This window comes from Streptomyces echinoruber, assembly GCF_014651135.1.
GTDB classification, from domain to species: Bacteria; Actinomycetota; Actinomycetes; order Streptomycetales; family Streptomycetaceae; genus Streptomyces; species Streptomyces echinoruber.
On record NZ_BMWH01000002.1, the window covers coordinates 339747 to 394466 of the forward strand.

The following is a 54720-nucleotide window of genomic DNA, read 5'->3' on the forward strand; positions in this document are numbered from 1 at the left end:
CTCCCCGTCCGGCCCCTTGGGCAGCCCGTCGAACTTCAGCCGGGCCAGCGCGCGGCCCGCGTCGACCTTGTCCTTCTCGCCCTCGTCGATGCGCATCGGCACCGGCAGCACCCGGATGTCGCGCTCCGGGTGCCGGACGCTGCGCGCCACGCCGGCGGCGCCGTCCAGGGACTGGTCGCTGAGCGTGAAGCAGTCGACGAGGACGTCGGGCATCTGCATGGTGCAGATGTCGGCGTTGTCGGACAGCCCGGTGCGCGAGTCGATCAGGACGTAGTCGTACGTCCGCTTCATGCCGGCGCGCAGCGCCTCCAGGAACAGGCCGCCGCCGAGCCGCTCGTAGAAGTTGTCCCACTCCAGCTTGGAGACGGTGGCCGAGTAGGCGCGGTCCTGGCGGCCGGCGGAGAGGAAGTCGAGCGAGCCGCCGTCGGGGAAGCTCAGCCCCAGCCGCTCCGGGACGAGGGAGACGGCGTGCTGCTCGACGTCGGCGAACTCCTCGTGCCAGGGGCCGGTGCGGTGCCGGCCGGTGGTCGCGGCCCACGAGTAGTCGTTGATGATGTCGATGACGCCGGTGGTGGCGGCCAGCGCGTCGGGGTCCAGGAAGGGGTGGAAGAAGCGGTGCAGGCCGGGGGCCTCCAGGTCCCAGTCGACGGCCAGGACGCGTTTGCCGTTCGCGGCGAGGATCCACGCGGTGTTGGCCAGCGCCATGGTGCGCCCGGTGCCGCCCTTGTACGAGTAGAAGGTGATGATCCGCCCGTCGCGGCCCCGCCGCCCGTCCGCCGCGCCCGCGGCCGCGGCCGCCGGGTCCGTGCCCGCGGCCGCCGGGTCCGTGCCCGTCGTCCGTCCGTCCTGCAAGGCCGTCATGCCTCTCCTCCGTCTCCGTCGTGGTCTCCCGCCGGCGGGGGCGGCGGACAGGGGGACCCCAGCAGACGGGGCCTGGGGATGTGCGGGCCCGCCGGCGGGTGGGCCTCGGCGTGCTTGAGGTACTGCCGGGTGGTGTGCGCCACCACGGCGGGCAGCAGGTCGGTGAAGGCCTTCAGGGTGGGGACGCCGGTGACGGCCGTCCGGCAGTCGGTGCGCCGGCCCCGCTCCAGCACCAGCGGCAGCGCGCGCTCCAGCTCCTCGGCCAGGCGGCGCCCCTCCTCGCCGTGGCACTGCAGGTCGGCGCGGTTGCGGGGGACGATCGCGCTGACCCAGGGGCGGGCGCCCGCGTCGAACGCCTTCAGTCTGCGCCGGCGCTCCTCGTCGGTGAGCGCCCACTGGTCGACCAGCAGGATGCCGGGGTGGCCCGCCGCGGTCCGCCCGTCCGCGTCCGTGTCCGGGTGGGCGTGCGGGTGGGCGTCCGGGTGGGCGCCGGCGGTACCGGACGCGCCGGTGTCCCCGGTGCCGTCGGCGTCCGGGGGCGGTGCGGGCCGGTCGTCGGGGGCCTCGTCGTCGAAGGAGACCACGGTGACCCGGTAGTCCAGGGAGCGGATGAGGTCCTCGGCGAGCGCGGACAGCGGGCGCGTGGACTCCGAGTGGTAGGGGTTCCAGTCGCGCGGGTCGTCGCCGTAGGGCCGGGGATCGCGGTACTCGGGCAGGGCGTCCCGGGTGGGCGCGGCCACCGTCAGACGGATGTGCCGGGGACCGGTGCCGCGCGGCTTGAACGCGCTGGGGGTGCTCTCGTAGTCGCGGGGCCGGTCGGGCGGCAGTGGGGACTCGCGGGCGACGTCCACGATCCGCTGGGCCAGGCTCAGCACGATCTCCTCGTACTCGTCGCGCAGCCGCTTCAGTTTGATCAGCCCGTAGATGCCGCCGGTGGCGTACCGGCTGCCCCAGGCCGCCTGGTCGAGGTGGACGTGCCGTACGGAGTCGGGCAGTTCGCTCAGGTCGACCCGCGTCCACAGGGCGGGCACAATGGCGGAGACGCCGCCGGCGCCGGTGGCCCGGGCGCGCAGCATCCGCTCGTTGAACGCGAACCACTCCCGGCCGCACATCTCGCTGGAGAAGTAGCGCGGCGACAGCAGCGGCACGAACACCCGGCAGGTGGCGAGGTTCTCCGCCAGCTTCTCCGGCCAGCCCTCCCCGGAGCGCATCTCCCGGTCCATGAAGCCGACCGGAAAGCCCGCGGGCAGGTCGGTGATCGCCATGATGTGGGTGCACAGGTCCCGGTACAGCACGCGCACCCAGTGGTCGGGGTCCCCGCTGTCCGGGCCCCACGGCGGGGTGTGGGCGTAACTCAGGAAGAAGTAGGGCCGTTCGTGCCGCGGCCCCCCGCGGCCCTGTCCCGGTGCGTCCACGCGTCCCCCTGCCCGCCGCCGAGCCGAGGGTCTGCCTGGTGCCGACGGCTTCGTGCGATCGAAGCAACAATGTGCCCGACCGGTGGCCCGCAAGGGCCGCCGGTTTCACGCCATTCCATGGCGGTATCCGGCCATCTGGTCCCGGGCGTGGTCGACGGCGGCCCGCATTCCGAGGAGGACGACCTGCTTCCCCGCCCACCTGCCCCGCCGGAGCAGGGCACGCGGCAGCCGCGCCCCGATGGCGGCGAAGTCGCCGTCGTCCAGGGCGAGATCCCGGTAGGTGATCCAGTTGCCCTTGCCGCCCACCACGCACCGGTAGTCGCGCAGCGGCGGCCGCGGGACGGTGCGGTACTCGGCGAGGTGGAAGGCGCTGCACACCTCGAACCCGACGCGCAGCAGCAGGATCTGCGCGTCGGCCGCGTACAGCCGCGCCAGCGGCGAGCGCTCCCCGAGATGGCAGTGCGGATCGTGCCCGTCCATCAACTCCCGTGCCCGCGGCCCGAGTCCGGCCAGCGAGGTCTGCGGGTGGGCGCTGCGCACGGCACCGGGCGTGGTGCGGACGCACTCGGCGAGCGCGCCCATCGCCGGGCACGGGGTGGCGTCCGGCTCGAACGGCGGCATCGCGGCCCGGAACGCGGCGAGTTCCCGCGCGTCCAGCCCGGCGGTGAGCTCCCGGTGCGCGCGGGAGGTGTCGGAGTTCTCCGGAGTGAAGGCGGGCACGACGAGAGTGCCGCGCGGGCCGAGCACGTCCAGCAGGGCGTCCCGCACCCGCTCCGGCGGCGCCCCGGTGCCGCCGAGCGCGGCGTGCACCATCAGGACACCGCCCGGCCGAACCCCCAACCTACGCAGCAGCGACGGCAGTTCGCCGACGGACGCGGGCTCACCCACGGCCGTCCGCCCACTGGGACCACAGGCGGGCGGCCAGCACCGCGCCGGTCGGGGTCAGCTCCCGCTCGGGCAGCAGGGTGAGCGCCGTCAGCGCCTCGGCGGCCGTGTCGTACGCGCCGTCCCCGATCCCCTGGTCGGCCTGGTCCAGCAGGGCCCCGGCCGGGCTGCCGGGCAGGTGCAGGTCGGCGGTCTCCCGCAGCGCGGCGAGCCGGGCGCGGCGCGCCAGGCGCGGCAGGTGCCGGGCGAAGTCCTCCGGTTCGACGTCGATAGCCACCCCGAGGGCGCCGAACCCGTGCGCGCCCAGCCGCAGTCCGCTGCCCGGGGCCAGCGGGGTGAGCGTGGTGACGGGGAACGCGCCCGGGTCGCCGCGCCACTCGGGCGTGTGCTTGTCCAGCAGTTCGCAGGCGCGGGCCAGGCGCTCGGCGAACACCCCGGATGCCAGCGGCGCCACGACGGGCGCCGGAAAGCAGTCGCGGTAGGGGTCGGCGTCGTCGACGAGCGGGCCGTCCTGCCACAGCCGCTGCAGCGGGCGCCAGCGCGGGTGGGCGGCGTCCTCGCCGAGCCGGATCCGTGCCGCCGCGGTGCCGCGGCGCACGGTGAACCCGCCGTCCCGCACCGTCACCTCGACCCGGCCGGGGGCGGCCAGCTCGTACGTGCCCAGGCCCGGCAGGTGCAGCCGGGTGCCGGGCTGCTCCCAGGCCAGCGCGGTCTCGGCGCCGGCACGCAGGGCGGCGGCGACGGCCAGGGACATGAAGCGGGCGGTGTCGGCGGGGCCGCGCCGGGAGCGGTGCAGGGAGGTGCGGACGTAGGGGTGGGCGAGGACCTCGTCGAGGCGGGCGGCCGTCGCCGGGTCGGCGTCCAGGGCGAGCAGCAGCCGCCAGGCCGGCGCCCAGTCCCGCTCGGCGGCCAGCTGCTCGTGCACCCGGCGCAGCAGCATCCGGTCCAACTCGAGCTGGGCGTAGCGCAGTTCGGCCGGGTTCAGGACGGCGGGGGAGAGGGAGCGGTCGGTCACCCGGTGCGCGATGCCCTCGATCAGCGCCTTCAAGTCGGCGCAGAAGACACTGGGGTTGTCGAAGCCCCGCCCGGAGCGGTACCGGTGCCCGTACAGGCCGCCGCCGCAGGAGTCGACCACGCTGCAGCGGCGGCAGGTCTCGCTGACCCCGGCGAGGCCCGCCTGCCGGGCGCGCACGCCGGGGTGCGCGGCGAACTCCTCGAAACCGTGCCGGCGGATGTCGTACCCGGTCTCCGGCGCACCCGGGTACGCGGTCTTGAGCCAGTCCGCCTGCTCGAAGGCGCCGTCGGTCTCGACCACGGCGAGGTCGCTGGGCGCCAGCCCCAGGGCCTCGGTCAGGCTGGGGCCGCCGCGCAGGGTGCTGAGGATCGAGTCGAAGGTGCGCACCGGCACCTTCCGGCCCTGCTGCTCCCAGCGGTCGAACACCGCCAGCAGCCAGTCGGCGTACGCGGTGGGGCGGCCGGATGGACGGGGCGGCGGGTTGTCCCAGGTGGAGTGCGGCAGCAGGTAGTCGATGCGGGGCGGGTCGAGCGCGGTGAGCGCGTCGTGCACCGCGACCGGGTCGTTGGCGAGGTCCACCGTGCACAGCACCGCGGCGAACAGGTGCCGGTACTCCGGTTCCCGCAGCAGGCGGATGCCGCGCAGCACCCGGTCGTAGCTGCTGCGTCCCCGCCGGTCCAGGCGGTGCCGGTCGTTGGCCTCCCGGTGGCCGTCCAGGGAGACGCCGACCCGGACCCGGAACTCCCGGCACACCTCCAAATGGCGCCGGTTGAGCGTCACCGCGTTGGTGTGCATCCGTAAGTCGAGGGTGGTGACCGGCGTCAGGGCGCGGGTCAGTTCGGCGCAGATCTCGCGCAGCCGGGCGGGACCGGCCAGCAGGGGCTCACCGCCGTGCAGGATCACCGAGACGGACCTCAGGCCGCGCCGCTCGGCGTACGCGGCGAACTTCCCGGCGACGAGCCGTACCGTCTCCGGCGCGACGACCACCGGGCGCGAGGCCCAGCTCTGGTCGGCGTGCCGGTACACGTAGCAGTGGTCGCAGAGCAGGTCGCACCGACTGTGCACCTTCAGGACCAGCTGCGTCAGGGGTGGTGGAGCGCCGGGCTGACTCGTCACGCGGCGAGTGTGGCAGAAGTCCGGGCTTCAAGCATCGCGAAGACCGGACATCACGGCACGGCCGCTCTCCCGGCGGACACGCCCGGCCGACACCTTCCGGCCAATCCCGGCCAATCCCTTCCAATCCCGGCCAATCCCGGTCGGTCCTGGCCGGTCGCGGCCGGGCCGGACGTGGCGGCCGTGGCCGGGCCGACGGCCCGGGCACCCACGTCCGGGTGACCGCCGCGCGGATTCAGGCGTTCGAGTTGAACGTGACCGACCGGGAGGCCGGGACGGGCGTCGCGCGCTCGGTGGCCCGCACGGTGCGCGGGGCGTACGGGTCGATGTCGGCCAGCGGCGTGTGCCGGCGGGATGGCTGGGCGGGGGCTGACGAACGCGGCGTCCGCGCCGTCGTCACGGGGAGGTTCATGGTCGTCTCGTCGCTTCGGTCGGGATGGCCGAACGCCATCGGTGGTCCCAGCCGGCCCGTCGTGGGCCGTGACCCGGAGCGTGACGCAGTGCCGGGTGCCGCCGCACGTCGAGGCGGTCTGGTCGTTGAGCGGACGATACATCAGAAAGTTGGCGCGAAGGCGGCGGCGCCGGGACTGTCCGGCCTCTGTCCGAGTCCCTGCTGGGTCCCTACTCTGAACCGTGGGAGCGTGCCCCTGTCACGGGGGGGACCAACGGGGCACCACGGGGGAACCACGGGGGAGCATGGGGGGACCATGGGGACCACGCTGACACCGCCACCGCGCAGCACGCTGGGCGACGGGGACCTTCCTCCGCTGTTCCGGCAAAGTGATCAACTGGCGCTGCTCTGTCAGAGTGAGTCCTTCCGGGCCGTGCGCACCCACCTGCTCCTGCTGCTCCTGGCGACGGCCGCCGCCACCGCGGCCGAACAGATACGCGGCCACGCACCGGCGGCGCTGGCGGCGGCCCTGTACGCGCTGACCGTCCTGATCGGCCTGCACACCTCCCGGCGCCGGGCCCGGGCCCGCTGGCAGGCCCACCGGGCCGTCGCCGAGCTGCTGAAGTCGCTGGCCTGGCAGTACATGGTGCACGGCGGCCCCTTCCACTCCCGGGTGCCCGACCCGGAGGCCCTGTTCGCCGAGCGCCTGGAGGAACGGCTGCGGGAGCTGCGCAAATGCGGCTGGCAGGACGCGCGCGAGGGGGCCGCGACACGCGGCACGGCGCAGATCACGCCCGCCATGCGCGCGGTGCGGGCCAAGCCCTTCGAGGTGCGCCGGGACCTGTATCTGCGCGACCGGCTCCTGGAACAGGCCGTGTGGTACAAGAACCGCGCCGCCCAGGCCCACCGCGCCTCCGCCCGCTGGTCCGCCGTCACCGCCGCGCTGACCCTGCTGGCGCTGGCCGCCGCGGTGCTGCGGGCCCTCGGCGTCATCGGCGGCTGGGACCTGGCCGGCCTGCTCAGCGCGGGAGCGGCGGCCGGCGTGGCCTGGCAGGAGGTGCGCCGGCACCGGCCGCTGACATACGCGCACTCGCTGATCGAGCAGGACCTGGAGACACTCCGGGTGGCCATGTCCACCACGGTCACGCGGGAGGGGTGGGCGGAGGCGGTGGCGGAGGCGGAGCGGCTGGTGTCGCCGGCGCACACGGAGTGGCTGGTGCGGTTCGGAAGCTGAACACCCCTCTGCAGCAAGGGATATGACGGAAGATCAGCCGCTTAGTACTCCCTCCCGCGGCAAGGGATGTGACGGTACGTCAGTCGCGTAGCACTCCAGCCCGCCACAGCACCGTCACCGGCACCCCCTGGTGGCGGGCGTACGCCACCACCTCGGCGGTGCCGCCCCGGCCGCGGGCCGGGCGGCCGTCCCAGACGGCGACCAGGCGGTCGGCGTGGTCGACGATCCAGCGGCCCGCGGCGAGGTAGGCGTCCTCGTGGGTGGGCGCCGGGGGCAGCTTCACCCGGCGGCGGCAGGACCTCAGCAGGCGGCGGTAGCCGGCCAGCGCCTCGTCGCCGCCGAGATGGGCCTCGTAGTCCATGCCCGGGATCACGGCGGTGACCGGCACCCCGCTGTCCAGGGCGACGTCCGCGAAGAGCTGGTCGGCGCCGGCCGCGAGACTGCTGAGGGCCTCCACGACGCCGCCGCCGCGCAACTGCGCGCGCATCGCGGCCCGCAGGGACGGCAGCAGGGCGGCGGGCAGGGACCGGTGACCGGTGACACCGATACGGGTCACACCGGCACCGCCGCCGGTGGCCTGGGTGGAGATCACGCGGCGCCCCCTCGTCGTCGCCGTCGGTGACCTCACCCTAGCGGCGGGGGCACGCCGTGCGTAGGGGGACGGGGGAGCGCGTGGGGGCGGCCGGCAGCTCACCGTTCTCGGCACCGTCCACAACTCGGGGCGGGGGAGTGCGCGGGGTGGGGCGGGGGAGTGCGCGGGGGCGGCCGTGGGGCGCGGTCAGCCGGCCAGCGGGTCCAGCACCAGGGGCCGGATGCGGCCCTCCAGCATGGCGCCCAGGCCCTGGACGGCGCAGGTGTCGGGACGTTCGGCGATGTACACGGGCATGCCGGTGTACTGCCGCAGCATCTGGTCCAGGCCGGGCAGCAGAGCGCTGCCGCCGACCATGGTGATGCCGCGGTCGGCGAGATCGGCGACCAGGTCGGGCGGGCAGTCCCGCAGCACCTTGCCGATGCCGTCGAGGATCGCCGTCAACGGGGTCTGGATGGCGTCGCGGACGGCCGCGGTGTCGACGCGCACGGAGCGGGCGAGCCCGGTGGCCACGTCCCGGCCGTGGATCTCGGTGGAGTCCGGGCCGTGCGGGCTCAGGCCGTTCCCGGACAGGGCGAGCTGCAGGGGCCGCACGGACTGGGCGGGCAGCACGAGCGCGTGCTCGTGCCGCAGGTGCTGCACGATCGCGTGGTCCACGGCCTCGCCGCCGACCGGGATGCGTTCGGCGGTCACGATGGAGCCCAGCGACAGCACGGCCACCTGCGTGGCGGCCGCCCCGCACACCATCACCATGGTGGCCTCCGCCCGCTCCACCGGCAGCCCGCAGCCGACCGCCGCGGCGATCAGCGTGTCCACCAGCTCCACGCGGCGCGCGCCGAGCCCGACCAGCGTCTCGATCGTGGCGCGCTGGGCGAGCGGATCGGCGTCGTGCGGGGTGCAGGCCGCGGCGCGCAGGAACGGCCTGCGGCGCAGCGAGCGGCGGACCTTGCCGCCGAGCAGCTGCCGCAGCATGCGCTGCGCCATCTCGATGTCGACGACCGTGCCGCCGGAGATCGGGCGCACCACGCGGATGTAGTTCGGCGTGCGGCCCGTCATCTTCTCCGCGAACTCACCCACCGCGATCAGCGCGTCGGTGCGGGTGTTCACGGCGGCGACCGACGGCTGGTCGACGATCAGGCCGGAACCCCGGACGTAGACGCGGGTGCGGGCCGCGCCCAGGTCGACGGCGAAGTGGCAGCGGCGCAGCCGCTCCAGCGTGGCGGTCATGCGGAGCCTCCCGAGAGCGCGGATCGTGGGGCCGCCATCGGCGGCGGCATCGCGGCGCACCGGTCGGTGGCCTTTTCGGCATCCTGCGGGGGATCGGCGCGGACCGCCTTTTGGAGGGGGCCGTGCGGGGTGCCGCCGAATGGGTGGTCTTCGGGGCCGGGGGCCGGGGCACGGGCGGGGGTCCCCGGGGCGGGGGCGTGGGGCCGTGGGTTCCGGGCGTGGGGCCGTGGGTTCCGAGGCCCGTGCCCCGGGTGCGGGGCACAGGACCCGAGGCATGGGCGTGGGGTACGGGACCCGGGGCCCACAGAGCTCTTCTCGGCTTCAGGACTCGGCGGGCCAGAACTGCACGAGGTACTTCTCCACGCCGTGGCCGGTACCCTCCTGCTCCGACAGCGCAGCAGCTTCTCTCCGGCCACTGCAGCTCACGCGCACACGCCACGACCCGCCCGAGTCCGAGAGCGTGATCACGTCGTCGGCGCGGCCCAACCCCATGGACCACACGGCAACTTCACCGCTCGCCGACTCGAAATCCGCTTCAGCCTGCTCATCCCACTTCCCGGGATTCTCTGCGGGCGGCGGGCCATCCCACACCTGCACGGTGACCGCGGCGGTGTGCGTATGTCCGGCGCTGTAGACGTCGAGACGGCCGGGGAAGGGGTTCAGGAACACACCTTCGGCGAAGTCGTCCGGGAACGGCACCGGCAGATCGGCATCGTCGGACTCCTGAAAGCCAAAGCCGTGGTACTCCACATCGGCATCGAGGTGTTGCTGCCGGACAAGCACGGCCATGAAAGCCCCTTCACCGAGACACCCTTCACCGAGACAGACGACTGGTCCTCAGTGTGATCCCAAGCCGCTCTCGGTGCATGCCGGTTGGGCTTGCGAAGAAGGGAGCTCGTCCAGAGACACGCGCCCCACGGCCCTGCCGATGCTCGGGGAGCGCGCCCATGACATCCCCACTCCGGCACCGTGGCCGACCCCATCGACCGTACGAGCGCATGACCACAGTCCCAGGGCCTGGAGCCGCCTACGAAGGGAGCCGGCTCCCTGCCCAGTTTTGTCGAGTGCCTCGCGACGCCCCGGACTGGATCATCGAACGACGTCGCGAGCCGGGCGACCGCATCGCCGATCTGCGGGTGGCCGCGCACCACACCCAGGAGTCCTTCTGCGAGGCCACCGGCATCAGCCGCAGCCACCTCCAGCGCATCGAGTCCGGCGAGGCAGATCCCCGTTACGGAGACCTCCTGCGGATCGCCGCCGCGCTCGACACCCGGGTCTCGCTCCTCGTCGACTGACGCCAAAGGCCCCGCCCGTCCGCTCTCGTGGCAGACAGGCGGGGCCGCCGGAGTCGTGATCTCGCCCGGCCTACAGGGTCACGGACCAACCGCCCCGGGACAGCGTCGTTTCACCGTCCGGGGAGATGCGCACGCGGGCTCCGTAGACCGGCAGCCCTCCCTCACGGTTCAGCCGGTTGCGGATGCGTTCCAGCGCATCCCACAAGCGTCGCGGACCACCCTGATACACGGTCGGCGCGTCAAGGAATCCGGCAGCTGTTGCCCGCGCCCACGACCCGTCGGCGTGCACCATCCACACCGTCCGCTCATCCCCGTCCTGCTGGACGCGGTGCTCGATCCCCGGCACCTCCAGTTCCAGCATCGACATGACGTCCCAGGAGTCCGGCACGTACAGCAGTGGATACCGGCTGGTGCTCACCTGGTCGGCGTCGGCGAGCTGCGCCGTTTCCCACACCTCCTCGGCCGGTGCTTCGTAGTCGTCCCCGTGCCGTGTGCGCATGAACCCCGCCGGGTCCCGTGCGATGCGGCCCACGGCTCCGCCGTCCTCCGTCTTGTCCGCGGTGAGGATCAGTCCGGTTCCAGCGATGGTGGTGACCAGTCGCCCGCCAGGTCGCAGCGCAGCCAGCCACGACGCCGGTACGGGCCGCACGGACACCGTGGACACGATGCGGTCGTACCGGCCTGGCAGGTCACCGGTGATGTCGCAGACGGCCAGCTCGGGCCGGCAGTCGGTCATCGCAAGCCTGTCTGCCGCCCGTTCCACAAGGTCCGGGTCGACGTCGATGCTCGTCACCTGCTTGTCGCCGAGGCGCCGGCAGGCGAGGGCGGTGCCGTAGCCCGTCCCCGTGGTGACCAGCACCTCGGAGTCGTCGGCGATCATCGCGTGCCGGTACATCTGCACGATCAGCCCGGGCAGGGGGCTGGAGGACGTGGGACGCCCGGTCACGACGGCGCCCGCTGGAGCAGCGTCGGCGTGCAACGGACCCACCCGAGTCACGAGCGTACGGTCGCTGTACACGGTGCGCAGCCACTCGTCTGCCGGCAGGGACCGCCCGTCCTTCGCCTTCCACCGGCCGCCCGTGTTCTCCCACCAGCGCGGGACGAAGACGTGCCGTGGCACGCCGGCCAGCGGCCCGTGCCAGCGGGACTCCGGGCGGACGACCTCGGCCGCCAGGCGCCGCGCATACGCCTCCCAGTCCATCAGCGCCTCCGTCCTAGCTGTTGTACTTGGGGTTGCAGGCCGGCGTGCGGCTCGGGTCGCAGTCGTTGGAGTCCGCCGGCGTGCACGCACCGGTCGGGGCCGCACCCGGTGACGGCATGCACGAGTCCTCGTCCGGCGTGCATCCGGACCTGACGCGCGGCGGGATGAGCTGCTTCACCTGCCCCCAGCGGTCGCTCTCGAACACGGTCTTCAGACTCCCACCCTTCACCGAACCGGTGGGCAGGAACCGGCCGAGAACACACGGCGTGACCGTGCCGTCCGGCATGATGGCGGCCCTGCCGTTGGCGCAGTTCCCGCACAGTTCAGACGTGGACGGCAGCAGCTTGGCCGCGTTGCCGACCCCTCGGACACGGTCCATGTTGATGTCCGACACCCCGAGCGCTTCGAGTTCCGCGCGCGCCTGGTCGACGCGCTGGCCCTCGAGGACGTCGACGATGCCGACCTGCACGTGGATGCCGCGCCGCAGCGCCTCGATGATGTTTGCGCGGGTGGCCGCGTGGCTGCCCTTTCGTCCGGTCACCGCGTCGTGCCCCTTGTCGGTGTCGGCGTAGTACGAGGTGGCCAGGGACACCCCACGCCGCTCGAACAACTCCCAGTGCTCCAGCCTCACCTTGTAGAGGTTGCTGTACACCTGGACACCGAGGCCGCGTTTCAGAGCGTGCTCCACCAGCTCGGTGAACTGGGGGTGCAGCGTCGGCTCGCCACCGATGAACTGGACCTTCGTCACCCCGATGCGGGCGGCCTCGTCGATGACCTGCTTCCAGTCGTCAGCGGTCATGGTGCCGTGCCCCTTGGTCGGGCCGGCTTCGGCGTAGCAGTGCGACGAGCAGGTCAGCTGACACCGGTTGGTGATCTCCAGTTCGAGGAAGGTCACGCCACCCGGGGCGGTGTTGGCGGGCGGTTTGAGCAGTGCGGTCATGTTGGTGCCTCTCCTTCGGGCTGTTGTTGCGGAGCGGAGACAAGGACCTCTCCCGCCGGCGTCTTGCGGAACACCGGCGAGAGAGGCGGGCCCGCCCGCGCCGGGTCTTCCGGAACGCCGGCGGGGCGGGGGAGGCGGGGGATCTGAGGTGCGGCCCTGACCCGAAGCGGCCGCCATGGGGGTGCGTCAGTGCGGAGTCCTCGCGAGCACCAGGGCGAGGACCGGGCCGGTCACGGCCACCACGTACACGGCCAGGCCGAGGACCGCTCTCACGGCCGCCCGCCGCCCAAGGTCTTGTAGTGGTCGCACAGGGCGTTGACGCAGCGGGCGAGCTTCTGCGCCACGGCCACGCGGACCTCCGGCGTGCGGCCGTTCCCGAGCCGCAGCTTGCCGCGCGCGTCACCGACGCAGGCCAGGGCGCAGTGCCGCTGGGCGTTGTCCGTCGGTGTCCGCTCGGCGGCCTGCTGGACCTCGGGGATGAGCAGCTGCATGTGCCCGCGCAGCGCCAGCACGAGCGTGTCCAGATCGTCAGCGGAGAGCCCGGTGGCGAAGACGCGGCGCGCGGTGGCGCGCATCGTGTCGATGTCCAACGGGCGCGTATCCGGCTCTGCCGCGGTGGGCGGTTGGACTGTACTGTTCATGGTGTCGACGCTCCTCCGTAGCGTTGGCCACGCCCCGGGGCCGTTCGCGCGGTCGCCGGGGTCGACTTGGGCCAATGTCCGGTCCGCTGACGTCTTCAGCGCGTATGAGTAGCGTGTCCTGTGCAGACCGTCAGCGACAGCGTTCTCCTGTCCGCTTCAGTCCGCATGGCTGCGGACACTGCGGACAGCGCGGACAAGGGGTGCCTGATGCAGAACGAGACCTTTGGCCAGGCCCTGCGGCGTCTGCGTGGCAGCCGATCCGTCCGGGACGTCGCTGATCTGGCCAACTGCGGGAAGAGCTACGTCTCGGACCTGGAGAACGGCAAACGCCAGCCCACCGAGGGCATCGCCATCGCCCTCGACCGGGCGCTGGGAGCCGGCGGGGAGCTGATCGCCTTGGCGCAGCACCGTCCGGGCGCCGGCGTGCTGGAGCAGGTCGACGCTCTCCAACAGGGCCTGGCTGAGTCCCTGGCCGCAGGCCCCATGACGGACGCGACATTTGAGGAGTGGGAGTACACGGTGGCCCGCCATGGCAGGGCCACCCGCTACCGGCCCGAAGAGGAGCTACTCCCGGAACTCCTGTCGGACTTCCAGGACTTACGTCTCGTGCTCACACACCGCCACCAGCCGTCGGCGCACAAGAAGCTGCTGATCGCCTCAGCGCAGCTCGCCGGGGTGATGGCACTGACGCTGCTGAGGCTGGGAGACGACCGGTCGCGGGCCTGGTGGCGCACCGGGCGTGCCGCGGCAGCCGCCGCAGAGGACCGAGCCGTCCTGTCCTGGCTCTACGCCCAGGAGGCCTACCAGCTCTACTACGGCGGCGACCTGTACGGAGCTGTCGAACTTGCCCGCCGAGCCCAGCAACTGGCCGGCGGCCTGCCGTGCGTCGGAGCAGCCCTCGCCGCGCCCCTGGAGGCGCGTGCTCATGCCCAGCTCGGTGCAGCCGAACCAGCCGTCCGCGCTCTCGAGGCGGCAGAGACGGCTCTCTCCCGCCTTCCTGAAGAAGACCGTATCGGCTCCGCCTTCGGCTACAGCGAGAGCCAGCTGCGCTTCCACGCCGGAAACGCCTGGACACACCTCGGCCAGACGTCACGAGCCCGGGAGGAACACGGCCGCGCCTTGGAGCTGTACCCGCCGACCGACTACATGGACCTCGCCCTGATCAGCCTCGACCGGGCCATGTGCGAAGCTCTCGACGGTGACCCCGCCGCAGCCGCGGCACACGCGACGCAGACCATCGTCGCCCTGCCCCAGCAGCACCGCTCCGCCTTGATCATCTACCGGGCCCGCGAGGTAGCGGCTAAGGTGCCCCAGGCACAAGGAGCACCGGAAGTGCAGCTACTGCGCGGGGTGTTGGCGCTCCCCGCGAGTGAGAGGGACGACAGTGAGGATCGACGAGGCGACTGAGGCGGACATCGACGTTCTGTCCACGCTGCTCGGCGAGGTCGAGGCGTACTACGGTGGCCGGGCCACCCCGGGCGACCCGGAGCAGATCCGCGCCGCGCTCTTCGGCCCCCGCCCGGTCGCGACCGTGCTGATCGCCCGCACTGACGACGTGCTCGGCTTCGCCTCCTACAGCTTCCTCTGGCCCGCGGCCGGCGCCGACACGTCCATCTACCTCAAGGAGCTGTTCGTCCGAGAGCAGCACCGCCGCCGCGGCGTCGCCCGCGCACTGATGGACGCCGTACGCGACGCAGGCCGAGCCGCCGGCTGCTCACGTCTGGAGTGGACGGCGGACACCGACAACCCGCCTGCGCTCGACTTCTACAAGAGCCTGGGCGCCGAGACGCACCAGGGCAAGGTCTTCTATCGCTCGGCCTTGTAGAGCCCATCGCCCCCGGGAGGAGCCAGGCCCGTCGTGGACACGCCGGGTGATCCGGTCTCGCCGTCTTTGCCGTTCCGCCCGTCCTTGCCGTTCTGCCCCTCCTTGCCGTGCTTGCCGTTCTGCCCTGGCGAGCCTGCCGGTCCCGGCGGTCCGGGTGATCCGCTGGGGCCGACGACGTTCTTGCCGGGCTCGCCCCGGCTGTCGGGCGGCCCGGCGACCGGTGACGCGCCGAGCCGCTCGACCTGCGCGGCCAGAGCGTCGCGCGCCTTGTTCGCGGTCTCCAGGTCCTGGTGCAGGCTGACGAACTGAAGCGCGAGGAAGGCCATCCCGCCGACGAGGACGACGACCATGCCGGCGATGACAACCCCGACCCGCGGAAGCGGCAACTGCCGTGGCGGCCTCGGCGACTTCACGGCGTGCTTCGCATCCTCCCGATGACCGACGGTCTTCACCGAAGTCATCCGCCTGCCGCCGGCCCGAGCATCGGGAGCCCCGCTCCCACCAGACCCATGACCTGCAACTTCACGATGCACACCGCTCACTGGGGTACGGGCGCGAACGGCGGCGTGGGTGCGGGCGCGGGCGGCGTCGTGGCCCTGGCGGCCCAGGGGGCCGCCAGGCGCGGGAAGTCACCATCCGGGCAGGGGAGTTGTGCGAAGCCGTCGGTGGCCAGGGAGAGGGTCCGCCGGGCGGAGAGCCGCCCGGCGGAGGGGTGCGGGGTCATGCGGTCAGCGCCCGCTTCATGATCTTGCCCAGGTCGTTGCGCGGGAGGGAGTCGCGGTAGCGGACCGCGCGGGGCCGCTTGTGCGGGGCGAGCCGCCGGGCCACGTGGTCCGCCAGCTCCTCGGCGGCCGGCGGCGCCTGCGGGTCGGCCGGGACCACCCAGGCGACGATCCGCTCGCCCAGGTCGGCGTCCGGCTCCCCGGTCACCGCCGCCTCGCGCACCCCGGGGTGTTCCAGCAGGGCGTTCTCGATCTCCCCGGCGCCGATCTTGTAGCCGCCGCTCTTGATGAGGTCGGTGGCCTTGCGGCCGACGATGCGGACCGAGCCGTCGGGGTCCCGGACGGCCATGTCGCCGGTGCGGAACCAGCCGTCGGCGGTGAACGCGGCGGCCGTGGCGTCGGGCCGGTTCAGGTACCCGGTGAACAGGTTCGGGCCGCGCACCTGGATCTCGCCCACGGTCTGGCCGTCCCATACGGTGATCGCCGAGCCGTCCTCCTCGACCAGCCGCAGCTCCACGCCCGGCAGCGGCACGCCCACGGTGCCCGGCCGGGCCTCGCCGTCGGCGCGGACGCTGGTGTTCATCAGCGTTTCCGTCATGCCGTACCGCTCGATCACCCGCCGGCCGGTCGCGGCGGCGATCCGCTCGTGGTCGTGCAGCGGCAGCGCGGCCGACCCGGACACCAGCAGCCGCGCGGACGCCAGCGCCCGGACCAGCTCCGGGTCGGTGGGCAGGGCCTCCGCGAGGCGGTGGTACATGGTCGGCACGCCGAACAGCATCGTCGCGCCGCCGTTCAGCTCCCGCGCCACGCCCTCGGCCGAGAACCGCCCCAGGTGCCGCACCGACCCGCCGCGCCGCAGCGGGCCCAGCACCCCCAGCACCAGCCCGTGCACGTGGAACAGCGGCAGGGCGTGCACCAGCACGTCGTCCCCCGTCCACCGCCACGCCTGCGCGAGCGCGTCCAGCGTGGCGGCCAGGGCCCGGCGGGGCAGCACGGCGCCCTTGGGCGGGCCGGTGGTGCCGGAGGTGTAGACGACGAGCGCCGGATCGTCCTCGCCGGCCCCGCCGCCCGGGAGCGGTCCGCGGGCGCGCACGTCGACGTCGATCCGCTCGACGTCCCGCAGGGCATCCGGGAGTTCCGCCTCCGGCGGCGCCAGCACCAGCGCCGGCGCACTGTCCGCCAGGATGTGCCGCAGCTCCTTCTCCCCGGCCTTCGGGTTCAGCGGTACGGCGGCGACCCCGGCCTCCAGAGCCGCGACCACGGCGACGGCCGTCTCCGGCTCCGGCGCCGCCCACACCGCGACCCGCTCCGTCCCGCCGAGCCGTCCGGCCAGCGCGCCGGCCGCCGCGGCCAGCTCTCCGTAGGTCAGCGACCGGTCGCCGAAGCGCAGGGCGGCCCGGTCGGGCGGGCCGTCGGTCAGGGCGGGGAACAGGGAGGACACGCGCACTCCTTACGACGACGGGACACGGCTTACGACGACGGGACACGGCGGCGGCACGGAAAGCCGGGGCGGGGCTGCCCCACCCCTTCCTACCCCGGGACGGCCCCACCCCTTCCTACCCCGGGACGGACGCGATCCGCCGCCGCCGGAGGTTGACGCCGATCACCTTGACACGGGCCTCACCACCGCCGGGCCCCGCCACCGCCGGGCCCCGGCACCGCCGGGCCGCGGCGTCCCGGCCGTGGCGCGGCCGCCGGCCGTTGTTAGCCTGCGGGTCGCTCACCGCCCGCCGCGCCCGGAGGAGGCCGCCGTGTCCCGCATAGCCCTCGTCACCTGCCGCCCCGGACCGGAGGTCAACACCGACCGCGATCTGCCGGGGCTGGTGGCGGCGCTGCGGCAGGCCGGGGCGCGGGCCGAGGCGGTGGTGTGGGACGACCCGGACGCCGACTGGGCCTCCTTCGACCTGGCCGTGCTCCGCTCGACGTGGGACTACAGTTGGCGGGCGGCCGAGTTCGTCGCGTGGGCGCACCGGTGCGGCACGCTGACCAGGCTGGCGAACCCGCCGGAGGTGGTGCGCTGGAACACCGACAAGCGCTACCTCGGGGACCTGGCCGCCGCCGGGGTGCCCGTCGTCCCCACCCGCTACCTCGCCCCCCGGGGACGCGCCGGACCTCCCCGGCGAGGGCGAGTACGTCGTCAAGCCCACCTCCGGCGCCGGCGCCCGTTTCGCCGCCCGCTACACGCCCGCCGAGCACGCCACCGCCGTACGGCACCTTCGGCGGCTGCACGCCGAGGGCTTCACGGCGATGGTGCAGCCGTACATGAAGGGCATCGACGCGGCCGGCGAGCGGGCGCTGCAGTTCTTCGGCGGGCGCCTGCTGCACGCCAGCCGCAAGCGGGCCGTGCTCACGCCGGGCACGCCGTACGACGAGAAGAAAGTCGCCCACCCCGGGCTGGAGCCCTGGAGCCCGACCCCGGCCGAACTCGCCGTCGCCGAACGCGCCCTGGCCGCCGTGCCCGGCACGCCGGAGCTGCTGTACGCGCGCGTGGACCTGGTGGACGGCGAGGACGGCGAGCCGCGGGTGATGGAGCTGGAACTGGTGGAGCCGAACCTGTTCTTGGACCTGCACCCGGGGTCGGTGGCGGGGGTGGTGGAGGCGGTGCTGGCGGCGGCGCAACGCTGACCGGCGCCGATGGGCGCCGGCCGGTGCCGTCCGCCGCCGGCCGCCGGCGCCGTCAGCCGCCCCCGACCCGCGTCCGTTGCAGCAGCCCCCACGTGAACTCCGCGACCACCTCGCGGCGCACCCCCTGCCCGTCCGGGGCCGTGAAGGACAGGCCGAAACGGCTGGGGGCGGTGCCCTCCAGGGGGCGGGCCGGGGGGAAGGCGCGGGCGGCCTCCTCGACGGTGCAGGACCAGGGGGTCAGGTCGTCCAGGGTGCGCAGCACCGGGGCGGGGGCGCCCGGGGCGCGGACCAGCCACTCGTTCCAGACGGCGCCGCCGGGGGCGACGAGGACCTCGAAGCGCAGGTCCGGCCACAGCTCCACGGGCCAGCGCCAGACCTCGCAGTCGAGGTCGCCGACCCGGCGGGAGGTGGCGGGCTCCGGGGTGCCTAGAACTGAGCGGTAGCGCGCGGCGGCGCCGCGCGAGCGAGGGGAGCACACCATCGCCTGCCAGCGTTTGTTGGCCTCCCGCAGGTCGGCCGCGGAGGCACCCAGGCGACGGCGGGCGTCCTCCACCAGCCCCGGGTTGTGGTCGGCCATGCGGCGCAGCAGCACGAGCTGGAAGTGGCGGGGGGTGAAGGGGCCGGGGGCGGCGGGCGGCTTGGCGGAGGGCATGGCTCCCATCCTCGCCCGTCCGGCCGCCCCGCACGGCCATTGCCGCCGCTCTCCGCCCTGACTAGCCTGTGTTCGTCATGCCGATCGCCTGTTGGTATATCGAACGCAGGCGCCTGAGACGCAAGGGAGGGAGCCGGCCGTGGGACGTCTCGTACCTGCCGTGACCCGGGCTCTCGACATTCTCGAGCTCTTCCTGGACGGGGACGGGACCCTCTCCGCCCCCGACATCGTGCGCAAGCTGCAGCTGCCGCGCACCACCGTGCACGAGCTGGTGACCACGCTCGCCGCGCGCAAGTACATCGTCCCCGTGCCGGGGCAGCCCGGCCGCTACCGGCTCGGCGTGCGCCCGTACCAGCTCGGCGCCCGCTACGCCGAGCAGCTCGACCTCGCCGCCGAGGGCCGGCAGGTCGCCCGCTCGGTCGCCGAGACCTGCGACGAGACCGTGCACGTGGCGATTCTGGAGGACACCGACGTCATCTACATCGCCAAGGTCGACTCCACCCACGCCGTGCGCATGGTGTCGGCGGCCGGCCGCCGCCTGCCCGCGCACTGCACGTCGGTGGGCAAGATGCTGCTCGCCTCCCTCCCCGAGCAGGAGCTCGCCGCCCGCATCCCGGACGACGCCCGGCTCGTCGCGATGACCCCCCACAGCATCACCGACCCGGCCGCGCTGCGCGAGGCCCTGGCCGAGATCCGCCGCCGGGGCATCGCGGTGGAGTCCCGCGAGTCCAACCCCGACGTCTCCTGCGTGGCCGCGCCGGTGCGCGACCGCACCGGCCAAGTGGTGGCCGCGCTGTCGATCTCCGTGCCGATGATCCGGTGGAGCGAGGAGCGGCGCGCGGAACTGGAGCAGCTCGCCGCCAAGGGCGCGGCGGAGCTGTCGGAGCGGCTCGGGCACCGGAGCGCGGCATGACGGCGGCGTACGAGGCGGCGTACGAGGTGGCGGTCCGCGCCGAGGCGCGGCTCGGCGAGGGCCCGACGTGGGATGCGCGGGCGGGGCACCTGCTGTGGGTGGACATCCTCGGCTCCCGCGTGCACACCTACGACCCCGCGACCGGCCGGCGCACGGTCCGCACCACGGAGCAGCACGTGGGCGCGGCCAAGCCGCGTGCGGGCGGCGGCCTGGTGCTGAACCTGCGGGACGGCGTCGGCCTGGTCGACCCCGACGGCTCCTTCCGCTGGCTGCGCCACGACCCCGTCCCCGGCCGCCGCGGCAACGACGCCGCCGTCGCGCCCGACGGTTCGCTGTGGGCGGGCACCATGCGCTACGACGAGACCCCGGGCGGCGGCACCCTGACCCGCCTCACCGGCGACGGCACCGCCGTGACCGTCCTGGACGACGTGACCGTCAGCAACGGCACGGGCTGGAGCCCCGACGGGCGGCTGATGTACTACATCGACACCCCGACCCGCCGCATCGACGTCCTCGACCACGACCCCGCGACCGGCCGGGTCACCGGCCGCCGGCCCCTGGCCGCCGTCGAGGACGGCGCCGGCTTCCCCGACGGCCTCACCGTCGACGCCGACGGCTGCGTGTGGGTCGCCCTCTGGCAGGGCGGCGCGGTACGGCGCTACACGCCGTCCGGCGACCTGGACCGGGTGATCGAACTCCCGGTCCCGCTCGTGACGGCCTGCGCCTTCGGCGGCCCCGACCTGACCGACCTGTACGTCACGACGGCCCGGGCGGGGCTCGAGTCCCCGCCGCCCCTGGCCGGGTCGGTGTTCGTGGTGCCGGGCGCGGGCAAGGGGGTGGCGCAGCCGGCGTTCGCGGGGTGACCCGCCCCGCCGCTGCCTCGGACGGCCGGCAACCGTCCCACCGCCGGCCTCCGGCCCCGTGGATCACCCGTGCTGTGCGCGTGACGGGTGGGGCACTGTTGATCACAGGGCGGGCGCGCCGTCGCGGAGGTACAGCGGCCGTCCCGCGTCCAGCGCCTTCAGGGCGTGCTCGAACCGGCGCCGGACGCGGTCCCGGAGGCGACCGGCGGCCTCGGCGACCGTGACGAAGGAAGCTTCGGACAACTCGTCGTCCCGTGGCCGGAGTTGATCGGCCTGCTCCTCCTCCAGGGTGCCGCCGTCGAAGACGAACGCGAGCTGATCGTCCCAGGGGCCGTGCGGGGCCACCCAGTCCACCACCAGCAGCCCGAGCAGCGTGACGCGTACGCCGAGTTCCTCCATCAGCTCACGGCGTACCGTGTCCTCCGGCGGCTCGTTGGCCTCCGCCATCCCGCCGGGCAGATCCCATCCCGGTTTGTAGGTGGGGTTCACCAGGAGCACACGGCCGGACGGGTCCCGTAGCAGCACATCGGCCGCCACGCGCTTGCGGGCCTGCTGGGCGTTGCCCTCGGCGAGGTACGCATTCCACGCGTCGGTGTCGGAGGGATCGGGCGCTGCGGACCTCACGGTCGGTCCTCCGCCCCCGTCCGGTCCAGTTCCCGCAGGATCTTCCGCTCCTGGGCCGTCAGCGGCGGTCCGGACAGCGGCGGCAGCGGCGGTCCCGTCAGGGCCGACAGGAGGGCGCCGGGGCGGAAGAGGCGTTCCGCCCCCGCCTGCATGCTCGTCACCTCCCACAGGGCGCTCGCCGCGGTGAACGACCCCGTCGCCGCCCGCGTCAGCCGCCGTACGTACCGCGTGGCGAGCCGGTCGGTCAGGCCGGGGCGGCCGCCGCGCACGCCGGGGTACCAGAGGTCCTGGCTGACGGCCATGGTCCAGGCGGCCTCGACGGGCCGGGCCGCGCCCCGCAGGACGCGCCGGGCGAGCCCGGGGCCGTGCGGCCCGGTGCGGCGCAGCTCCTCGGCCAGGACCCGCGCGCCCAGCGCGGCGACGGACATGCCCTGCCCGTAGGCGGGGTTGTACGTGGCGAACGCGTCGCCGAGCACGACGAGCCCCTCCGGCCAGGCCGGCGCCTTCTCCAGGTGGCGGCGCACGTTGCGGGTGCTGCGGGTGACGTGCACGCCGGTGAGGGGTTCGGCGCCGGAGACGAGCCGGCCCACGATGGGGTGGGGCAGGTCGAGGGCGTAGCGCAGGAAGCCGTCGGGGTCGGCGGGCGGTTCGCCGCCGCGCGTGCCGGCCAGGCTGACCATCCACCGGTCGTCCTCGATGGGCAGCACCATGCCGCTGCGCCCGGGCCGGGAGAGGAAGGGGTTGGCGTTGACGATCGTCAGCGGGAAGCCCTCCGCGCCGGGCGGGACGCGGTAGACGCGGGTGGCGTTGACCAGCCCGGAGTCCACGGACCGCTCCCGTACGCCGGTCACGCCGAGCCGCTCCAGCCACCGCATGATGCGCGAGCCGCGCCCGCCGGCGTCGACGACGAGGTCGGCCGGGAACGTGTCCTCGGCGCCGTCGGCGGCGTCGGCGGCGACGCGCACGCCGGTCACGCGTTGCGCGGTGCCGGTCAGTTCCAGCGCCTCGGCGCGGCGGACGGTGACATTGCCGGTGCGGGCGAGGACGGCGGTGCGCACCGCCCAGTCGAGCAGCGCCCGGCTGCACGTGATCATGCGGGGTGTCTCGGGGCGCCAGCGCCGGAACCATCCCTCGGAGGTCAGCGTGACCATGCCGGTGCCGAGGGAGACCTCACGCGCGCCCGCCGCCAGCAGGTGCCGGCGCAGGTCGAGGCCCGGCAGCAGCGCGTCGGCCGCGGCCAGCCCGCCGGCCATGAGGAGGTGGGCGTGCCGCCCCTGCGGCAGGCCCTTGCGGTGCTCGGGCCCGTCCGGCAGGTCGTCGCGGTCCAGCACCAGCACCTCGTCGACGGCGGGGGACAGCGCCGCCGCGGCGAGTATGCCGGCCACTCCGGCACCGATGACGACAGCTCTGGTTGACATGGGGCTCCTCGTGTTCGGCATGGCGTCAGCCATGGGAGGTGTTCGGCATGGCGTCAGCCATGGGAGGTGTTCGGCATGGCGTCAGCCATGGGAGGTCCTGACCGTGCCGTCGCGCACCGCGGCGACGACCGGGGAGTGCGTGAGCGCCCGGGCCAGCTCCACGAGCGCGTCGGTGCCGGAGGTCCGGGTGGCGCGCAGGCGGTAGCTGCTGGGCAGGCCGGGCGGCTCCTGCCGGGCGGCGGCCCGGCGCGCGGCGTCGGCGAGCATGGCGGCCTCGGCCACCGTGCTCGCCTCGCGCGGCCCGGCGCCCCCGCGCAGGGCGGTGCCGTACGCGGCCTCGCGGACCCGGTCGTCGAAGTAGGGGGCGAGCGCGAGCAGCGCGTCGTGGATCGACACCTCCCGCCAGTGCAGCCGCTCCTGCGGAAGCTGCCAGAAGGAGGCGTACGGCTTCGGCGCGGTGGAGGCGAACCGCACCTGCGCCCACAGCGGCCCGAGCGCCCGGTAGGCGCCGAGGCTGCGCCAGTGCGCGACGGCGGCGGGCACCAGCTGGGGCAGGACGTAGCCGGCCGAGCAGGCCAGCGCGCCCAGCGAGGCCATGGGCGGGGCCACGATGGTGGACAGGAAGTCCAGGTCGCCGCCGGCCCACCGGGCCACCAGCGCCGCGTACTTGGCGGCCTGGAAGCCGACCACGTCCAGCAGCGAGCCGAGCAGGATCAGCCGCAGCCCGGTGCGCAGCAGCCCGGTGACCTCGCGGGCCCACTTGACGCACAGCACGCACATCACCGTGGTCGCGGCGCTGTGGCCGAGCAGGTACAGCAGGATCATCTCGCGCGCGCAGGGCGTGTTGGCGTAGTACGTGTCCAGGTCCCGTAACCGCTCGACGGGCGTGTCGGCCAGCGTGAACAGCACCACGACGGCGACGATCACCGCCCCGTAGGCGGCCATGCACCGCAGCACGGTGCGCCGGACCCGTTCGCGCGGCCCGCCCCGCCAGTTGATCAGCAGGATCAGCAGGGAGCAGCTGTAGGCGGTGAGGACGCCGTAGGTGAGGGGCGCGCCGAAGTTGGGGACGCCGGTGAGGCGGTTGACGGTGGACAGGGTCGCCGGGGCGGCGCAGAAGAACACCAGGGCGCCCAGGGCGACGGCCACGCACGTGGACGCGGTCAGCGGGTCGCGCAGCGCCGCGCGCGGCCCGCGCAGCAGCAGCAGGCAGGCGGCGGTGAGCACCAGGGCCCCGAGGTAGACGACGAGACTCATGCCGCCCCCTCCGCGGAGGCGCCGCCGGCCGGGCGGGTCCGGGCCAGGGGCGGGGAGGCGGTCAGGGCGGCGGCGATGCGCAGCAGGGCCGTCTGGTCCGGCAGGCGCCCGGCCGGGGCGGACGGGGCCGGGGCGACGGGGGCCGGGGCGCCCCCGCTCCCGGGCGCGGCGGCGTGCTCGCGGTCGTGGGCGTGCTCGCGGTCGTGGGCGGGGGCGCGATCGTGGGAGGGAGCGCGGTCGTGTGCGTGCGCGCGGTCGTGGGCGCGTTCGTGGCGCACGGCGGCGGCGATGACCGCGGCCCAGGCGGTGGCCTCGGCCCGCTCCGGGTCGCCGGTGGCGGCGAACGCCGCCCGCCGGGTCCGCGCGTACAGGTCCCGGTCGTAGAAGGCGTCGAGGTAGCCGAGCGCGTTGTGGATGCTGGTCTGACGCCAGATCAGCCGGGTGCCGGGCGAGGCCCAGCGGGGCCGCGGCAGCCGCAGCGACCGGCGGGTGAGGACCTCGTCGAGCTCCCGCTCCAGCGGGCCCAGGCGCAGGTAGGCGCGCCGGCAGCGCTGCCGGTCGGCGAGCCGGGGCCCGGCCAGCGGGAGGACGATCCCGGTCACCGTCAGCAGCGCGCCGAGCCCGGCGGCCACGGGCGAGACGGTCGTACCGAGCCCGGACCAGTCGCGGCCGCACCAGCGGGCGACGACGGCGACCAGCTTGGAGACGCTGTACCCGGCGCCCGCGAGCGTGCCCGTGCCCATGACGACGAGGCCGGCGCGCAGCCAGCCGCGCACGTGCCGGGACCAGCACAGCGAGGAGACGGTGGCGCTCACGGCGGCGACGAGGTGCCCCAGCAGGTAGAGCAGGATCATCTCGCGGATGTACGGCGTGTCCGCGTAGTAGGTGTCCAGGTCGCGGCGGCGCTCCACGGGTGCGTCGCCGAGGGCGAAGGTCACGGCGACGCCGGCCAGGACCAGGGCGTAGGCGCCCACCCAGCGGCGCGCGGTGCGGCGCACCCGGGGGCCGCCCCGCCAGTGCACGATCAGCACCTGGGAGGCGGCGCTGTAGGCGGTGATCGAGCCGTAGGTGAGGGGGGCGGCGAGGTTGGGGACGCGGCCGAGGCGGTTGACGGCGCCGATGGTGGGCGGCGCGCCGAGGAGGAAGCTCAGGCCGGCCAGGCCGAGCACGGCGCACAGGGCGCGCAGGTAGGGGTCGCGGCGGTGGCGTATCAGGTCGGGGGCCTTCACGGCCAGGCCGAGCCACAGCACGCCGCAGCTCACGTAGTTGAGGACGCCGCTCACCGTCTGGTCCCCCGGTAGTTGAGGGCGGCGCCGATACGGGCGGCCAGGCCCTGCGGGGCCTCGTCGCCCCGGGCGGCGTACACGGAGTCGGCCGACGCCTCCAGTAAGGTGCGCAGCCGACGGCCCATCAGCATGCCGAAGCGGTCGGCCTCCTGCTCCTCGGCGAGGCTGAAGTCGGTGCGGGCGGCGGCCGGCCGGTCCGCGCCCGCGGCGCCGGACGCGTCCGGCGCCTGCCGGTACATGTGCCACACCTCGTGACAGAAGATCACGATCTGGTGCCAGACGGCGGCGCGCCGGTCGACGACGACGTCGTCGTGGGTCTCGCGGTTGAGCCACAGGCCGCTGGCGAGATGCGGCGGGAAGACCTCGCGGTGCAGGACGACCTCCCGGCCGCGCCAGGCGCTGACGGACTCGACGAGGGCGTCCAGGAGGGCCTCGGGGTCGGCGGGCACCGGCACCCGGATGGGCTCGACGAGGGTGTCGGCGAGCCGACGCATCTCCTTGTTCGCACCGTTCATGCGGAACGTACGCACCCTGCCCCCCGTGGTCACGCGGTCACCCGTGCAATATGCCAAGCCGGAGCCCGCGTCGGCCACCTTCCGCGGGAACATGCCCGGTTCACGCCGCCGGGCGGACGCGCCGCCGACGGAACGTCACCCTCTCTTCGCCGCGTCGAGGGCACCGCGCCGACCGGCACCCGGCCTGGCGGCGCTCCTGGAACCGCTGTCGTGGAACGTGATCCGGCGCGCCTGACGACCCGGCGGATCCCACCGCCCCACCGGGACGACGGGACGACGAGGCCCGAACAAGCGACCGCAAACGCGTTCCCCCGCGGCCGGACAGGCCGCACACTGGTGGCACCGGGTGAACGCCGTCGCTCCCGTACGGCCGTCACCCGTCTCCTGGGGGCCCCGTGATGAACCGTCCGGGCGGACATGCGCCCACCACCCGCGCCACCACCGAACGGCTCACCCGCGCCGTGCGGTGGGCGGAACGGCTGCTGTGCTGGACGCTGGCCGCCGGCCTGGCCGCCGCGGCCGTCGAGGCGCTCGTCCGGCCGGGCGCGGCCTGGTGGCGGGCCGGGTGGCCGGTGCCGTGGTGGCTGCTGCCGGGCTGGGCGGCGCTGTGGGCGATGCTGCGGGCGCGGCAGAAGCGGTGGCTGCGGGCGGCGCGGTACGACGTGCCGGAGGGCGGCTTCGACCGGGCCGCCTGACCCGGCGGACACCGACGGGGCCGTACGGAAAGCCCGCATGAGGCCCTCGGCACGGGCGGAGCACCCGGCACGGACGGCCCCGGAGACCACCGTACGGCAGGACGGCGGCCCGATGCGGACGGAGACGGCGGCCGCCGCCGCACGGGACGTCCCGCACAGGTTCCTCGAGGGGAGCCTCGGCGGCCCGCGCCGCGTGAGGTCGTCGATCGGCTGCGGTCCCGCCGTCAGGTGATCCTCAACCGGTGGAATCCGCCGGGGACGAAGCTGCGTGCGGAACCGTCCCGCGCTCCACGACGTGTGCGCGCCTCGACGGGGCACGCGGTCACTTGGCGACGTAGGTGACGAAGTCGGCCCAGGCGGTGGGGGAGAGGGCCAGGCGCGGCCCCTGGCGGTCCTTGGAGTCACGGATGTGGACGGTGTGGGGAAGAGGGGCGACCTCGACGCAGTCGCCCTGGCTGCCGCTGCTGTAGCTGGACTTGCGCCAGTTCAGGTCCCGCGTGCTCATAGCGATCCTCGCATTCGCTCCAGCAGGCGCCTGGAATCCTCGGGGGTGAGGGCCTGCGAGCGCAGTTTTGCATACCGTTGGTGGAGGAGGCTGATCGATTTCCGGTCCATGATGAGGCGGCCGTTCTCCTGCCCTTCCGAGTAACCGAACCACCGGTTGTCCGGCGTCTCCAGCAGTTGCAGCGGGCCGTCCAACCCCGCATGCGTCGCCTGCCGCAGCGGCATGACCTGCACTTCGACGTTCCAGTGCCGGCCGGTCACCTCCAGCAGGTGGCCGAGCAGTTCACGTGTGACCTCCTCACCGCCCGTATGCCGCTCCAGCACCGCCTGTTCGATGACGAAGCTGAAGGCGCACGGCGGTTTGCGCCGGGTCGACAGCAGCTCCTGCCGCTCCAGTCGCGCGGCGATACGCTGGTTCAGCTCCTCCTCGTCAGGAATCGGGGGCACGCTGAGCGAGACGGCGCGTGCGTACGCCTCCGTCTGCAACAGGCCCGGCACGACCCGGCATTCGTACGTGCAGAGGCTGATGGCCGTCCTCTCCAGCCGCGCCCACTGCCGGAACCACGCCGCCAGCCCCGGCTGCCGTGCCAGACACCCCGCCGCCGCCCGCAGCGCCCCCGTGTTCCCCAGCGCCTCCTCCGCCCGTTCCACGAACGCCGGGTCCGGCATCCGCCGGCCCAGTTCCACGGACGCCACCGTGTGCTGGGAGTAGCGGACGTGCTCGCCGAGTTGTGCGCGGCTCAACCCGGCATGCAGACGCAGCGCCTGGACGACCGCGCCGAACGTCCGCAGGCTGTCGGACGACTCGGGCTCCCCGCCCGCGCCCGCCGTGCCCGTCGCCCCCACCGCGTCTTCTGTCACTGCCGGTCACCTCCAGCACCCATCGTCGCCGCAGGTAATCGAACATGTCCACAGAGTCACCATGTGCGGCGCTCCGGCGTACGCGGATGGGTGTCGGTGGAGCGGAGGCGGGCGGTCGATCCTGCACGACAGCGGCGGGGACCTGATCGTCCACCACTCCTACGACCGACGGCGACGACGGCACGCCCGGGCTTGGTATCAACATGCTGGGCTGGGGCGGTGGATGGCCCGTCGCCCGCTGACGCCGGCGGGCCGGGCGCGCGCCGCGGCTCAGCCCGCCGCGGCCGGCCAGCTCTGCTGCGGGTCGGGCCAGTTGCCCTGCTGGGCGGCGCCGGGCCAGCCGGTGGCCGGCGCCGTCTGCAGGCCCTGCGCGCCCGGCGCCGGCGGTGCCGTCATGCCCCGCACCTGCGCGGCCGTGAGGCCGCCGCGGGCCGGGACCCCCGGCGGGGTCGGCCCGGTCGCCGCGGCCGCGGCGGGAACCGGCGTGGGGGCCGGAGCGGGAGCCGGAGTGGGGGTCGGCGCAGGCGTCGGTGTGGGCGTCGGCGCCGGTATCGGTGTGGGCGTGGGCGTGGGCGTGGGCGTGGGTGCGGGGGCGGGGCGTGGGGCCGCCGGGGCCGGTGGGGCGGCCGCCGGCAGCGGCATCCCGCCGGAGCCCGGCTGCGCGGCGGGCGTCGCGGCGGGGAGCGGCATGCCGCCGCCGGCGGCCGGGGCGGGGGGCAGGGACGGGGCGGCGGCCGCCTGGGCGGCCGGCACCCGCAGGCCGGACCCGTTGGTCTGGCTCACCAGCCGGTCCACGGCCGCCGTACCCGAGCTGTAGCCGGTCCCGTGGCCCGGCCCGGGTACGGCGGCCTGGCTTCCGGACCCGTAGAGCACCGACTCCAGGCCGGACACCAGGCGACGCACGTCGGTCTGGGGGCGCACCACGAGCCGCAGGAAGCGGCTGGAGGAACCGATCTTGTTGCCGCACTCGCGGACCAGGATGCGGTGCTCGGTGAGCAGCCGGTCACGGACCACGGTGCCCTCGGCGCCCACGGGCAGGCGCACGAAGAGGAAGTTGCCCTGGGAGGGGTAGACCGTCAGGCCGGGCAGCGCGGAGAGCCGGCTCGCCATCTCCAGACGGTCGCGGCGTACCTGCTGCAGGCTCTGCCGGTACTCGGCGCCGTGCTCCTTGAGCATGAAGACGACGTGCTCGGCGAAGGAGTTGAGATTCCACTTGGGCAGCATGGAGCGGACCTTGCCGGCCAGGGCCGGGTTGGCGACCAGGTAGCCGAAGCGGATGCCGTGCAGGCCGAAGTTCTTGCCGAGGCTGCGCAGCACGACGACGTTGGGGCGCAGCATCGCCTCCTGCACGACGGAGGGTTCGGCCTCGGCGTCGGCAAACTCCAGGAACGACTCGTCGATCACCACCAGGTCCAGGTCGGCCAGGGCGTCCATGAACTGGACCACTTGGTGGCGGTGGACGTAGCCGCCGTCGGGGTTGTTCGGGTTGCAGATCACGGCGACGCGGGTGCCGCGGGAGCGGATGAACTCCGCGTACTGCGCGAGGTCCAGTGCGAAGCCGTTCGCCTCCTGCAGCGGGAACATGTCGACCCGCTTGCCGGTCTCCATGGGCTGGTCGGTCCAGCGGCCGAAGGTGGGCACGGGGACGGCGAGGGACTCGCGCACCAGCAGGTGGTCGATCCAGGTGATCAGCTCGGTGGAGCCGTTGCCCATCGCCACGCACTGCGGCGGCAGTTGCAGCAGGCCGCACAGCTCGGCGGTGATGGTCTCCGCGCTGCTCGGGTAGTACGTGAGGATGTCGCGCAGCCGCCCCGCCATCTCCTGGAACATGGCGGGGGTGGGGAAGTAGGGGTTGCAGGGGATGCAGAAGTCCACCGGGCCGGCCCCGTCGCCCTCGCGCGTCAGCGTCGCCATCGAGGGGCTGTGCGCCGTGTTGCGGAACAGCGAGGTGACGTTGTCAGCCAAGGGAACCTCCGTCTGTGGGCGGCCCGCGCGGGGGAGCGCGGGCCGCCCATGGATACGAAGGCGGGGGTTTCGTCGTTCAACGTGGGGGAAAAAGAAGGCGGCTTGGGGAACCGCGCGCCGTTCTTCCGCGTCACGGCTCCCCACGTCACGCCCCCGAAGGCACGCCCCCGAAGGCACGCCCTGAACGCACGGCTCCGAAGTCAAGGCTCCTGACGTCGCGGCTCCCGGCGTGGAAGGGCCCGGCACCGAAGGGCCCGACGCCGCGGCCTCACACGCCGAAGGTGTGGATGGTCGTGGTCCGGTAGGTCCGGCCCGGGCGCAGCACCGTCGACGGGAAGTGCGCGTGGTTCGGCGAGTCCGGGAAGTGCTGTGTCTCCAGGCAGAGCGCGTCGCCCTGCCGGTAGGCGCGGCCGGAGGTACCGACGAGCGTGCCGTCGAGGAAGTTGCCGGAGTAGAACTGCAGGCCCGGCTGGTCGGTGGCGATCCGCAGGGTGCGGCCGGAGCGCGGGTCGCGCAGGGTGGCGACGGGCTCGGGCCGGGCGGTGACGCCCTTGTCCAGGACCCAGTTGTGGTCGTAGCCCTTGGCCTGCACCTGCTGCGGGTGGCCGGCGCGGAGGTCCCGGCCGATCGGCTTGGCGCGGCGGAAGTCGAAGGGGGTGCCCGCGACCTTCGCCAGCTCCCCGGTGGGGATGAGGCCGGAGTCGGTGGGGGTGTAGCGGGAGGCGGCGATGGACAGCTCGTGGTCCTCGATGCTGCCGCTGCCCTCGCCGGCCAGGTTCCAGTAGGTGTGGTTGGTGAGGTTGACGATCGTCGGTCTGTCGGTGGTGGCCTCGTAGTCGATGCGCCACTCGCCGCGCCGGTTCAGGGTGTACGTCACCTTCGTCCGCAGCGTGCCCGGGTAGCCCATCTCGCCGTCGGCGCTGGTGTAGTACAGGCGCAGTCCGACGTCGGTGCCCTCGGTGAACGGCTCGACGTCCCACACCCGCTTGTCGAAGCCCTGGGTGCCGCCGTGCAGGCTGTTCTCGCCGTCGTTGACGGACAGTTGGTAGGTCTTGCCGTCCAGGGTGAAGCGGCCCTTCGCGATGCGGTTGCCGTAGCGGCCGATGAGGGCGCCGAAGTACGGGCTGGAGGTGACGTAGTCGTCGAGGGTGTCGAAGCCCAGGGAGACGTTGGCGTAGCGGCCGTGGCGGTCCGGGATCTCCAGGGAGTGCACGATGCCGCCGTAGGACAGGACCGTCAGCCGGGTCCCGCCGTTGTGCAGCGACCAGGCGTACACCTTCGTGCCGTCGGCGAGTGTGCCGAAGAGCTTCTTCACCGGCCGTGCGCCTCCCGCCCGCGCGGCGTGCGCCGTGCCCGGCAGGGTGGCGGCGGTGAGGCCCGCGGCCGCGGCGCCCGCCATGACCGTTCGTCTGCTCATGTCCATCTCGTGCGGCTCCACTTCGTTCTCGTCGGGAAACTGCGGAAAACGCTGGACGTGCTGGACGTGCCGGATGTGCTGGACGTACTGGATGTGTCGGATGTACTGCACGTACTGCACGTGCTGTACGTGCCGGAAAAGGAACCGGGCCCCGCCCTGCGGCGGGGCCCGGACCGGGTCACGAACCGGACTTGCGCTTGTTCCACACGTCGAACCCGACCGCCGCCAGCAGGGCCAGGCCCTTGATGACCTGCTGCCAGTCGGTGCCGACGCTGAGCAGGTTCATGCCGTTGTTCAGCACACCGAGGACGAGGCCGCCGATGATCGCGCCGAGGACGGTGCCGACACCGCCGCTCATGGACGCGCCGCCGATGAACGACGAGGCGATGGCCTCGAGTTCGTAGTTCAGGCCCGCCTTCGGGGAGGCCGCGTTCAGGCGGGCGGCGACCACCAGACCCGCCAGGGCCGCGAGCACGCCCATGTTCAGGAAGACGCAGAAGGTGACCTTTCTGTCCTTCACGCCGGACAGCTTGGCCGCCGGCAGGTTGCCGCCGATGGCGTAGATGTGGCGGCCGAAGATGGTGTTGCGCATGACGTAGCCGTAGCCGACCACCAGCACGCCGAGGACGATCAGCACGATCGGCGCGCCCTTGTAGCTGGCCAGCAGCAGCGTGACGACCAGGATCGCGGCGGCGATGGCGGCCAGCTTGAGCAGGAAGAAGTTCCTCGGCAGCACGTCCAGCGAGAACTCCTGCTGGCGCCTGCGGTCGCGGATCTCCTGGTACACCGCGAAGGCGATGAGGACCAGGCCGAGCAGCAGGGTGAGGTTGTGGTAGTTGGTGTCGGGGCCGACCTCCGGCAGGAAGCCGTTGCCGATCTTCTGCAGCCCGTCGGGGAACGGGCCGAGGGTCTGGCCCTCCAGCAGGATCTCCGTCAGACCGCGGAAGAGCAGCATCCCGGCGAGGGTGACGATGAACGACGGGATGCCGAAGTAGGCGATCAGGTATCCCTGCACCGCGCCGGCCACCGCGCCGGCCAGCAGGCAGATCACCGTGGCCAGCGGCCAGGACATGCCGTGCTGCACGGTCAGCACGGCCGCCGTCGCGCCGACGAACGCGGTCAGCGAGCCGACCGACAGGTCGATGTGCCCGGCGATGATCACCAGCATCATGCCGATCGCCAGGATCAGGATGTAGCTGTTCTGCAGCACCAGGTTGGAGACGTTGCGCGGCAGCAGCAGGTCGCCGTCGGTCCACACCGCGAAGAGCGCCACGATCAGACCGAGCGCGATCAGCATGCCGTACTGCCGCATGTTGCGGCGCAGGCCGTTCAGCACCAGGCGGAGCAGGCTCCCGCCCCGGGCCGGTCCGCTTCTGCCCGGCGGCGCGGGGGCCGGGGTCTTGGCGGTCACATCCGTGCTCATCGCGTCACCTCTTTGTCCTGCGTGTCCTTGGTCATGTGGCGCATCAGCACTTCCTGCGTGGCCTCGGCCCGCGGCACCTCGCCCGTCAGCCGCCCGGCGGCCATGGTGTAGATGCGGTCGCACATGCCGAGCAGCTCGGGCAGCTCGGAGGAGATGAAGACGACCGCCTTGCCCTGCGCGGCGAGTTGGTCGATGACCGTGTAGATCTCGTACTTGGCGCCCACGTCGATGCCGCGGGTCGGCTCGTCCAGGATCAGCACGTCCGGACCGGCGAAGATCCACTTGCTGAGGACGACCTTCTGCTGGTTGCCGCCGGACAGCTTGCCCACCGGTTCGAAGACGGTCGGCGCCTTGATGTTCATGGACGTGCGGAAGCCCTCGGCGACCTGCCGCTCCTCGTGCTCGTCGACCACGCCCCGCCGGGCGACCTTGTCCAGCGCGGTCAGCGAGATGTTGCGGTGGATGGTGTCGATCAGGTTCAGGCCGTAGTGCTTGCGGTCCTCCGTGACGTACGCGATGCCGTTCCCGATCGCCTCCGCGACGGTCCGGGTGCGGATCTCCCGGCCGTCCTTGAGGACCGTGCCGCCCGCGTACCGGCCGTAGGAGCGCCCGAAGACGCTCATCGCCAGCTCGGTGCGGCCGGCGCCCATCAGGCCCGCGATGCCGACGATCTCCCCGCGGCGCACGTGCAGCGACACGCCGTCGACCACCTTGCGGTGCTGGTCGATGGGGTGCAGCACGGTCCAGTCGCGGATCTCCAGGGCCGGTGCCGCGCCCTCCTCGGGGCGGTGCGGGGTGCGCTCGGGGAAGCGGTGGTCGAGGTCGCGGCCGACCATGCCGCTGATGATGCGGTCCTCGGTGGTCTCGGGGGCCCGCACGTCGAGGGTCTCGATGGACCGTCCGTCGCGCAGGATCGTCACCGAGTCGGCGACCCGGCGGATTTCGTTCAGCTTGTGCGAGATGATGATCGAGGTGATGCCCTGCTTCTTCAACTCCAGGATGAGATCGAGGAGTTTGCCGCTGTCCTCGTCGTTGAGGGCCGCGGTCGGCTCGTCCAGGATCAGCAGCTTCACCTCCTTCGACAGGGCCTTGGCGATCTCCACGAGCTGCTGCTTGCCCACGCCGATGTCGGCGACGCGGGTCTCGGGGTGCTCGTCGAGACCGACCCGGCGCAGCAACTGCGTGGCCCGCCGCAGCGTCTCGTTCCAGTTGATGAACCCGCGCGTGGCGAGCTCGTTGCCCAGGAAGATGTTCTCTGCGATGGACAGATAGGGCACCAGCGCCAGTTCCTGGTGGATGATGACGATGCCGCGCTGCTCGCTCGCCCGGATGTCCTTGAAGCGGCAGAGCTCTCCCTCGAAGTAGATCTCCCCCTCGTACGTGCCGTGGGGGTGGACGCCGGAGAGCACCTTCATCAGGGTCGACTTCCCGGCGCCGTTCTCCCCGCAGATGGCGTGGACCTCGCCCTGACGAACCGTCAGCGTGACGTCCGACAGTGCCTTGACACCGGGAAAGGTCTTGACGATCGAGCGCATCTCCAGGACGGGTCCCGCCATGGTCGTGCCTTCCAATCCGTAGGGGCGGGGGCTTACTTGAGCTCGGCCTCGGTGTAGTAGCCGCCGTCGATCAGGACCTTCCGGTAGTTGGTCTTGTCGACGCTCACCGGCTGCAGCAGGTAGGCGGGCACGACCTTGGTGCCGTTGTCGTACGTCTTGGTGTCGTTGACCTGCGGCTTCTTGCCGTTGAGGACGTCGTCCATCATGGTCGCGGAGACCTCGGCGAGTTTGCGGGTGTCCTTGTAGACGGTCTGCGTCTGCTCGCCCGCGATGATCGACTTCACCGAGGCCAGCTCGGCGTCCTGCCCGGTGACCACCGGCAGCGGCTTGCTCTTGGTGCCGTAGCCGTCGGACTTCAGCGCCGACAGGATGCCGATGGAGATGCCGTCGTAGGGCGACAGCACCGCGTCGACCTTGGCGGACTTGTAGGACTTGGTGAGGATGTCGTCCATGCGCCGCTGCGCGGTGGCGCCGTCCCAGCGCAGGGTGGTGACCTGGTTCAGCCGGGTCTGGCCGGAGCGCACCACCAGTTGCTTCTTGTCGAGGTACGGCTTGAGCACGTTCATCGCGCCGCCGAAGAAGTACTTGGTGTTGTTGTCGTCGTTGGAGCCGGCGAACAGCTCGATGTTGAAGGGGCCCTTCTTCGAGCCGTCCTTCAGGCCGAGCTTGTCGAGGATGTAGGTGCCCTGCAGCTCGCCGACCTTCTCGTTGTCGAAGGACGCGTAGTAGTCGACGTTCTTGGTGCCCAGGATCAGCCGGTCGTAGGCGATGACCGGGATGTTCTGGTCCGCGGCCTCCTGCAGGACGTTGTTGAGCGACTTGTTGTCGATGGCCGCGACGATCAGGCCCTTGACGCCCTGGGTGATGAGGTTCTCGATCTGCGAGACCTGCTGGTCGGGGTCGTCCTCGCCGTAGACCAGCTTGGTCTTGTAGCCCTTGGCCCGGAGGTTCTTGACGAGGTTGTTGCCGTCGGAGATCCAGCGTTCGGAGGACTTGGTCGGCATGGCGATGCCGATGGTGCCCCCCTTGGCGCCGCCCTTGTCCTCCTTGCTGCCGCCCTCGCTGTTCTGGCCGCAGGCGGACAGGGTCAGGGCGAGGGACGCGGCGGCGGCTATGGCGGCGAGGGCGGCTCTGCGATTGCTCATGGTCGTCTTCCTTGGTGGGGCGCGGGACCTGGACGGGCGGTACCAGGTCGGGTGGAGGGTGGGTGGGTGCGTGTCGTTCGACGACAGGTGGTGTGGGATTGTGTTCGGCTGCGTCGCGTTTTGTGAAGGGGGTGGGTCAGGAACGTTATGCGGGCGTGTCAAATTGCTTCAGTGATCCGGGCGGCCGAACCGCCTCAGCGAGCCGGGCAGTCGCATCACCTCAGCGGTCCAGGCAGTCGAACCGCTTCAGCGATCCGGGCAGCCGCGATCCGAGCGGCGCCATGTCGCCGTCGGCGCCGTGCCGCGCCAGCAGGTCCAGGGCCAGGCGCCCGCGCCGCACCCGTTCCCGCGCGGTGGCCAGGGTCACCTCGCGCAAGTGGTGGCCGTAGGGGTAGATCCCGGGCGCCTTCGACAGGCCGAACTTCAGGTACAGCGGGGCGCCGCGCCGGATCAGCTCGGCCACCTCGTACATCCGCACGTAGCCGCCGAGGTCGTCCGGCGCCTCGATGTACAGGTCCATCGGGGCCGCCGACACCCGCCGGATCTCGGTGAGGTGATCCGGCGTCAGGTCGCTGGGCACGTTGATGGAGTCGGCCCCGAGCCGCTCGTAGACGGCGTAGGAGGCGGGGTTGACCGGGCCGATCAGCGCGGAGACCTTCAGTGTCGTGTCGGCCGGGAGGAGGCCGGCCGTGCGCGCCCGGTGCAGTGTCCACAGCACGCCCTCGTCGGCCACCAGCAGGCACTTGACGCCCAGTTCGGTGGCCCGCACGGCGTCCTCGACGCAGCCGGCGAGCGCGTCGTGGCCGCGGGCGCGCAGCCCGGCGCCGCGCGAGTCGCTGCGCACCGAGCCGCCGATGTCCCAGGTGCCGCGCGGGCCGGTGAACAGGCACAGCTCGATGTCCCGTTCGCGGGTGGCCTCGACCATCTCGGTGATCTCGGCGTCGGTGAGCATCCACACGCCGCTGCCCTGGCTGATCCGGTGGATCGGCACGTCCAGCCGCGCGGCCTCCTTCAGGACCACCGCCAGCGCCTCCGGCCCCTCGCAGGAGGGGATCTCGGTGCGCCAGCGGCCGCCGCCGGGGAAGGAGTGCGGCGAGGCGTCGGCGGGGTCGGGGGCGGGTGCGGCCAGACCGAGGGCGGCGAGCACCTGCTGGCCGGGCCGGCGGGCTGCCGGGGCGGATGCGTCGGTCACAGGACGTCCTTCGTGTTCGGTATGTCGGACAAGGTTCGCGGCTCGGGGCGCGGGTGCCGGGCGGCCGGGGCGGGTGCCTGGCGACCGGGGACGGGGCCTGGTGGTACGCCGGTGCGGGTGCCTGGTGGTACGCCGGTGCGAGGCCGTCAGGTCACCCCCGTACCGGCGCGCGTTCAGGGGTGGAGCAGCACCTTGCCCACCTTCGGATCACCGGAGCCCACCAGCTCGATGGCCCGCGCGAACTCGGCCAGCGGCAGGTCGTGCGTCACCAGCGGCAGCGGATCCAGCAGCCCCGCGGCGAACATCCGCACCGTGTGCGCCCAGGCGTGGGGCGGCGCTCCGAAGACGGTGTGCACCTCGAGCTGCCGCACGACCAGGTCGGTCGGGTCGAGCCCGTCGGCGCCCGGCGCCGGGATGCCGGTCAGCACCAGCCGTCCGCCGCGCCGCAGCAGCCCGGCCGCGATCCGGGCCGCGTCCGCCGACCCGGCGGTCTCGATCACCACGTCGACGTCGTCCGGGAGCGGCTGGTCCTTGGTGGAGAAGTCCGTGGCGCCCCAGCGCCGCGCCAACTCCTCCCGGTCCCGCCGGGTGCCGACGGCCGACAGCGCGCGGGGGGAGACGGCCCGCAGGAACTGCACGGCGAACATGCCGAGCGTGCCGGTGCCCACCACGGCCGCCTTCTCCCCGGGCCGCACGTTCGCCTTCAGCGCGGCGGCCGCGACGCAGGCGGCGGGTTCGAGGAGGGCGGCGGCCGTCAGGTCGGCGTCCTCGGGCAGCACGTGCAGGAGGCGGGCCGGCAGGGTCAGCGTCGGCGCCATCGCGCCCGGCTGGGTGAAGCCGGTCTCCTCGTACCCGGCGGTGCACAGCGTCGTCTCGCCGGCGTGGCACCGGTCGCACACCTGGCAGTTGCGGAAGCCCTCGCCGACGACCTTGCGGCCCACCAGCGCCGCGGGCACCCCGGCGCCCACCGACTCCACCGTCCCCGACCACTCGTGACCGGGCGTCAGCGGGTAACGGACGTATCCCTCGGGCCGGTTGCCCTGGTAGACCTCGCGGTCGCTGCCGCAGATCCCGCTCGCGTGCACCCGCACCAGCGCCTCGCCCGGACCCGGCTCGCGCGGGGTGTGCGCGGCCAGGTGGAAGGAGCCCGGGGCGTCGACGACGACGGCGGTGCTCATCGGCCGTCCTCCGGGTTGCGCTTCTCCCAGCCCTCGGCCCACAGGTCGAAGTGGGCGCGCTGCTGCGGGAATTCGGCCGCCGCGTCGGTGTCCAGCTCGACGCCGAGACCGGGCGCGTCGGAGAGGTGGAAGCAGCCGTCCTCCGGGTTCACCTGCGGCGCGCCCTTGACCACCTGCTTGATCTCCGCGTCCGCGAAGTCGTTGAAGTGTTCCAGGATCTTGAAGTTCGGCGTGCTGAAGCCCACGTGGAGGCTGGCGGCGGTGAGCACGGAACCGCCCACGTTGTGCGGTGCGACGAGCACGTAGTGCGTCTCGGCGGTCGCCGCGAGCTTGCGGGTCTCCCAGATGCCGCCGATGTGGCCGAGGTCGGGCTGGATGATGTCCGCGGCCTGGTTCTCGAACAGCTCGCGGAACTCGATGCGGTCGTGGATGCGCTCCCCGGTCGCCACCGGCTGGTCCACCTTCTCGGCGACCTTCTTCAGCGCCTTGAGGTTCTCCGGCGGCACCGGCTCCTCCAGCCACGCCGGCTTGAACGGCGCCATCTCCTTGGCCAGCCGCACCGCGGTGGCGGGGGAGAAGCGGCCGTGCATCTCCAGCATCAGCTCCACGTCCGGGCCGATGGCGTCGCGGACCGCCTCGATGAGCGAGACCGCGTACCGGGTCTGCTCGTGGTCCAGCTCGAAGCGGCCGGTGCCGAACGGGTCGATCTTCAGCGCCCGGTAGCCGCGGGCGACGACCTCCCGGGCGGCCTTGTGGTACTCCTCCGGGGTGCGCTCGGTGGTGTACCAGCCGTTGGCGTACGCCTTGACCCGGTCGGTGACCTTGCCGCCCAGCAGCTGCCACACCGGCACGCCCAGCGCCTTGCCCTTGATGTCCCAGCAGGCCGTCTCGACCACGGCGATGCCGGACATCACGATCTCGCCCGCTCGGCCGTAGTCGCCGTACTTCATGCGCTTGACGAGGTCTTCCACGGCGAACGGGTCCGAGCCGAGGATGTGGTTCCGCTCGGCCTCCCTCAGGTAGCCGACGAGGGCGTCGGTGTGTCCCAGCATCCGGGTCTCGCCGACTCCGGTGAGCCCTTCGTCGGTGTGCACCTGGACGTACGTCAGGTTGCGCCACGGCGTCCCCACCACGTGTGTGCTGATTCCGGTGATGCGCACGACAGTCGCCCCTCGTTGTGTTCGAAATTTCGTCACACGTTCGAAATGCTGGCGTGACAGTAAGGAGGGGGCGGGAGGGGTGTCAATGGGGCGGACGAGTAACGGTTTCGGCAAGCCGTTCGACGATTGCTTCGCTTCCCCACGTGATTTTCACAGGAACCTCTAGGCACGTTATCCGCCGGGAACCTACTCTTCCCGCGTCATGGACTACTGCCACGCCTGTCAACGTCACCTCAACGGCGCACTCGCCTGCCCGGGCTGCGGTGTGCCGGTGGAGACGCTGCGCGCGTACGCCCCCGCGCAGGGCGGACCGTACCCGGGCCGCGTGCCCGCGTACGCGTACGCCCACGCGGGCGCGGGCGACGGCGTCCGGTACGACGAGGCGGGCGCGGCGCCCTCCGGGGCCGTCCACGGCCACCAGGGCACCGCCTTCGGCGCCGGGGCCGGGGAGCCGTACGCGGCCGAGGGGCCGTACGACGGCCGGTCGGCGCACGGTGCCGAGCCGCCGCCGTACGCCGGCGAGCAGGCGTACCGCGACGGGCCGGGGTACGACGGCGAGGACGTCCCCGGCGACGACGGCTACGACACCCACGACGACGGCTACGACGACGACCCGGACCCGGACCGGCCGGCGGACGGCGGCGACGCTCCCGCCCCGCACGGCCGCGCCGCCGGGCGCCGGGGTTCCGGGCGCGGGCGGGACGCGGAGGAGTGGTCCGCCGAGGTGAGCCGGCGCGACCGCAAGGCCGCCGCGCACCGCAGACGCAGACGCCGCACGCTCCTGGTCACCGCCGGCTTCGTCCTCGCGGCGGGCGGCCTGAGCCTGGCCGAACTCGGCACGGACGCCCCGCTGTTCTCCAGCCCCGACCCGGCGCCGGCCGGCGGCGCCACCGCGGAGGGCGGCGTGGACGCGACACGGACCGGTGAGACGGCCCGGCCGCTCGACGGCACGGCGGGCGCCGGCGGCGGCACCGGGACGGCCTCGGCGAGCGCCTCGGCGTCCCCCTCGGCCTCGACGTCCAAGGCGGCCGGGGACAAGGAAAAGGAAAAGGACTCCGCCTCGCCGAGCGCGACCCGGAGCGCCTCCGGCACGACCGCGACGGCGACGACCGGCACGGGGACGGGCGGCACCACCGGCGGCGCCGCCTCCGAGCCCACCGCCCCGGCCACCGGCCGGCCGGCGAACACCCCGACCGCCGAACCGACCTCCCGGAAACCCGACCCGGCCCCGACCCCGACCAAGACGTGCGACCGCTTCCTGTGGTGGTGCACCTGAGGCGCACCCCGCCGACGGGGGCACGCGCCGGCCGCGTACCGCGGGTACGGCATGGCGGCCGGCGCGGCGGCGCACCGGGCCGTCCCGGCGGCGAGGCCGGGACCGGCGCCCGCAACGGTGCGGCGAGGGGACCGGACGGTGGGTCCGGTCATGACCGATTCTCCCGGGGGCGGGCTGCCGGAGGCCGGTTCTGGCGAGGGGGCGCCGGATGCCGGCGCCGCACGGTCGCGCCGACGCCGGTGCAGACGACCGTCAGTCCCAGGAAGACGGCGATGGACGGGTTGACGAAGGCGGGCACCAGGTCGTACGACGCGTTGCACTTCTGCGTGAGCGGGAAGAGCCGCTCGTCGTCGAGGGCGTAGGCCGGGTCGTACCGCTGGTGGAGGACCGTGGTGCAGAACTCCTTCTTGTCCGGCACGACCATGCGCCATGCGCCGTATCCGGACATCAGTGCCGCGAGGAGCAGGGAGATCCCCGCCGCGACGATCCAGTTCCGGGACCTCACCGTTTCCTCCGTACCGTCCTGCCGCGAGCTCTCGGACCCGTTCTCCGCATGTCGCGCGGGTCCCGGGTGTTCTCGTCGGGCCGGACCGCCCCGTCGCGGCCGCCGGGACCGGCCTCGCTCATCGGCCCGGTGACCGCGAGGCCGGGGGCGGCGTCGCAGCCGCCGTCGACGCCGTCTTCGCGGCACCCCGTGCGGCGGCGGGCGCCGTGGGCGATCCGGGATCAGACCGGCGGCTCCAGCATCCGCCGCAGCAGGCCCCGCAGGGCCTCCCGCTCCCCCTCCGACAGCCCCGCCAGCGGCTCGCGCGCGAAGCGCAGGGAGTCCCGGATCTCGCGGGCCACCTGCCGGCCCTCGCCCGTGGCGGCGGCGAGCTTCACGCGCCGGTCGGCCGGGTCCGGGCGGCGCTCGACCAGTCCGCGCGCCTCCAGCCGGTCCACGATGCCGGTGACGTTGGACGGCTCGCACTTCAGGCGCTGGGCGAGCCGGCGCATCGGCAGCGGCTCCAGGGAGAGCAGGCTCAGCAGCCGCGCCTGGGCGCCGGTGAGGGCGTGGGCGGCGGCGGCCTCCTCGTAGTCGGCGTGGAAGCGGGCCACGACCTCCCCGATGAGTTCGACGACCTCCAGGGTCAGGGCGTCGGGGCGGCGGGTCTTCGGCGGGGTGGCGGTCATGGGTCCAGGGTACCCGTTTGCTTGACAACCTGAAATATTCAGGCGCATGGTTGTTTCACCAACTGAAGCATTCCGAGTATGTACGCGAGGAGAGGCACAGACCGTGTCCGACACCCCCACCCTTCCCGCCGTCAGCCGTGAGTGGCACCTGCTCAGCCGCCCGGAGGGCTGGCCGAAGCCGGAGAACTTCGCCCTGGTCGAGGCCGAGGTGAAGCAGCCGGACGAGGGCCAAGTCCTGGTGCGCAACGAGTACCTCTCGGTCGACCCGTACATGCGCGGCCGGATGAGCGCCGCGAAGTCGTACGTGGAGCCGTTCGAGCTGGGCAAGGCCATGCAGGGCGGCGCGGTCGGCGAGGTCGTCGCCTCCAGGGCGGAGGGCATCGCCGTCGGCGACCACGTGCTGCACTTCGGCGGCTGGCGCGAGTACGCGGTGGTCCGGGCGGAGAACGCCGTGAAGGTGGACCCCCAGGCCGCGCCCCTGTCGGCGTACCTGGGCGTGCTCGGCATGCCCGGCCTGACCGCGTACGCCGGCCTGCTGCGCGTCGCCTCCTTCAAGGAGGGCGACGCCGTGTTCGTCTCCGGCGCGGCCGGCGCGGTCGGCAGCCAGGTCGGGCAGATCGCCAGGCTCAAGGGCGCCTCGCGGGTCATCGGCTCGGCCGGCAGCGACGAGAAGGTCGAGCTGCTCGTCGACGAGTACGGCTTCGACGCGGCCTTCAACTACAAGAACGGCCCCGTGTGGCAGCAGCTCAAGCAGGCCGCCCCCGACGGCATCGACGTCTACTTCGACAACGTCGGCGGCGACCACCTGGAGGCCGCGATCGGCGCGCTCAACCTGCGCGGCCGCGTCGCCGTCTGCGGGATGATCTCGCAGTACAACACGACCGAGCCGGTGCCCGGCCCGCGCAACATGGTCAAGATCCTGCAGAACCGGCTGCGCGTGGAGGGCTTCATCGTCGGCGACCACTACGACCTGCAGCCGCAGTTCGTCCAGGAGGTCGGCGCCTGGATCCGCTCCGGCGAGCTGAAGTACCGGGAGACGGTCGTGGAGGGCGTGGAGAACACCCTGGAGGCGTTCCTCGGCGTCCTGCGCGGCGACAACATCGGCAAGATGGTCGTCCGCCTCTGACCTCCGGTCCGGTCTCCGGCTCCGGCGCCCGCCTCCGATTTCCGGCTCGGACACCCGTCTCCGGCGCCCGCTTCCCGGCATCCGCTCCCGGTGTCCGCCGGAACCGCACCATCCGCCGGAACCGCACCGTGACGTCGCCCCGCCCGGCTCGTTGCGTACGGCGAAGGCCGCACCCTTGGACGTGGGGTGCGGCCTTCACCACTCACCGGCCCGACCCGGACCGGCGAGCGGCGGGCGCCGCCGTCAGCCCCGGCCCAGCGCCGCGCGGTGCACCGCCCGCGCCAGCCGGTCGTTCTCCGGGGCGGCGCCGCCCGGGAGGAAGGCGAAGCGGCGGCGGGTGTAGCCGTAGGCGAGACCGCTGCGGGGGTCGGCGAAGGCCTGGGAGCCGCCGGCGCCGCTGTGGCCGAACGCCCCGGCGCCCAGGAAGGGGTGCCAGGTGTCCGCGGTCATCTCGAAGCCCAGCCCGAACGACCTGTGGGTGCGCAGCACCAGGTCGTGGCCGACCGAGTGGTACTGCCCGAACTCCGCCACCGTGTCCGGCTTCAGCAGCGGCGCCTTGCCGTCCACCTCGCTGATCGCCGCCGCGTACAGCCGCGCCAGCCCGCGCGCCGAGGCGACCCCGCCCACGGAGGCCGGGCCCCTGGCGCGGATCACCGGCTGGTTCGGCAGGCTCTCCAGGTCGACCGGCTCGGCCGCGTGCCTGTTGAGGGCGATCGACGTCAGCGTGTGCGGGCCGCTCGGCAGCGCCTCCGGCAGGGCGCGCTGCTCGGGGGTCGGCAGCATCGGCTGCGCGTCGCGGAACCGCGGCTCGTGCGCGGCCGGCAGGCCCAGGTGGAAGTCCAGGCCGTGGGGCGCGCGCACCCGCTCCTCGTACACCTCCTGCAGCGTGTGCCCGGTGGCGCGGCGGACGATCTCGCCGGTGAGCGCGCCGAGCACCAGGGCGTGGTGGCCGAAGGCGGTGCCCGGGCGCCAGAACGGCCGCTGGTCGGCGAGGCGTTCGGCGACCGCCCGGTCGTCGGCCAGCTCCTCCAGGGTGAAGCCGGTGTCGGTGCCGATCACGCCCGCCCGGTGCGCGAGCAGCTCCCGCAGGGTCAGCGCGCCCTTGCCTTCGGCGGCGAACTCCGGCCAGTAGTAGGTCACCCTGCGGTCCAGCTCCAGCGTGCCGTCCTGCACGAGCAGCGCCACCACCAGGTGGGCGGCGCCCTGCGTGGACGAGTACACGCCGTACAGGGACCCGCCGTCGGCGCCCGGGGGACCCGCCCACAGGTCGACCACCCGCCGGCCGTGCACGTACGCGCACACCTGGCCCTCGTAGCCGGGCCGCTCCTTCGCCACCACGGCGGCGAACTCCTCCCGCACCGCCTCGAAGCCGTCGGCGACGGTGCCGTGGATCTCCTGGGCCATCCGTTCTCCTCACCAGCCGGGCCGACCGGGCGCGACCCGCTCGGTTCTTCCCCTTGTCTTCCCTTGTCCTCCCCACGCGGGTCCCCGGGATCGGTACGGCGGGACGGGCCCGTTCGACTCAACGGACCCGGGTAGGGTTCCCGCATGCGTGATCTCGGGGCGGGTTTCCGTTATCTCCTCCAGGGCCAGCGGTGGATGGCCCGCAACAGCCGGCAGTACGGCTTCGGCCTGCTGCCCGGTCTGATCACCCTCGTCCTCTACGCGGCCGCGCTGGTCGGGCTCGCCGTGTGGGGCGACGACCTCGTCACCTGGTCGACCCCGTTCGCCGACGGCTGGTCGGGCCCGTGGCGGGGACTCTTCCGCGGGTTCCTCACCGCCGTGCTGTTCGCCCTCGGCCTCCTCCTCGCCGTCCTCACCTTCACCGCGGTCACCCTGCTGATCGGCCAGCCCTTCTACGAGAACCTCTCCGAGAAGGTCGACCGCGACGCCTCCCCCGACGGCACCGCACCCGAGTCGGACCTGCCGCTGTGGCGCGAGCTGTGGGTCTCCGCCCGCGACAGCCTGCGCATCCTGGTACGCGCCGGGCTGTGGGGCGTGCTCCTGTTCGCCCTGGGGTTCCTGCCGTTCGTCGGCCAGACCGTCGTGCCGGTCGTCGGCTTCTTCGTCACCGGCTTCTTCCTCACCGAGGAGCTCACCGCCGTCGCCCTGCAGCGCCGCGGCGTGCACCTGCGCGAGCGCCTGGCCCTGCTGCGCTCCCGCAAGCCGCTGGTGTGGGGCTTCGGCACCCCGCTCGGCCTGGCCTTCCTGGTGCCGCTGGTCGCGGTCTTCCTCATGCCGGGCGCGGTCGCCGGCGCCACCCTCATGGCGCGGGGCCTGATGGGGGAGGAGACCGCCGGCGACGGTGACGGTGACGGCGGCGGTGACGGCGACCGCGGCGCGGTCACGCTCCCGCCGCCACCGCCAGGATCGCCCGCACCCGGGCGATGATGTCCAGCCGGTTGCGCACGAACTCCGGATCGGTGACGGCGCCCGTCGCCGGGCCGGTGTCGCCCGCGCCGAACCGCGGCACCGGCGTGTGCGCGTGCCCGCCCGGCAGCCGGCCGCGCAGACCGAGCCGGTCCCGCGGCGGGGTCGCCCGGTAGGCGATCTCGTTCGACAGGTGGTCCCCGCCGCTCCCGGCCCGGGCCGCCGACCCGGGCGTCGGGCCGCCGGGCCGGACGACGGGCTCGGTCCCGCCCGCCGGGATCTCCGTGACGCTCGTGTGGTCGTACACCGGGAACCGGCCGGTGTCCGCCGCGACGACGTCCCGGCAGGGCAGCGTGGTCGTCGTCCACTGCGGCCGCGTGGCGGGGCCGGCGACCGGGACGGTGCCGGTGCTGCTCGCGTTCTCGTTGTCCGGGAAGCCGCCCCGCCAGGCCCCGTTGGCGCGCTCCACGTCGAACCGGCCCACCCGGCCCTGACTGACCGTCACGAACGCGTCGACCTGCGGCAGGTACGGCCGCAGCGTCCGCTCCACCGTCCCCTGCGCGAAGTCCCGCCGGCGCACCGGGAACACGACCGCCGCCACAGCGCCGCGCCCCGCCGTTCCACGACACGCCGGGCCCGCGCGTAGGAGCGGACCCGCTCCAGCTCCCGGGCGCATTGCGCCGCCATCGCGTCGAATCCGGACCGCCGCAGGATCTCCCGCGGCACCGGGCCGTCCAGCCGCCGCTCCTCGGCGGTGGGCGCGAGCGCGGTGCCGGCCGCCGGCACCGGGACCGCCGGCAGGGCAAGAACGAGGAGACCGATGCGAAGGCGTGCGCGTGCCAAGGCGGTTGGTGTCCTTCCGTCGCCGTGGGGGAGTGCGCGCCGCCGGACGGCGGCGGTATCGCGTGACGGAAGCGGCGGGCGCCACGGTGCGTGCCCCGGGGCCGGCCCCGGGCGGCCCGTGCGTCCTCCCGCCGGATGCGCCGCCGTGACGGCGGTACCGGGACAGCGCGTCGAGGACACCGCCGTACCGCCGCGCCGCGCCTTCGAGACCCGGGACGGGAAGGCGAACGCGGGGGTCTTTGTGAAAGGTTCGTACGAGATCACGGCCGGACGGCCGATCGGGAACCGCCGTCCGGCGGGTGCGATTACCGTCTGACCGGGGAAGGCTCTCCCCGGAAGGTCTTCGGGGAAGGCTCTCCCGCGTCGGGGAAGGCGCTCCCCGTGGGCCGGCCCCGGTCCGGAACCTGACGGCCGGACCGGGGCTCACCCCGGCTCGGAGGTCACCGGGGGCCTGGAAGTCACCGGATCCCCGGCCCGCAGATCACTGGATCCCCGGCCGCAGGTCACCGGGTCGAGAAGCCGTACACCGTCTCGGACCGGAAGACCTCGCCCGGCCGCAATTCGGTGCTCGGGAACTCCGGCCGGTTCGGCGAGTCCGGGAAGTGCTGCGTCTCCAGCGCGATGCCGTCGCCGGGGGAGAAGGGGGCGTCGAGGTGGTCGCCGGTGTAGAGCTGCAGGCCCGGTTCGGTCGTCGCCACCGTCAGCACCCGTCCCGACGCCGGGTCGTACAGCTCGGCGACCTCCTGCGGCCGCTCGGTCACGCCCTTGTCGAGGACGAAGTTGTGGTCGTAGCCGCAGCCCGCCTTGCGCGGCTCGCGGAAGTCGAACCGGGTCCCGGCCACCTGCGCGAGCTCCCCGGTGGGGACGAGGTGCTCGTCGACCGGCGTGTACCGCCCGGCCGCGATGCGCAGTTCGTGCCCGCCCGCGCCGCCGGAGGCCGCGCCGGCCAGGTTCCAGTAGGAGTGGCTGGTCAGGTTCACCACGGTCGGCGCGTCCGTGACCGCCTCGTAGGAGATGTGCAGCGCACCCGACTCGTCCAGGCGGTAGGTCGCCGTCACCTCCAGGCGGCCGGGGAAGCCCTCCTCGCCGTGCGGGCTGACGCGGAACAGCCGCAGCCCGTGCTCGACCGGCGTCACCTCCCACACCCGCCGGTCGAAGCCGCGCTCCCCGCCGTGCAGCGAGTTCGGCCCGTCGTTCTGCGCCAGCGCGTACGTGCGGCCGTCCAGCGGGAAGCGGCCGCGCGCGATCCGGTTGGCGTACCGGCCGATCAGGGCGCCGAGGTAGGCCCCCGGGTGCTCCAGGTACCCGTCCAGGTCCGCGAACCCGAGCACCACGTCGGCCGTGCGCCCCTCCCGGTCCGGGACCTCGACCGACTGCACGATGCCGCCGTACGACAGCACCCGCACCCGGACGCCGCCGCGCCGCAGCGTCCAGCGGTGGACGGGGGTGCCGTCGGGAAGCGTGCCGAACCGTTCGCTCATGGGGAAAGGCTAGGCCACCGGCTGCGGCGCGGTGACGGTGCGGTAGGCGATCTCGGCGAGTCGCGCCTGACCGGTCAGGCTCGGATGGAACCAGTCCCAGTGGCTCAGCTCCGCCGTGCCGAACCGGTAGGCGAACACCGCGTCACCGTCGAAGCGGCAGCGCCGGTCCCGCGCGCACACCTCCCGCAGCACCCGGTTGTAGGCCTCCACCCGCTTCTGCACGGTGTCGCGCCGGGCGGTGGCCGCCGCGTCCAGCGCCTCCGCGTCCGCCAGCATCGACGGGCAGATGCCCAGCCGCCAGATCTGCCGGCCCAGCGGGCTGGCGCGGCCCTGCTCCCACAGCCGCTTCAGGTTCGGCACGCTCGCCACGTACACCTGGGTCCTCGGCAGCGCCCGGCGCAGGGTGCGCAGCGCCGTCTCGAACCCGGCGCGGAAGTCCGCCACCGGCGTCATCGCCCTCGTGCTGGACCGGCAGGCGTCGTTGGCGCCCACCATCACCGTCACCAGCTGCGGGCGGTGCCGCACCGCCTGCTCGATCTGCCCCGGCAGGTCGGCCATCCGGGCCCCGGTCACCGCGTGGTTCCAGCTGCGCCGGGCGGCCCGCTCACGGCCCAGCAGCCGCACCGCCAGGCTGTCCACCGCCGTGTCGGTGCCGGTCGCCCAGGACACCTGCGGGCAGTCCGACAGCACCGAGCAGGCGTCGAAGCCACGGGTGATGGAGTCGCCGACGGCGGCCACCGAGTCCGGGCTGCGGTCCCACACCGGCGCCGCCCGCGCGCTGCCGGACGGGGCGGGGGAGGCGCCGCCGGCGTCACAGCCCGCGACGCCCAGCACGGCCGCCGTCAACAGCGCGACGGCGGCCCGCTTCCGGTGGCTTCGCTTCCGCATCCCCTGCTGGTCCCCTCGGTCGCCCGCACACCCCTGGACGGGGCCCTTCCCCCATAACAACGTGCGGAGGTTCCCCGGCCCACCCGGTGCGACGGACCGGACCCGCACAAGCGTCCCCCCGGGTGAATGGCGGAGGTTTCCTGGCCCCGGGAGCCACCGTACGTCACACTCCTTGCGCCGCCGCAGGGTAGCCTCGCCCTCAACGCGGCTGCCCCACCACCGCCGTTTGGCCCGTTGCACACGTCCCGCCCAGCCCGGAGGTCTCGGTGACGACACGTGGAGTCCTGTACGTGCACTCCGCGCCCCGCGCGCTGTGCCCGCACGTCGAGTGGGCCGTCGCCGGCGTGCTCGGCACGCGCGTCAGCCTCGACTGGATCCGGCAGCCCGCGGCCCCCGGCACCTGGCGCGCGGAGTTCTCCTGGCAGGGCGAGGCGGGCACCGCCTCCAAGCTGGCCTCCGCGCTGCGCGGCTGGCACCTGCTGCGCTTCGAGGTGACCGCCGAGCCCTGCCCGACGGCCGAGGGCGAGCGCTACAGCTGCACCCCCGACCTCGGCATCTTCCACGCCGTCACCGGCATCCACGGCGACATCCTCATCCCCGAGGACCGCCTGCGCGCCGCCCTGACCCGCGCCCAGCGCGGCGAGACCGACCTGGAGGCCGAGATCGCCCGCCTGCTGGGCAAGCCCTGGGACGACGAGCTGGAGCCGTTCCGCTACGCCGGCGAGGGCGCCCCGGTGCGCTGGCTGCACCAGGTGGTCTGACACCCCGCCGGGCGAGGCACGCGGAAAGGGCTCCACCGGAGAACCGGTGGAGCCCTTTTGCGTGGTCACGCGGGTGCCGCTCAGACCGTGCGGAACGCCAGCACCACGTTGTGGCCGCCGAAGCCGAACGAGTCGTTCAGGGCCGCGATCCGCCCCTCCACGGGCAGCTTGCGGGCCTCGCCGCGCACGATGTCGGCGTTGACCTCGGGGTCGAGGTGGTCGACGTTGATCGTCGGAGGCGCGACGCGGTGGTACAGCGCCAGGATGGTCGCGACCGTCTCCACCCCGCCGGCGCCGCCGAGCAGGTGACCGGTCATCGACTTGGTGCTGGTGATCGCCATGTGGTCGACGTCGTCGCCGAAGGCCTTGCGCAGCGCCTTGATCTCACCGACGTCGCCCTGCGGGGTCGAGGTGGCGTGCGCGTTGATGTGCACGATCTCGGCCGGGTCCAGGTCGGTGCGGTCGAGCAGGTTCTGCAGCGCGGCGGCGATGCCCGTGCCGGACGGCTCGGGCTGGGTGATGTGGTGGGCGTCGGAGGAGATGCCCTGGCCGACGGCCTCGGCGTAGACGCGGGCGCCGCGGGCCTTGGCGTGCTCCTCGGACTCCAGCACGATCACACCGGCGCCCTCGCCCATCACGAACCCGTCGCGGGCGGTGTCGAAGGGGCGGGAGGCGCCCTGCGGGTCGTCGTTGTTCTTCGACATCGCCATCATGTTGCCGAACGCGGCGATCGGCAGCGGGTGGATCGCCGCCTCGGTGCCGCCCGCGACGACCACGTCGGCGCGGCCGGTGCGGATCATCTCGATGGCGTAGCCGATGGCCTCGGCGCCGGAGGCGCAGGCCGAGACCGGGGTGTGCACACCGGCCATGGCGCCCAGCTCGATGCCGACGTTGGCGGCCGGCGAGTTGGGCATCAGCATCGGCACGGTGTGCGGGGAGACACGGCGGACGCCCTTCTCCCGCAGCACGTCGTACTGGTCGAGCAGTGTGGTCACGCCGCCGATGCCGGAGGCGATGACCGCGCCGAGGCGGTGCGGGTCGACCGCGCCGTCCTCCCCGGCCCGGCCGGTGAAGCCGGCGTCCTGCCAGGCCTCGCGGGCCGCGAGCAGCGCGAACTGCGCCGAGCGGTCCAGCTTGCGGGCCTGCGGACGCGGCAGGATCTCGGTGGGTTCCACGGCGATCTGCGCGGCGATGCGCACGGGCATCTCCGCGGCCCACTCCTGCGTCAGGAGGCTGACGCCGGAACGACCGGCGACCAGGCCCTCCCAGGTGGAGGCCGCGTCGCCACCCAGCGGTGTGGTTGCGCCGATACCGGTGACGACCACGGTGCGATTGGTCGAGCTCACGGGGTTCTTCTCCAACGGATACGAGGATTCAACGGCGCCACCGCCGGGTGGCGGGGCAGGCGGCCCAGGGACGGACCGGTGGGGTCAGCCCTGGTGCTTGAGGATGTAGTCGGCAGCGTCGCGGACCGTCTTGAGGTTCTTGACGTCCTCGTCCGGGATCTTGACGTCGAAGCGCTCCTCGGCGGCGACGACGACCTCGACCATGGACAGCGAGTCGACGTCCAGGTCGTCGGTGAAGGACTTGTCCAGCTGGACGTCCTCCACCGGGATGCCGGCGATCTCGTTCACGATCTCCGCGAGACCGGCGACGATCTCTTCCTGAGTGGCGGCCATGTCAGGCGCTCCTTCGTAGATGTTCCAGAGGGTATGGCGGTGGACCCGCACCGGACCGCATGATCCGGCACGGAGTGCCTAGGGGAGGGTAACGACCGTCGCGGCGTAGGCGAGACCCGCCCCGAAACCGATGACGAGCGCGGTGTCGCCGCTCTTCGCCTCGCCGGTCGCCAGGAGCCGCTCCATCGCGAGCGGGATCGAGGCGGCCGAGGTGTTGCCGGTGGTGCGGATGTCACGGGCGACCGTGACGCTCTCCGGCAGTCCGAGAGTCTTCACCATCGAGTCGATGATCCGCACATTGGCCTGGTGCGGGATGAAGACGTCCAGCTCGTCCGGGCTGACGCCGGCCGCGTCCAGCGCCTGCTGGGCGACCTTCGCCATCTCGAACACGGCCCAGCGGAAGACCGTCTGGCCCTCCTGTGTGATGGCGGGGAACTTGATGTTGCCCGCGTCGTCCAGGGGGAGCTGGGAGGGATCGCCGACCTTGAAACGGTCCCAGGGCACGGTCTGCTTGATGGTCTGGGCCTTGTCGCCCTCCGAGCCCCACACGGTCGGGCCGATGCCGGGCTCCTCGGCCGGGCCGACGACGACCGCGCCGGCGCCGTCGCCGAACAGGAAGGCGGTGGCCCGGTCCTCCAGGTCGGTCAGGTCCGAGAGCCGCTCCACGCCGATGACCAGGGCGTACCGGGCCGACCCCTCGACGACCAGGCCCTTGGCGAGGGTGAGGCCGTAGCCGAAGCCCGCGCAGCCCGCGGAGATGTCGAACGCGGCGGCCTTGTTCGTGCCCAGCCGGTCGGCGATCTCGGTGGCGACGGCCGGGGTCTGGCTGAAGTGCGTGACGGTGGAGACGATCACCGCATCGATCTGCCCGGCGGCGATGCCGGCGCCGGCGAGCGCCTTGCCGGAGGCCTCCAGCGACATCATGGCGATGGTCTCCTCCGGACCGGCCCAGTGCCGGGTCTCGATGCCGGAGCGGGAGCGGATCCACTCGTCGGAGGAGTCGATGCGCTCCAGGATGACCTCGTTGGGTACCACCCGGGTCGGGCGGTAGCCGCCGACGCCGCAGATGCGCGCGTACGGGGCGCCCTTGCTGGGCTTGATCTTCGCCATGGGGGCTCCTTGTCAGGCGCCGGCGTGCTCGGCGACGAGCTCGCGGGCCGCGTCCAGGTCGGCGGGGGTCTTCAGGGCCAGCGTCCGCACACCGGGCAGCGCGCGCTTGGCCAGGCCGGTCAGGGTGCCGCCGGGACACACCTCGACCAGCGCGGTGACGCCCCGCTCCCGGAACGTCTCCATGCACCGGTCCCAGCGCACCGGGTTGGCGACCTGCCCGACCAGCCGCTCCAGCACCTCCGAGCCGGTGGCGACCACCCCGCCGTCCTTGTTGGAGACGTACGGCACCTTCGGGTCGGCCGGGTCGATCTCCTTCGCGGCCTCGGCCAGCTTCTCCACCGCGGGCGCCATGTGGTGGGTGTGGAAGGCGCCGGCCACCTGCAGCCGGACGATCTTGCGCACGCCCTCGGGCTTGTCCGCGTCCAGCGCGTCGAGCTGCTCGATCGTGCCGGCGGCGACGATCTGGCCGGCGCCGTTGACGTTGGCCGGGGTCAGGCCGAGCTTCTCCAGGTGCGGCACGGTCACCTCGGGGTCGCCGCCGAGCAGGGCCGCCATGCCGGTCCGCGTGACGGCGGCGGCCTCGGCCATCGCCAGGCCCCGGCGGCGCACCAGGGTGAGCGCGGCGGTGTCGTCCAGGACGCCCGCGAAGGCCGCGGCGGTGATCTCGCCGACGCTGTGGCCGGCGACCGCGTCCGGGGTGGCACCGAGTGCCTCCGCCGAGAGGATCCCGGCGGCGACGAGCAGCGGCTGCGCCACGGCGGTGTCGCGGATCTCCTCCGCGCCGGCCTGCGTGCCGTAGTGGACGAGGTCCAGCCCGATGGCGTCCGACCACGCCGCGACACGGTCGCGGGCACCGGGGAGGTCGAGCCAGGGAGTCAGGAAGCCGGGCGTCTGGGCGCCCTGGCCGGGAGCGACGAGTACGAGCACTCTCACACTCTCTCTTGCGTACGGGCACGGCCGCCCGTGGGGACAGGGACGAAGAACACGAAGGGGTTTTGTGGGCCCCCGACAAAACGTTAGGCCGGAAGATCGCCTTCGGCCAGACGCCCCAGGATCAGTGCGATCCGCAGAGTGAACGCAGAGCGTACATCGGACGGCGACCAGCCGGTGACATCAGTCACACGTCGGAGCCGGTAGCGCACGGTGTTGGGATGGACGAACAGCATCCGTGCGGCGCCCTCCAGGCTGCTCGCCTGCTCCAGGTAGACGGAGAGCGTCTCCAGCAGCGCGGACCCGGCCTCCTCCAGCGGTCTGTAGATCTCCTCCACCAACTGCTCGCGGGCGCTGGGGTCTCCGGCGATCGCGCGTTCCGGAAGCAGGTCGTCCGCCAGGACCGGGCGCGGCGCGTCCTGCCAGGCCGAGCACGCCTTCAGTCCGGCCGCGGCGGCCTGCGCGGAGCGGGTCGCGGCCAGCAGGTCCGGCACGACGGGACCGGCCACCACCGGTCCCGGGGCGAACGGCCCGATCAGCGACCTGGCGACGGCCAGCGGGTTGTTGCTGCCGCCCGCGATGACGACCAGCCGGCTGCCGAGCACACCGGTGAGCACCTGCAGTTTCGCGTGCCGCGCGGCCCGCCGGATGGCCTCCACCGTCAGCTCGCTGTCCCCGTCCGGCGCCGTGCCCAGCACCACGCACACGTGCTCCGGCGCGTTCCAGCCCAGCGCGGCGGCGCGGCTCACGGCGCCCTCGTCGACCTCCCCGCTGAGCACGGCGTTGACCACGAGGGACTCCAGCCGCGCGTCCCAGGCACCGCGTGCCTCGGCGGCCTGCGCGTACACCTGCGCGGTGGCGAAGGCGATCTCGCGGGCGTAGACCAGCAGCGCCTCGCGCAGGGCGGCCTCGTCGCCGGGCGCCGCGACCTCGTCGATCGCGGACTCCATCACCTCGATCGTGGTGCGCACCATCTCCACGGTCTGCCGCAGCGTGATCGCCCGGGTCAGCTCGCGCGGCGCGGTGCCGAAGACGTCGGTGGAGATCGCCTGCGGGGCGTCCGGGTGCCGGAACCACTCGGTGAACGCGGCGATGCCCGCCTGCGCCACCAGCCCGATCCAGGAACGGTTCTCCGGCGGCATGGCCCGGTACCACGGCAGCGTCTCGTCCATGCGCGCGATCGCCTGCGCGGCGAGCGAGCCGGAGGACTTCTCCAGCCGCTTCAGGGTCGCGGCATGCGGGTGGATGTCGGGCGTGGCGGTTTCGTTCGTGTGGGTCTCGGGTTCGGGCACGGGACAAGACTGCCTCATCCGGACGCGGGTGTGGGCCGCCGGGTCGCGGGTCCCGGCCCCGCGTCCGCGCCCCGCGGCCTTACCGTGGGGTGCGTGATGGACGTACGGCGCGCACAGCAGCGCTATCCCGGCGGCGACCCGCGGGCCGGCATCGAGTCGTGGCACGCCTTCTCCTTCGGCCCGCACTACGATCCCGGCAACCTCCGCTTCGGCGCCCTCGTCGCCTGCAACGAGGAGCGCCTCGCCCCCGGCGCCGGCTTCGCCGAGCACCCGCACCGCGACACCGAGATCGTGACCTGGGTGGTGGAGGGCGAGCTGACCCACCGCGACTCCACGGGCCACGAGACCCTGGTGCGCCCCGGCGACGTCCAGCGGCTGAGCGCGGCCTCGGGCGTGCGCCACGTCGAACGCAACGACGGCCCGGGGCCGCTGACCTTCGTGCAGATGTGGCTGGCCCCCCGCGAGCCCGGCGGCACCCCGTCCTACGAGATCGTCCACGGCATCGCCGACTCCACCCCGTACGCCGTCCCGGCGGCGGGCGCGACGCTCCACGTGCGGCGCCTGACGGCGGGGGAGCGCACGGCGATCCCCGACGCGCCGTTCGTCTACGTGCACGTGGTGCGCGGGGAGATACGGCTGCACACCGAGAAGGCCGGCCCGGGCGACGCGGTGCGGATCACCGGCGCCGAAGGGCTAAAGGCGGCGGGCGTGACCGACGCCGAGCTGCTGGTGTGGGAGATGACCGCCCCCTGACCGGCGCACCCCCTGACCGGCGCATCTCCTGACCGGCGCATCTCCTGACCGGCGCACCTCCTGGCTAACGCACCTCCGCCAGCACCGCGTCCGTGAAGGCCGGCCACGCCTCGATCGCCCACGGCCCGAACGCGCGGTCCGTCAGCGCCGCGCACGCCACCCCCGCGTCCGGGTCGATCCACAGGAACGTGCCGGACTGCCCGAAGTGCCCGAAGGTCCGCGGCGAGGACGAGGAGCCCGTCCAGTGCGGCGACTTGCCGTCGCGGATCTCGAAGCCGAGCCCCCAGTCGTTCGGGTTCTGGTGCCCGTACCCCGGCAGCACCCCCTTGGTCCCCGGATACTGCACGGTCATCGCCTCGGCCACCGTCCGCGGATCCAGCAGCCGCGGCGCCTGCACCTCGGCGGCGAACCGCAGCAGGTCCTCGACCGTCGACA

Annotated in this window: 55 protein-coding genes and 1 pseudogene (2 of these 56 running past the window's edge); 13 read left to right on the top strand and 43 right to left on the bottom strand. The window is 73.5% G+C overall.

The features are described 5' to 3' along the window. The 5 genes from fxsT to IE225_RS04570 form a co-directional block, all read right to left on the bottom strand. Positions 1-861 carry the start of an FxSxx-COOH system tetratricopeptide repeat protein gene (fxsT, locus tag IE225_RS04550; protein WP_190055984.1) on the bottom strand. It extends 3162 nt beyond the left edge of the window, so the window shows 861 of its 4023 coding nt (coding positions 1-861); it begins with the start codon at positions 859-861; its stop codon lies off the left edge, out of view. Further along, positions 858-2276 carry a TIR-like protein FxsC gene (locus tag IE225_RS04555; RefSeq protein ID WP_190055985.1) on the bottom strand — a complete coding sequence of 473 codons (1419 nt, stop codon included), beginning with the start codon at positions 2274-2276 and terminating at the stop codon, positions 858-860. Before IE225_RS04555 ends, fxsT begins: the two co-directional genes overlap by 4 nt. Before the next feature lie 105 nt (positions 2277-2381). After that, a complete protein-coding gene (locus IE225_RS04560; protein WP_190056105.1) occupies positions 2382-3089 on the bottom strand; it encodes an AAC(3) family N-acetyltransferase in 708 nt (235 codons plus the stop codon). A 67-nt stretch (positions 3090-3156) separates the two neighbouring features. Further along, positions 3157-5292, bottom strand: a complete 2136-nt coding sequence (gene fxsBH, locus IE225_RS04565) for a radical SAM/SPASM protein FxsBH, inactivated beta-hydroxylase extension form (RefSeq protein ID WP_190055986.1) — start codon at positions 5290-5292, stop codon at positions 3157-3159. 232 nt (positions 5293-5524) lie between these two features. Beyond that, the gene (locus IE225_RS04570) at positions 5525-5701 is read right to left on the bottom strand and encodes a hypothetical protein (RefSeq protein ID WP_190055987.1); all 177 of its coding nucleotides are present in this window, start codon (positions 5699-5701) and stop codon (positions 5525-5527) included. Positions 5702-5996: 295 nt separating this feature from the next. Between IE225_RS04570 and IE225_RS04575 the strand changes: the two genes are divergently transcribed. Next, on the top strand, positions 5997-6914 hold the full coding sequence (locus IE225_RS04575) for a DUF4231 domain-containing protein (protein WP_190055988.1): 918 nt from the start codon (positions 5997-5999) through the stop codon (positions 6912-6914). Between the two features lie 79 nt (positions 6915-6993). On the opposite strand, the gene IE225_RS04580 is transcribed toward IE225_RS04575, so the two are convergent. The 3 genes from IE225_RS04580 to IE225_RS04590 form a co-directional block, all read right to left on the bottom strand. Continuing rightward, positions 6994-7470 (bottom strand): hypothetical protein, encoded by a 477-nt coding sequence (locus IE225_RS04580; protein ID WP_190056106.1) that lies wholly within the window; start codon positions 7468-7470, stop codon positions 6994-6996. A 222-nt stretch (positions 7471-7692) separates the two neighbouring features. After that, on the bottom strand, positions 7693-8730 hold the full coding sequence (locus IE225_RS04585) for a rod shape-determining protein (protein ID WP_190055989.1): 1038 nt from the start codon (positions 8728-8730) through the stop codon (positions 7693-7695). A gap of 321 nt (positions 8731-9051) precedes the next feature. Then, on the bottom strand, positions 9052-9519 hold the full coding sequence (locus IE225_RS04590; protein WP_190055990.1) for a hypothetical protein: 468 nt from the start codon (positions 9517-9519) through the stop codon (positions 9052-9054). Between the two features lie 275 nt (positions 9520-9794). On the opposite strand from IE225_RS04590, the gene IE225_RS04595 reads away from it, so the two are divergent. Then, a complete protein-coding gene (locus IE225_RS04595) occupies positions 9795-10025 on the top strand; it encodes a helix-turn-helix domain-containing protein (RefSeq protein WP_229879233.1) in 231 nt (76 codons plus the stop codon). A 70-nt stretch (positions 10026-10095) separates the two neighbouring features. Here the strand turns inward: IE225_RS04595 and IE225_RS04600 are convergent, their stop codons facing one another. The 3 genes from IE225_RS04600 to IE225_RS04610 all read right to left on the bottom strand — a co-directional run bounded on the left by IE225_RS04600 (position 10096) and on the right by IE225_RS04610 (position 12807). After that, positions 10096-11226, bottom strand: a complete 1131-nt coding sequence (locus tag IE225_RS04600; protein ID WP_190055992.1) for a methyltransferase domain-containing protein — start codon at positions 11224-11226, stop codon at positions 10096-10098. A gap of 13 nt (positions 11227-11239) precedes the next feature. Beyond that, complete coding sequence (locus IE225_RS04605) at positions 11240-12166, bottom strand: radical SAM/SPASM domain-containing protein (RefSeq protein ID WP_190055993.1); 927 nt, start codon at positions 12164-12166, stop codon at positions 11240-11242. A gap of 269 nt (positions 12167-12435) precedes the next feature. Further along, entirely contained in the window at positions 12436-12807 is a 372-nt protein-coding gene (locus tag IE225_RS04610) for a DUF6415 family natural product biosynthesis protein (protein WP_190055994.1), read from the bottom strand. Positions 12808-12972: 165 nt separating this feature from the next. Between IE225_RS04610 and IE225_RS04615 the strand changes: the two genes are divergently transcribed. Together IE225_RS04615 and IE225_RS04620 are read left to right on the top strand one after the other, a co-directional pair. Then, positions 12973-14214, top strand: a complete 1242-nt coding sequence (locus IE225_RS04615) for a helix-turn-helix domain-containing protein (RefSeq protein WP_229879234.1) — start codon at positions 12973-12975, stop codon at positions 14212-14214. After that, positions 14192-14632 carry a GNAT family N-acetyltransferase gene (locus IE225_RS04620; RefSeq protein ID WP_190055995.1) on the top strand — a complete coding sequence of 147 codons (441 nt, stop codon included), beginning with the start codon at positions 14192-14194 and terminating at the stop codon, positions 14630-14632. The genes IE225_RS04615 and IE225_RS04620 overlap by 23 nt, the downstream gene beginning before the upstream one ends. Here the strand turns inward: IE225_RS04620 and IE225_RS04625 are convergent. The 3 genes from IE225_RS04625 to IE225_RS04635 all read right to left on the bottom strand — a co-directional run bounded on the left by IE225_RS04625 (position 14614) and on the right by IE225_RS04635 (position 16795). Next, positions 14614-15084: a hypothetical protein gene (locus IE225_RS04625; RefSeq protein WP_190055996.1), complete on the bottom strand. Its 471-nt coding sequence runs from the start codon at positions 15082-15084 to the stop codon at positions 14614-14616. The genes IE225_RS04620 and IE225_RS04625 overlap by 19 nt on opposite strands. An 86-nt stretch (positions 15085-15170) precedes the next feature. Then, entirely contained in the window at positions 15171-15356 is a 186-nt protein-coding gene (locus tag IE225_RS04630; RefSeq protein WP_190055997.1) for a hypothetical protein, read from the bottom strand. Next, positions 15353-16795: an acyl-CoA synthetase gene (locus IE225_RS04635; protein ID WP_190055998.1), complete on the bottom strand. Its 1443-nt coding sequence runs from the start codon at positions 16793-16795 to the stop codon at positions 15353-15355. The genes IE225_RS04630 and IE225_RS04635 overlap by 4 nt, the downstream gene beginning before the upstream one ends. 310 nt (positions 16796-17105) lie before the next feature. Here IE225_RS04635 and IE225_RS04640 point away from each other — a divergent pair. Then, positions 17106-17979, top strand: a pseudogene (locus IE225_RS04640) (ATP-grasp domain-containing protein). Between the two features lie 52 nt (positions 17980-18031). On the opposite strand, the gene IE225_RS04645 reads toward IE225_RS04640, so the two are convergent. Continuing rightward, positions 18032-18640 carry a hypothetical protein gene (locus IE225_RS04645; protein ID WP_190055999.1) on the bottom strand — a complete coding sequence of 203 codons (609 nt, stop codon included), beginning with the start codon at positions 18638-18640 and terminating at the stop codon, positions 18032-18034. Positions 18641-18770: 130 nt separating this feature from the next. Between IE225_RS04645 and IE225_RS04650 the strand changes: the two genes are divergently transcribed. Together IE225_RS04650 and IE225_RS04655 are read left to right on the top strand one after the other, a co-directional pair. Then, positions 18771-19544: an IclR family transcriptional regulator gene (locus tag IE225_RS04650; RefSeq protein WP_190056000.1), complete on the top strand. Its 774-nt coding sequence runs from the start codon at positions 18771-18773 to the stop codon at positions 19542-19544. Then, positions 19541-20407: an SMP-30/gluconolactonase/LRE family protein gene (locus IE225_RS04655; RefSeq protein ID WP_190056001.1), complete on the top strand. Its 867-nt coding sequence runs from the start codon at positions 19541-19543 to the stop codon at positions 20405-20407. The genes IE225_RS04650 and IE225_RS04655 overlap by 4 nt, the downstream gene beginning before the upstream one ends. A gap of 102 nt (positions 20408-20509) precedes the next feature. On the opposite strand, the gene IE225_RS04660 is transcribed toward IE225_RS04655, so the two are convergent. The 5 genes from IE225_RS04660 to IE225_RS04680 form a co-directional block, all read right to left on the bottom strand. After that, positions 20510-21031 carry an NUDIX domain-containing protein gene (locus tag IE225_RS04660; RefSeq protein WP_190056002.1) on the bottom strand — a complete coding sequence of 174 codons (522 nt, stop codon included), beginning with the start codon at positions 21029-21031 and terminating at the stop codon, positions 20510-20512. Next, on the bottom strand, positions 21028-22449 hold the full coding sequence (locus IE225_RS04665) for an FAD-dependent monooxygenase (RefSeq protein WP_190056003.1): 1422 nt from the start codon (positions 22447-22449) through the stop codon (positions 21028-21030). Before IE225_RS04665 ends, IE225_RS04660 begins: the two co-directional genes overlap by 4 nt. An 81-nt stretch (positions 22450-22530) precedes the next feature. After that, complete coding sequence (locus IE225_RS04670) at positions 22531-23706, bottom strand: MAB_1171c family putative transporter (protein ID WP_190056004.1); 1176 nt, start codon at positions 23704-23706, stop codon at positions 22531-22533. Beyond that, on the bottom strand, positions 23703-24989 hold the full coding sequence (locus IE225_RS04675) for an MAB_1171c family putative transporter (RefSeq protein ID WP_190056005.1): 1287 nt from the start codon (positions 24987-24989) through the stop codon (positions 23703-23705). The genes IE225_RS04670 and IE225_RS04675 overlap by 4 nt, the downstream gene beginning before the upstream one ends. Beyond that, entirely contained in the window at positions 24986-25486 is a 501-nt protein-coding gene (locus tag IE225_RS04680) for a toxin (RefSeq protein ID WP_190056108.1), read from the bottom strand. Before IE225_RS04680 ends, IE225_RS04675 begins: the two co-directional genes overlap by 4 nt. Before the next feature lie 419 nt (positions 25487-25905). On the opposite strand from IE225_RS04680, the gene IE225_RS04685 reads away from it, so the two are divergent. Then, entirely contained in the window at positions 25906-26202 is a 297-nt protein-coding gene (locus tag IE225_RS04685) for a hypothetical protein (protein WP_229879235.1), read from the top strand. Positions 26203-26524: 322 nt separating this feature from the next. On the opposite strand, the gene IE225_RS04690 is transcribed toward IE225_RS04685, so the two are convergent. The 10 genes from IE225_RS04690 to IE225_RS04735 all read right to left on the bottom strand — a co-directional run bounded on the left by IE225_RS04690 (position 26525) and on the right by IE225_RS04735 (position 38603). After that, positions 26525-26707 carry a DUF397 domain-containing protein gene (locus IE225_RS04690; RefSeq protein WP_190056006.1) on the bottom strand — a complete coding sequence of 61 codons (183 nt, stop codon included), beginning with the start codon at positions 26705-26707 and terminating at the stop codon, positions 26525-26527. Continuing rightward, entirely contained in the window at positions 26704-27567 is an 864-nt protein-coding gene (locus IE225_RS04695; protein ID WP_229879236.1) for a helix-turn-helix domain-containing protein, read from the bottom strand. The genes IE225_RS04690 and IE225_RS04695 overlap by 4 nt, the downstream gene beginning before the upstream one ends. 270 nt (positions 27568-27837) lie before the next feature. After that, complete coding sequence (locus IE225_RS04700; protein ID WP_190056007.1) at positions 27838-29532, bottom strand: pyridoxal phosphate-dependent aminotransferase; 1695 nt, start codon at positions 29530-29532, stop codon at positions 27838-27840. A 268-nt stretch (positions 29533-29800) separates the two neighbouring features. After that, positions 29801-30955 (bottom strand): aldose epimerase family protein, encoded by a 1155-nt coding sequence (locus tag IE225_RS04705; RefSeq protein WP_190056111.1) that lies wholly within the window; start codon positions 30953-30955, stop codon positions 29801-29803. Positions 30956-31127: 172 nt separating this feature from the next. Next, positions 31128-32372 (bottom strand): multiple monosaccharide ABC transporter permease, encoded by a 1245-nt coding sequence (gene mmsB / locus IE225_RS04710; protein ID WP_190056008.1) that lies wholly within the window; start codon positions 32370-32372, stop codon positions 31128-31130. Continuing rightward, positions 32369-33928, bottom strand: coding sequence for a multiple monosaccharide ABC transporter ATP-binding protein (gene mmsA, locus IE225_RS04715; RefSeq protein WP_190056009.1), 1560 nt, complete (start codon positions 33926-33928; stop codon positions 32369-32371). The genes mmsB and mmsA overlap by 4 nt, the downstream gene beginning before the upstream one ends. 32 nt (positions 33929-33960) lie before the next feature. Next, positions 33961-35073, bottom strand: a complete 1113-nt coding sequence (gene chvE / locus IE225_RS04720) for a multiple monosaccharide ABC transporter substrate-binding protein (protein ID WP_190056010.1) — start codon at positions 35071-35073, stop codon at positions 33961-33963. Between the two features lie 220 nt (positions 35074-35293). Continuing rightward, complete coding sequence (locus tag IE225_RS04725; RefSeq protein ID WP_190056011.1) at positions 35294-36265, bottom strand: hypothetical protein; 972 nt, start codon at positions 36263-36265, stop codon at positions 35294-35296. 173 nt (positions 36266-36438) lie between these two features. Beyond that, positions 36439-37443: a zinc-dependent alcohol dehydrogenase gene (locus IE225_RS04730; protein WP_190056012.1), complete on the bottom strand. Its 1005-nt coding sequence runs from the start codon at positions 37441-37443 to the stop codon at positions 36439-36441. Further along, a complete protein-coding gene (locus IE225_RS04735; RefSeq protein ID WP_190056013.1) occupies positions 37440-38603 on the bottom strand; it encodes a mandelate racemase/muconate lactonizing enzyme family protein in 1164 nt (387 codons plus the stop codon). Before IE225_RS04735 ends, IE225_RS04730 begins: the two co-directional genes overlap by 4 nt. Before the next feature lie 202 nt (positions 38604-38805). Between IE225_RS04735 and IE225_RS04740 the strand changes: the two genes are divergently transcribed. Then, the gene (locus IE225_RS04740) at positions 38806-39879 is read left to right on the top strand and encodes an SCO2400 family protein (protein WP_190056014.1); all 1074 of its coding nucleotides are present in this window, start codon (positions 38806-38808) and stop codon (positions 39877-39879) included. A 148-nt stretch (positions 39880-40027) separates the two neighbouring features. Here the strand turns inward: IE225_RS04740 and IE225_RS04745 are convergent, their stop codons facing one another. Together IE225_RS04745 and IE225_RS04750 are read right to left on the bottom strand one after the other, a co-directional pair. Beyond that, complete coding sequence (locus IE225_RS04745) at positions 40028-40384, bottom strand: hypothetical protein (protein ID WP_190056117.1); 357 nt, start codon at positions 40382-40384, stop codon at positions 40028-40030. Positions 40385-40605: 221 nt separating this feature from the next. After that, complete coding sequence (locus tag IE225_RS04750) at positions 40606-41052, bottom strand: MarR family winged helix-turn-helix transcriptional regulator (RefSeq protein WP_190056015.1); 447 nt, start codon at positions 41050-41052, stop codon at positions 40606-40608. Between the two features lie 103 nt (positions 41053-41155). Between IE225_RS04750 and IE225_RS04755 the strand changes: the two genes are divergently transcribed. Further along, on the top strand, positions 41156-42178 hold the full coding sequence (locus IE225_RS04755) for an NADP-dependent oxidoreductase (RefSeq protein WP_190056016.1): 1023 nt from the start codon (positions 41156-41158) through the stop codon (positions 42176-42178). Positions 42179-42421: 243 nt separating this feature from the next. Here the strand turns inward: IE225_RS04755 and IE225_RS04760 are convergent, their stop codons facing one another. Beyond that, positions 42422-43582, bottom strand: coding sequence for a serine hydrolase domain-containing protein (locus tag IE225_RS04760; RefSeq protein WP_190056017.1), 1161 nt, complete (start codon positions 43580-43582; stop codon positions 42422-42424). A 144-nt stretch (positions 43583-43726) separates the two neighbouring features. On the opposite strand from IE225_RS04760, the gene IE225_RS04765 reads away from it, so the two are divergent. Continuing rightward, a complete protein-coding gene (locus IE225_RS04765) occupies positions 43727-44569 on the top strand; it encodes an EI24 domain-containing protein (RefSeq protein ID WP_190056018.1) in 843 nt (280 codons plus the stop codon). Here IE225_RS04765 and IE225_RS04770 read toward each other — a convergent pair. The 4 genes from IE225_RS04770 to IE225_RS04780 form a co-directional block, all read right to left on the bottom strand. Beyond that, positions 44523-45149 (bottom strand): PA0049 C-terminal domain-containing protein, encoded by a 627-nt coding sequence (locus IE225_RS04770; RefSeq protein WP_506004975.1) that lies wholly within the window; start codon positions 45147-45149, stop codon positions 44523-44525. The genes IE225_RS04765 and IE225_RS04770 overlap by 47 nt on opposite strands. Next, complete coding sequence (locus IE225_RS34265; protein ID WP_506004976.1) at positions 45050-45655, bottom strand: PA0049 family protein; 606 nt, start codon at positions 45653-45655, stop codon at positions 45050-45052. Before IE225_RS34265 ends, IE225_RS04770 begins: the two co-directional genes overlap by 100 nt. 239 nt (positions 45656-45894) lie before the next feature. Next, the gene (locus tag IE225_RS04775; RefSeq protein ID WP_190056019.1) at positions 45895-46872 is read right to left on the bottom strand and encodes an aldose epimerase family protein; all 978 of its coding nucleotides are present in this window, start codon (positions 46870-46872) and stop codon (positions 45895-45897) included. 9 nt (positions 46873-46881) lie between these two features. Further along, positions 46882-47760: an SGNH/GDSL hydrolase family protein gene (locus IE225_RS04780; protein WP_190056020.1), complete on the bottom strand. Its 879-nt coding sequence runs from the start codon at positions 47758-47760 to the stop codon at positions 46882-46884. Between the two features lie 266 nt (positions 47761-48026). Between IE225_RS04780 and IE225_RS04785 the strand changes: the two genes are divergently transcribed. Continuing rightward, the gene (locus tag IE225_RS04785) at positions 48027-48521 is read left to right on the top strand and encodes a DUF3145 domain-containing protein (protein ID WP_190056021.1); all 495 of its coding nucleotides are present in this window, start codon (positions 48027-48029) and stop codon (positions 48519-48521) included. Between the two features lie 80 nt (positions 48522-48601). Here the strand turns inward: IE225_RS04785 and fabF are convergent, their stop codons facing one another. From fabF to IE225_RS04810, 5 genes are all read right to left on the bottom strand, one after another. Further along, positions 48602-49867, bottom strand: a complete 1266-nt coding sequence (gene fabF / locus IE225_RS04790; protein WP_190056022.1) for a beta-ketoacyl-ACP synthase II — start codon at positions 49865-49867, stop codon at positions 48602-48604. A gap of 84 nt (positions 49868-49951) precedes the next feature. Then, positions 49952-50200 carry an acyl carrier protein gene (locus tag IE225_RS04795; protein ID WP_190056023.1) on the bottom strand — a complete coding sequence of 83 codons (249 nt, stop codon included), beginning with the start codon at positions 50198-50200 and terminating at the stop codon, positions 49952-49954. Positions 50201-50278: 78 nt separating this feature from the next. Then, the gene (locus tag IE225_RS04800) at positions 50279-51310 is read right to left on the bottom strand and encodes a ketoacyl-ACP synthase III (RefSeq protein WP_190056024.1); all 1032 of its coding nucleotides are present in this window, start codon (positions 51308-51310) and stop codon (positions 50279-50281) included. A gap of 12 nt (positions 51311-51322) precedes the next feature. Next, positions 51323-52237 carry an ACP S-malonyltransferase gene (locus IE225_RS04805; protein WP_190056025.1) on the bottom strand — a complete coding sequence of 305 codons (915 nt, stop codon included), beginning with the start codon at positions 52235-52237 and terminating at the stop codon, positions 51323-51325. An 89-nt stretch (positions 52238-52326) separates the two neighbouring features. Continuing rightward, a complete protein-coding gene (locus IE225_RS04810; RefSeq protein WP_190056026.1) occupies positions 52327-53532 on the bottom strand; it encodes a PucR family transcriptional regulator in 1206 nt (401 codons plus the stop codon). A gap of 96 nt (positions 53533-53628) precedes the next feature. Between IE225_RS04810 and IE225_RS04815 the strand changes: the two genes are divergently transcribed. Further along, positions 53629-54285: a pirin family protein gene (locus IE225_RS04815; protein WP_190056112.1), complete on the top strand. Its 657-nt coding sequence runs from the start codon at positions 53629-53631 to the stop codon at positions 54283-54285. Between the two features lie 64 nt (positions 54286-54349). Here the strand turns inward: IE225_RS04815 and IE225_RS04820 are convergent, their stop codons facing one another. Further along, positions 54350-54720 carry the 3' portion of a serine hydrolase domain-containing protein gene (locus tag IE225_RS04820; protein ID WP_190056027.1) on the bottom strand. Its footprint extends 448 nt past the window's final position, so only the last 371 of its 819 coding nucleotides appear in the window; its start codon lies beyond the right edge, outside the window; the stop codon is at positions 54350-54352.

Coding starts and splice junctions, on each gene's coding strand:
- IE225_RS04560 (WP_190056105.1), bottom strand. CDS start 3,089: ATGGTGCACGCCGCGCTCGGCGGCACCGGGGCGCCGCCGGAGCGGGTG.
- IE225_RS04570 (WP_190055987.1), bottom strand. CDS start 5,701: ATGAACCTCCCCGTGACGACGGCGCGGACGCCGCGTTCGTCAGCCCCC.
- IE225_RS04575 (WP_190055988.1), top strand. CDS start 5,997: ATGGGGACCACGCTGACACCGCCACCGCGCAGCACGCTGGGCGACGGG.
- IE225_RS04585 (WP_190055989.1), bottom strand. CDS start 8,730: ATGACCGCCACGCTGGAGCGGCTGCGCCGCTGCCACTTCGCCGTCGAC.
- IE225_RS04590 (WP_190055990.1), bottom strand. CDS start 9,519: ATGGCCGTGCTTGTCCGGCAGCAACACCTCGATGCCGATGTGGAGTAC.
- IE225_RS04600 (WP_190055992.1), bottom strand. CDS start 11,226: ATGGACTGGGAGGCGTATGCGCGGCGCCTGGCGGCCGAGGTCGTCCGC.
- IE225_RS04605 (WP_190055993.1), bottom strand. CDS start 12,166: ATGACCGCACTGCTCAAACCGCCCGCCAACACCGCCCCGGGTGGCGTG.
- IE225_RS04610 (WP_190055994.1), bottom strand. CDS start 12,807: ATGAACAGTACAGTCCAACCGCCCACCGCGGCAGAGCCGGATACGCGC.
- IE225_RS04615 (WP_229879234.1), top strand. CDS start 12,973: ATGGCTGCGGACACTGCGGACAGCGCGGACAAGGGGTGCCTGATGCAG.
- IE225_RS04630 (WP_190055997.1), bottom strand. CDS start 15,356: ATGACCCCGCACCCCTCCGCCGGGCGGCTCTCCGCCCGGCGGACCCTC.
- IE225_RS04645 (WP_190055999.1), bottom strand. CDS start 18,640: ATGGGAGCCATGCCCTCCGCCAAGCCGCCCGCCGCCCCCGGCCCCTTC.
- IE225_RS04655 (WP_190056001.1), top strand. CDS start 19,541: ATGACGGCGGCGTACGAGGCGGCGTACGAGGTGGCGGTCCGCGCCGAG.
- IE225_RS04665 (WP_190056003.1), bottom strand. CDS start 22,449: ATGTCAACCAGAGCTGTCGTCATCGGTGCCGGAGTGGCCGGCATACTC.
- IE225_RS04670 (WP_190056004.1), bottom strand. CDS start 23,706: ATGAGTCTCGTCGTCTACCTCGGGGCCCTGGTGCTCACCGCCGCCTGC.
- IE225_RS04680 (WP_190056108.1), bottom strand. CDS start 25,486: ATGCGTCGGCTCGCCGACACCCTCGTCGAGCCCATCCGGGTGCCGGTG.
- IE225_RS04685 (WP_229879235.1), top strand. CDS start 25,906: ATGAACCGTCCGGGCGGACATGCGCCCACCACCCGCGCCACCACCGAA.
- IE225_RS04690 (WP_190056006.1), bottom strand. CDS start 26,707: ATGAGCACGCGGGACCTGAACTGGCGCAAGTCCAGCTACAGCAGCGGC.
- IE225_RS04705 (WP_190056111.1), bottom strand. CDS start 30,955: ATGGACATGAGCAGACGAACGGTCATGGCGGGCGCCGCGGCCGCGGGC.
- mmsB (WP_190056008.1), bottom strand. CDS start 32,372: ATGAGCACGGATGTGACCGCCAAGACCCCGGCCCCCGCGCCGCCGGGC.
- mmsA (WP_190056009.1), bottom strand. CDS start 33,928: ATGGCGGGACCCGTCCTGGAGATGCGCTCGATCGTCAAGACCTTTCCC.
- chvE (WP_190056010.1), bottom strand. CDS start 35,073: ATGAGCAATCGCAGAGCCGCCCTCGCCGCCATAGCCGCCGCCGCGTCC.
- IE225_RS04730 (WP_190056012.1), bottom strand. CDS start 37,443: ATGAGCACCGCCGTCGTCGTCGACGCCCCGGGCTCCTTCCACCTGGCC.
- IE225_RS04740 (WP_190056014.1), top strand. CDS start 38,806: ATGGACTACTGCCACGCCTGTCAACGTCACCTCAACGGCGCACTCGCC.
- IE225_RS04750 (WP_190056015.1), bottom strand. CDS start 41,052: ATGACCGCCACCCCGCCGAAGACCCGCCGCCCCGACGCCCTGACCCTG.
- IE225_RS04760 (WP_190056017.1), bottom strand. CDS start 43,582: ATGGCCCAGGAGATCCACGGCACCGTCGCCGACGGCTTCGAGGCGGTG.
- IE225_RS04765 (WP_190056018.1), top strand. CDS start 43,727: ATGCGTGATCTCGGGGCGGGTTTCCGTTATCTCCTCCAGGGCCAGCGG.
- IE225_RS04775 (WP_190056019.1), bottom strand. CDS start 46,872: ATGAGCGAACGGTTCGGCACGCTTCCCGACGGCACCCCCGTCCACCGC.
- IE225_RS04780 (WP_190056020.1), bottom strand. CDS start 47,760: ATGCGGAAGCGAAGCCACCGGAAGCGGGCCGCCGTCGCGCTGTTGACG.
- IE225_RS04795 (WP_190056023.1), bottom strand. CDS start 50,200: ATGGCCGCCACTCAGGAAGAGATCGTCGCCGGTCTCGCGGAGATCGTG.
- IE225_RS04800 (WP_190056024.1), bottom strand. CDS start 51,310: ATGGCGAAGATCAAGCCCAGCAAGGGCGCCCCGTACGCGCGCATCTGC.
- IE225_RS04815 (WP_190056112.1), top strand. CDS start 53,629: ATGGACGTACGGCGCGCACAGCAGCGCTATCCCGGCGGCGACCCGCGG.